The organism is Gryllotalpicola koreensis, from assembly GCF_039538185.1.
GTDB classification, from domain to species: Bacteria; Actinomycetota; Actinomycetes; order Actinomycetales; family Microbacteriaceae; genus Gryllotalpicola; species Gryllotalpicola koreensis.
In genome coordinates this window covers 1-55,150 of sequence record NZ_BAABBW010000005.1, presented here as the reverse complement: position 1 = coordinate 55,150, position 55,150 = coordinate 1, and the positions used below count along the sequence as shown (strand labels likewise).

The window sequence follows — 55,150 nt, the reverse complement described above, 5'->3', positions numbered from 1 at the left end:
CGCGCGCAAGCTCGCCCTGCTCGACCTCGATCTGGCGCGCGAGCTCGGCGAGGCGGGCCGCGAGGGTGCGGCGCTGTCGGTGCCGATCGCCGTGAACGCCGACTCGCTTGCGACGTGGTTCCTCGACGCGCTCATCGCCCTCGCGCCGCGCACCGACATCGTCTTCGACCTGCGGCGGGAGGATCAGGAGCACACGCTCGAGCTGCTGCGCTCCGGTGAGGTCGCCGCGGCCGTCACGAGCATCGCAGAACCGGTGCAGGGCGCGGTGAGCGCACCGCTCGGCTCGATGCGCTACCGCGCCGTGTGCTCGCCGGCGTATGCCGAGGCACACCTCGGCGGGGTCGCGCACATCAAGCGGATCGCGCAGGCACCCTACGTCGACTTCGACCGCAAGGACCAGCTGCAGCACCGGCTCTACCATGCGGTGATCGGCACGGGCGGCCGGGCACCCCGGCACTACGTGCCCACCTCGGCGGATTTCGCGCGCGCCGTCGTCGGCGGCCTCGGCTGGGGGCTGCTGCCCGACCAGCAGTGCGCGGCCGAACTCGAGCGCGGCGAGCTGGTGCGCCTCGGCGGCGCGCGCAGTGTGCGCGTGCCGCTCTACTGGCAGCGCTGGTCGATCACCTCGCACGTGCTCGACGAGGTGACGGATGCCGTGCGGAAGGCGGCCCGCGGCAGCCTGCTGCGGTGAGGGGCGCCGGGGTGGCCCGCGCAGACGGGCGGCGATTTCGCCCGAAACCGCGCCACCAGCGCGTCCCGCACGGCGTGTCGCCAAAAATCGCCGCCCGTACGCGCGCGGCCGGGCTTACTAGGCTCCCGTGCATGCCCAGGTATCCCGAGATCGAGCCCTACGACAGCGGCCTGCTCGACACGGGCGACGGCAACCTCGTGTATTGGGAGACGTGCGGGAACCCCGAGGGCCTGCCGGTGCTGATCGTGCACGGCGGCCCCGGTTCGGGATGCACCACAGGCAATCGCCGAGCGTTCGACCCCGAGCGGTTCCGCATCATCCTGTTCGACCAGCGCAACTGCGGTCGCAGCCTGCCCCACGCAAGCGATCCGTCGACCGACCTGAGCCTCAACACGACAGAGCATCTCCTCAACGACATGGAGCGGCTTCGCGAGCACGTGGGGGTGGAGTCGTGGATGCTGCGCGGCGGCTCATGGGGAGTGACCCTCTCGCTCGCCTACGCCGAGCGGTATCCGCACCGCGTGAGCGGCATGCTCATGCTCAGCGTCACCTCGACCCGGTTACTGGAGATCGAGTGGCTGTACCGGGGCGCCGGGCGATTCTTCCCCGAGGAGTGGGCGCGGTTCCGCGACTTCCCGGGCCTCGGCGACCGCTACCGGCTTCCGACCGAGAGCAGCCCGCCGATCGCCGGGCTTCTTGCCGCCTACGCCCGGCTGATGGAGCACCCCGATCGCGAGATTCGGGAGAGGGCTGCCGCCGAGTGGCTGGCTTGGGAGGACACGCTCATCTCGCAAGAGAGCAACGGCAGCACGGGGGCGTACTCCAACCGGCCCGACGACGCGAGGCTCGCCCTGGTGCGGATCTGCGCGCACTACTTCTCCAACGGCGGATTCCTCGAAGACGGTGTTCTGATCCGTGAAGCCGGCCGGCTCGCCGGCATCCCCGGCGTCCTGATCCATGGGCGCAGCGATCTCAGCGGCCCCGCCGTCACGCCGTGGGAACTCGCACGCGCATGGCCGGGCTCCGAGCTGATCATCGTCGGCGATTCGGGGCACACCGGCAGCGTCACGATGACCGAGGCGTCGCACGCTGCGCGCGAGCGCCTCTACGACAGGATCGTCGGCTCCGCTCGCCCCTAAGCGCCATGGCGTCTCGACGCCACACGATACTGGTCGGGTGACCCGCGCTCTCCTCCTCGTCGACATCCAGCTCGATTACTTCCCAGGGGGTGCCTTCCCGCTGGTCGAGCCCGAAGCTGCGGCCCAGGCCGCCCGCACCGTGCTCGACGCGTTCCGCGCGTCGGGCGAGCGCGTCGTCCACGTGTTCCACGTCGCCGAGGAGCCGGACGCCACGTTCTTCGTGCCGGGGACCCCAGGTGTCGCGTTCCACCCCGCGGTCGCGCCCCTCGACGGCGAGGCCGTCGTCGAGAAGCATGAGCCGAACAGCTTCATCGGCACGGGGCTCGAGGCGAAGCTGAGGGACTGGGGCGTGACCGAGCTGGTGATCGCCGGAATGATGACCAGCATGTGCATCGACTCGACCACGCGGGCCGCGTCGGAGCTCGGGTTCGCCTGCACGGTCGTCGCCGACGCGTGCGCCGCGCCCGACCTCGTGCTCGGCGAGACGACCGTTCCCGGCCGGCTCGCGCACGCGGCGTTCCTCGCGGCGCTCGACGGCACCTTCGCGACGGTCGTCCCGAGCGCACAGCTGAACCAGTCCGCCGCATGAGCGAGGCGGACCGTGCGGATCAACTCGTCGTCAGGCGGCCTCAGCCCTTCGGGCGACGGGACTTCGGGTAACTCCAATCAGCAGGGGGCGGCCAACTCTCTCTCCCCGTCAGCATGTGGTACGCCGTCCAGCCGAAGTGCTGGTCGAACACTAGGGATTCCAGGAGCTTTCGCCCGTCCTCGCCGCCGAAGCGCCGGATCTTCGCGAGGAAGAATTGCGATGCCGTCTTGGCGGCCGCGCGATCAGTAACCAACTCGACCAGAGCCGTGTAGTTCTTCTTCCCGGCACGCTTGTCGATCGCGGCCGCGAGTCCTTCCTCAAGGTCAGGGTCGCTCGTCCTCAGATACAACTCGACCAGCTCATCCCAGGAAACGGTCTTGGTTGCCGCCTCTAAACCGCGCGCGAGGAACTGTCGAGTGAATCTCTCGATCGTCTGATCGTGCATGAGTTCGAGAACCACCTGGGTGGCCGTAGGACTCAGTGAAGGCCTGACATCGCTCAGCCGCTCAACGCCCGCAATATCCAATCCGACGTCGTGCAACCGCGCGAGAACAATCTGGCTCGAGACCGCGCGTTCTGCCCGGACCCGGTTCCATGCATCGACGTCCATGAGTCGGGAGGCTATCGCGAGCGCCTTGGTCGGAGTGCGGGACCTCCGGTCACTGCACTCGTGGACAATGTGTTGCATGAGCGAAGCGAGCGCCGTCGCCGTCGAGATGCTGTGGGAGCAGGGCGCTCCCGAGGAGATCCTTGCCTCGCGGTTCGGGTTCGAGGGCACGGATGCCGCGAGCCGATGGGTCCTTGAGATGCTGGAGCGGCACTGGGGCATCCACGCGGAGGTCTGCGAGCGGATCGTGATGAGCGATCACAACGCGCTGGCGTGGGTTCGTGCAGCCGACGAGATACTCCTGCTCAAGTGGTCGATCGCGCCGCAGCACTTCCCGCGACTCGCTGCCGTCGCGGAGCTCACGAACTGGCTCGCGTCGCGCGGCATCCCGGTGTCGGCTCTTGTCCCTGCGCTCGACGGAAGCGTTCAGGTAGAGAGCGGGAGCGTGTCGATGGGGCTGCAGCACAAGATCGAGGGCACGATGCTCGATGCCGCCGATGACGCCCAGGTGTACGCGGCCGGAGTCGCCCTGGCGCGGCTGCAGGAGGCGCTGCGGGAGTATCCCGACGCCGAACGGATTCCCGGTATCGAGTCATCAGGCAAGCCGCTCGCCGACCGGGTGACCGGCTGGCTCTCGTCATGCCCCGATCACGTGCCCGAGGCGGCCCGCGCGGCGCTGCGCCGACGCGTCGATGCAGCACCCGCTGACGAGCTGCCCGTGCAGCTCGTGCACTTCGACTATCGCGCAGCGAACATCCTGTGGACGAGCGGCGAGGTCGCGGCAATCCTCGACTTCGAAGAGGCCTGGCTCGACCATCGCGTCGTCGAGCTGGCCCGCTCGGCCGTCCTGCTCGGCACGGTGTTCCACGACTGGAGCCCGGTGTCCACCGAGGTGCGCAACAGGTTCCGCGCCGGCTACGAATCGGAATCACCGCTCACCGTGGTCGAGGCAGCGTGGTGGGATGCGCTGGTGCTCTGGTTCTCCCTCGCGATGATCCCGGCCGGCGACGACCCGCAGGGCTGGGGCGCCGCCGCGCTGAGCCAATTGTCGTGAACATGAAACACGGTGGGGTTAGCCTTCCCGCATGACGCCCGAGGCACTCCTGCTCGACTTCGACGGAACGCTCGTCGACTGGACGGGCGCGCTCGAGGCCGGGGTGCACGCCGCCTCCGCCCAGGTCGCCCGGCTGCACGGACTCGACGCGGCCGAGGTCGCCGAGCGCACGCTCGCCTTCGAAGCCGAGGTGTTCGAGCTGCACGCCACGGGCTGGACGCTGGGCGGCGTCGGCGCACCGGAGCTCGGGCTCGCGATCTGGCGCCGGCTGCTGGGGGAGTACGGCCTCGATGATGACCCCGCCGAGTTCCTCGCCGCGGCGCAGTGGCAGGCCGAGATCGCGGCCTACCGCGCCTACGAGGACGTCGCCGCGCTGATCACAGGGGCGCAGGCGGCAGGCATCCGGCTCGCGCTCGTCACCAACGGGCCGAGCAGCGTGCAGCGCGCCAAGCTCGAGCGGGTGGGATTGACGGATGCCTTCGACGCGCTGCTCATCTCCGCCGAGGTCGGGGCCGCGAAGCCCGACGTGCGCATCTTCGAGGCGGCGCTCGAGGCGCTCGACCTCGAGCCCGCGCAGGTCTGGCACGTCGGCGACAGCCTCGAGTACGACGTCGCCGGCGCGCAGGCGGCGGGCATCGGCAGCGTGTGGATCAACCGCAACGACTGGACCCGCGGCCGCCACCAGCCCGTGCCCGACCGCGAGATCACGACACTGGCTGAACTGACTCTGCTGCTCGAGCGCGCGGCCTGAAGTAGGCCTCCGAGCCGATCAGCCGCTCGCGCAGAGTCGCGGCGGCGACGGGCTCTGCCGGCATCCGCCCACGCCGGCGCAGCTCGGGCACGAGCAGCTCGGCGACGTCTTCGAGGTCGGCGGGATCGAAGATCGGCTCGATGAGGAAGCCGTCGAGGTCGACCTCGTCCATCAAGTGCTCGAGCTGGTCGGCGACCTCGACGGGGTCGCCCCAGACCTGGAATCCGCGCGTGCCCTTGCCCTTGAGGTCGTCGAGGATCTCGCGCACGGTCGGCGCGGGGCGACCGTCCTTCGGCAGGAAGCGGTCGATGTTGCTCTGGCCCATCTGCCCGACGGGGCCGCGGTCATCGCGGTCGAGCAGCTGCGTGAGGTCCCGCGACGGGTCGAGGGCCAGCAGGTCGATGCCCGTGTTGCCCGCGTAGAGCGTCGCGACAGTCTCGTCGGTCTGCATCGCGTCGAACTCGGCGCGCAATTCTTCGGCCTCGGCGTGCGTGGGCCGCACCGTGACCGTGAGGCCGACCATGATGCGGATCGACTCGGGGTCGCGGCCCTGCGCGGCCGCCTGGGCGCGGATGTCGGCGACGTTCGCCGCCGTCTGGGCCACCGTCGTGCCCTGCACGAAGACGCACTCGGCGTTCCGGGCCGCGTACACCCGGCCGCGGCCCGAGGTGCCCGCCTGGAACAGCACGGGCACGCGCTGCGGCGACGGGTCGACCGTGAAGTAGCCGGACGAGCGGAAATGCTCGCCGGAGAACTCGACGCGGTGCAGCTTCTCACGCTCGGCGTAGACGCCGGCTGCGGCATCCGCCCGCACGGCGTCGTCGTCCCACGAGTCCTGCCACAGCCTGAGGGCGAGGTCGAGGTACTCGTCGGCCTGGTCGTAGCGGGCGTCGTGCGCCTGCATCGTCGTGTGGCCGAACAGCTCGGCGATCGTGTTCTGCGAGGCGCCCGTCACGATGTTCCAGCCGACGCGGCCGCCGGTGAAGTGGTCGAGGCTCGCGAAGCGGCGCGCCGTCTGCACCGGGTGGTCGAGGCCCGTCGACGAGGTCACGACGAAGCCGAGGCCCGTGGTCTCGCGTGCGAGCGCGGGAATCAGCACGGCCGGGTCGAGCGACGGGAAGTTGATGCCGCCGCGCGCGGCGGTCTCGGGCAGGTCGCCGTTCACCGACGGGTAGCCGTAGCCGTCGGCGAAGAACAGGAAGTCGAATCCGCCCCGGTCGAGGACCTTCGCGATGTGCACCCAGTGCTCGAGATCGTGGAAGCGGGCGGAGCTGCTGCGGGGGTGCGGCCAGCTGAGGGTTCCGCCGACTTGGGGCCCTGCGACCTCGAACACACCGAGATGGATCGTCTTCATCTGACGATCGAAGCATGCCGGGTGGGGCGGAACGGTCCGTGTGCGAAGAGCGCAACGAGTCCGATACAGCGCCGTAACGCAGCGCGGTTAGCTTCGCAATCACGCATCACCTTCCTGCCCACAGCACGAACCCGACGGGAGCCCCCATGCCCCTTTCCGCCTTCAGCAAGACCGCCGTCGACCGGCGCTCCTTCCTGCGCATCTCCGGCACGGGCGCCCTCGCCATCGCCGGCGCCAGCATCCTCGCCGCGTGCTCGACGGACTCCAAGCCGAGCAGCTCGAGCACCGGCTCGAAGAAGGCCGACTACGGCACGATCGCCATCCAGCTGTCGTGGATCAAGAACATCGAGTTCGCGGGCGAGTACTTCGCAACAGACAAGGGCTACTACAAGGACGCCGGATTCACCGCCGTGAACCTGCTCGCCGGTGGCGGCCAGACCACCGCTGAGGAGGCGGTCACCTCGGGTCAGGCGCTCGTCGGCCTCTCGTCGCCGTCGATCACCGGCCCCGCCGTCGCCCAGGGCGCGCCGCTCAAGATCATCGGCACGACTTACCAGAAGAATCCGTTCTGCCTCATGTCGCTGGCCGAGAAGACGCCGATCAAGACGGTCGCGGAGATGAAGGGCAAGCGCATCGGCGTGCAGTCCGGCGGCAACCAGACCATCTTCGAGGGCTTCCTCAAGGCCAATGGGCTCACCGACAAGGATGTCGAGCTCGTCGCGACGCAGTACGACATCGCGCCGCTGGAGGCCGGCAAGTACGACGCCCACATGTCCTATGTCAGCAACGAGCCGATCCTCGCCAAGCAAGACGGCTACACGCCGGTGCTGCTCGAGCTCGCCGACAACGGGCTGCCATTCGTCGCCGAGACCTTCACGGTGCTGCAGGACACGATCGACAGCAAGCGCGACCTGCTCAAGGCGTTCCTGAAGGCCGAGATCCAGGGATGGACGGATGCCGTGAAGGACCCGGCCGGCTCGGCGAACAAGGCCGTCACCGACTACGGCAAGGACCAGAAGCTCGACGAGACCGAGCAGACCAGCGAGGCCACGGCGCAGAACACGCTGATCCTCACCAAGGACGTCAACGACAACGGCCTGTTCACGATGACGCAGGACCTCATCGACGCGAACATCAAGGCGCTCGGGGTCATGGGCACCACGCTCACCGCCGACAAGCTCTTCGACCTCTCGCTGCTCGACGAGGTCTACAAGGAGAACCCCGAGCTGAAGGTCTCGTTCACCATTCCGGCCGCGTCCTAAGTTAGGCAGCATGTCCCTCAGCACGACCATGATCGCGACGCAGGACCCCGCAGGGGCGCCCGCGCTCGCGACCGGCATCAACATCCAGGGTCTGACGAAGACCTTCACCTCGGGGCGGAAGACCGTCTCAGCCCTGGGGAACATCGAGCTGGGGACGAAGAAGGATTCCTTCCTCTCCCTCCTTGGCCCGTCAGGATGCGGCAAGTCCACGATCCTGCGCATCCTGGCGGGCCTGGAATCGCCCTCGAGCGGCACGACCGCCATCAACGGTGTGTCGTCCGCCGAGGTGCAGCGCAGCCACGAGATCGGCATCGCGTTCCAGGACGCGGCGCTGCTGCCGTGGCGCACCGTCGCCAAGAACATCCGGCTGCCGCTCGAGGTCGCCGGCATCACGCCGGCGCCCGGGCTCATCGACGACCTCATCGAGCTCGTGGGCCTCAAGGGCTTCGAGCACGCGAAGCCCGCGCAGCTCTCCGGCGGCATGCGGCAGCGCGTGTCGATCGCCCGCTGCCTCGTGGTGCAGCCCTCGATCATGCTGCTCGACGAGCCTTTCGGCGCGCTCGACGACATGACGCGCCAGCGCATGAACCTCGAGCTGCAGCGCATCTGGGGCGAGAAGCCCGCCACCACGCTGATGGTGACGCACGGCATCAGCGAGGCCGTGTTCCTCTCCGATGTGGTCGCGGTCATGACGCCGCGCCCCGGCGCGATCGCCGAGCTCGTCGAGATCGACCTGCCCCGCCCGCGCACACCGGAGATCATGCGCTCGCCCGAGTTCCACGCCTACGTCGACCACATCACCGAGATCCTGTTCGGCTCGCACGGCGTGGCGGGTGCGGATGACTGACGTCGAGCACGAGCTCGGCGGCAGCATCGCCCTCGACGTCGAGACCTCTCGGGGAAGCGCCCGCCGGAGCATGCTGGGCGCCATCGCCGGCATCCCGCCGTGGGCCGGCGCGATCATCGGCATCGTCGTCATCATCGCCGTCTGGTGGCTCGTCGCCGCGACGTTCTTCCACCTCACCGGCTCGGTGCCCACGCCGTGGCAGGTCGCGAAGCACCTCGCCGGCGCGCTCGTCGACCCGGTCTACTGGTCGGCGATCGCCGCCACCGGCGGCGCGGCGCTATGGGGCTACGTCTGGGGCAACCTGATCGCCTTCTTCCTCGCGTTCCTGGTGCTCGTCGCGCCGTGGTTCGACGGGCTCGCGACCCAGCTCGCGGTGGTCTGCTCCTGCATCCCCATCACAGCGATCGCGCCGATCGTGACGCTGCTCTCGCACCCGGGCAGCCGCGCAACCTCGATCTTCCTCGCCGCCCTCAGCGTCATCTTCACGACCGTCGTCGGCTCGCTGCTCGGCCTGCGCGCGGCGAGCCCCACCCAGCTCGACGTCATCAGCGCCTACGGCGGCGGCCGCATCACCCAACTCGTCAAGGTGCGGCTCATCGCCGCGCTGCCGAGCATCATGGCGGCCCTCAAGATCGCCGCACCCGCAGCCTTCCTGGGATCGGTGCTGGGGGAGTACTTCCTCATCGGCGTCGACAAGGGCCTCGGCATCATGCTGCTCGCCGCGCAGGCCTCGGCCAATCCCATCAGCCTGTGGACCCTGGCGCTCATCTCAGGCGGCGTCGCCGGTCTCGCCTACTGGGTCATCGGGCTCGTCGGCCGCCTCGTGAGCCCCTGGTCGTCGGGGGAGCAGCGATGATCGCGTACGCGCTGAGGCGCATCGGCATCACGGTGGCCACAGTCGTGGCATCCGTCGTCATCCTGTGCCTGCTGTGGCAGCTCGCGCTCGTGCTGCTGCACGCGAACCCGCTGATCTCGCGGACCCCGCTCGGGGTCTTCGAGTATCTGTTCAGCGCGCACCAGACCACGACCACGACCGCCGCCCAGCACCGCGCGCAGCTCGTGACCTGGATGTGGACGACGCTCTGGCACGCCGCCTGGGGCTTCGTGATCGGCGTGCTCGCCTCGATGGCGGTCGCCGTCGCGTTCACGCTCGTGCCCGTCGTCGAGTTCATGTTCATGCCGATCGCGATGCTGCTGCGCACCGTGCCGCTGCTCGCGATGGCGCCCGTCATCTACCTCGTGTTCGGCAACGGGCTCGTCACCGCATCGCTCGTCGGCACGGTCGTGGTGTTCTTCCCGCTGCTCGTGAACCTGACCCTCGGCTACCGCTCGGTGAGCGCGCAGCAGACCGACGTGATCCGCGTCTACGGGGGCGGCGCGTGGACGGTATGGCGCAAGGTCTCGTTCCCGCACGCCCTGCCGCACTTCTTCGCGTCCTTGCGCATCGCCGTGCCCGGAGCGATCACCGGCGCGATGCTCTACGAGTGGCTGTTCACCTTCGAGGGGCTCGGCGCCGGCATCAACACCGCGAAGTCGCACTTCGACTACGGCGGCATCTGGGCGATCGTCGTGTTCGTCACCGGCCTGTCGATCCTCGGCTACACCATCGCGTCGATCGTCGAGACGATCGTGCTCGCCGAGTGGGGTCCCGACGCGGGCCGGGCTGGCAGCCGGTGAGCGCGCGCGAGCTGCGGGCTCTTCCCAAGGCGCATCTGCACCTGCACCTCGAGGCGGCGATCCGCCCGGCGACGCTCGCCGAGCTCACCGAGCGGCACGGTCTCGAATGGGTCGTGCCGCCGTTCACCGACTTCTCGATCTTCAGCACCACGTACCGCACTCTGCTCGCGGTGCTGAGCATGCCCGAGAACCTCGCCCGCCTGATCGACGAGACCGTCGCCGACGGCGCGGTCGACGGGGCCGTGTACCTCGAGCTCTCCGTCGTCCCGAACTTCTATGCCGACGTCTTCGGCACCGCCCGCGAGGCGCTGCGCTTCCACCTTGAGGTCGCTCGGGCCGCCGCCGAGCGGCACGGCGTCGAGGTCGGGCTCGCCATCGGCATCGACCGCACGCTTCCGCTCGAGCAGGCGATCGACGACGCGCGGCTCGCCGCGGAGTTCGCCGGCGAGGGCGTCGTCGCGCTCGGACTCGCGAACGACGAGCGCGGCTACCCGGTGGCCGACTTCGCGCCGGCGTTCCGGATCGCGGCGGATGCCGGGCTGCTCGTCACCCCGCACGCGGGCGAGCTGTGCGGCCCCGACGAGGTGCGCGCGGCCGTCGAGGTCTGCGAGGCCGACCGCGTGCTGCACGGTGTGCGCGCCATCGAGGACCCCGCGGTCGTGGCGCTGCTCGCGCAGCGCGGTGTCCCGCTCGACGTGTGCCCGACCTCCAATGTGCTGCTCGGCGTCGCCGCGTCGCTCGCGGAGCATCCGCTGCCCGCCCTGCTCAAGGCGGGCGTGCGGTGCTCGATCAACGCCGACGACCCGATCCTGTTCGGCCCGGGGCTGCTCGACGAGTACGAGACCGCCCGTGCCGGAATCGGCCTCAGCGACGAGCAGCTCGCGGCGTGCGCGCTCACCTCGATCGAGACGTCGGGAGCGTCGCAGAAGGTGAAGCAGCGGGGAGCCGCAGGCGTGGCCGCCTGGCTCGCCGCGTGACGGCGGCTCGATAAGGTGGCCGGGTGACGTCCCGCGTTCTGCTCTTCGACTTCGACGGCACCGTCAGCCTCGGCGATGAGCCCGTCATCGCCTACGCCCGCCATCTCGACGAGGAGGCCGGCAGCAGCACGGCGCTGATCACGCGCACCGTCTCGCGCTGGCTGGCCGCCGACGGTCGGCTGCCCGAGGCGATCGACGGACTCACGGATGCCGACCCGGCGTTCCTCGGCCTGCACGTGATCGACGGGGCGATCGACGGCTACTACGCGGCGCAGCAGCTGGCCCGGCTGCTCGGCGTGACGCCGGAGCACATCGACGCGGCCTACCGTGCGAGCCGCGCCGACCTCGCCGACGGGCTGATCTCGACCCATGCGCCAGAGGGCTTCGCGTCGTTCCTGGCCGCCTTCCCGGCATCCGTTCACCGGGTGCTCGTGTCGAACTCGCCCGAGAGCGGGCTGCGCGAGCAGTTGGAGAAGCTCGAGCTCGCGCGCTCGTTCGACGAGGTGGTCACGAGCGCGAACAAGCCGGCCGGGCTGCCCGCGATCGCGCGGCGCATCCTCGATGAGCAGGGGGTCGCGGCCGACCGGCTGCTGTCGGTCGGCGACATCTGGGTCAACGACCTCGCGCCCGTCGCGGTGCTGGGTTCCGCCACGGCCTTGATCGACCGGATGCCGGTGCCCGAGGACGCCGCACCCACGGTGCGCGCGCCGCATATCGAAGAGCTGTATCCCTGGTTCCTGGAGTGGGCCCGATCGTAGAGTGAGGGCATGCCCCGCGCCGACGACGAAGTCATTCCCGATCTGAGCCTCGAGCAGAAGGCGGCCCTCGCCTCCGGGGCGGATTTCTGGAGCACGAAGCCCGTGCCCGGCATCCGCCGCATCACCATGAACGACGGGCCGCACGGCATGCGCGTCGTGGGCGACATCGGGCTGAAGAGTCGTAAAGAAGCGACCTGCTTCCCGCCGGCCGTCGGCCTCGGCTCGTCGTGGAACCCGGCGCTGCAGCGCGAGGTCGGCGAGGCGATCGGCCGCGAGGCGCGGGGGCTCGGCGTCGACATCGTGCTCGGCCCCGGCATCAACATCAAGCGCAGCCCGCTGTGCGGGCGCAACTTCGAGTACGTCAGCGAGGACCCGCTGGTCGCGGGCGCCTTCGGGCAGGCGCTCGTCGAGGGCATCCAGTCGCAGGGCGTTGGCGCGTCGGTGAAGCACTTCGCCGCCAACAACCAGGAGACCGACCGCATGCACGTCTCGGCCGAGGTCGACGAGCGGACGCTGCGCGAGATCTACTTCCCGGCATTCGAGCGGGTCGTGAAGAATGCCGCGCCGGCCACCGTGATGTGCTCGTACAACCGCATCAACGGCGTCTACGCCTCGCAGAACGAGTGGCTGCTGACCCGCGTGCTGCGCGACGACTGGGGCTTCGACGGCGTCGTCGTCAGCGACTGGGGCGCCGTCGTCGACCGCGTCGAGGCGGTCAAGGCGGGGCTCGACCTCAAGATGCCGACCGCCACGGGCGACGAGCGGGTGATCGCGGCCGCGCAGTCGGGCGAGCTGCCCGAGTTCGTGCTCGACCGGGTGGTGTCGCGCTTGCAGAAGCTCGCGGACCGGGCGGATGCCTCTCGCCTCGGCCCCGTCGAGATCGACTTCGACGCCCAGCATGAGGTGGCGCTGCGCGCCGCGCTCGAGGGCCCGGTGCTGCTCAAGAACGAGAACGGCGCCCTGCCGCTGCCCGAGACGGGATCCACCCGCATCGCCGTCATCGGCGAGTTCGCGCGCACGCCCCGCTACCAGGGCTCGGGCAGCTCGCAGGTGCCGGCGACGCGCGTCGACTCGGCGCTGGACGCGCTCACCGGCATCCTCGGGCCGCGCGTGCGGTTCGCACCCGGTTTCACCTTCGAGGGCGATACGGATGCCGACGCCGGGCTCGTGCGAGAAGCGCGCGCCCTCGCCACGGAATCCGATTGGACCGTCCTCTTCCTCGGCCTGCCGGACTCGTACGAGTCCGAGGGCTTCGACCGCGACACCATCGCGCTGCCTGACAACCAGCTGGCGCTGCTCGAGGCGGTCTCGGCGGTCACCCGCCGGGTCATCGTCGTGCTCTCGAACGGCGGCCTCGTCGAGACGGAGAGCTGGGAGTTCCGCGCCCGCGCCATTCTCGAGGGGTGGCTGCTCGGGCAGGCGGGCGGCACGGCGCTCGCGCAGTTGCTGGTCGGCCGCGCGAACCCGAGCGGGAAGCTCACCGAATCGATCCCGGTGAAGCTCGAGGACACCTCGGCCTACATCAACTTCCCCGGCTGCGAGGGCCAGGTCGTCTACGGCGAGCGCATCTACGTCGGCTACCGCTACTACGACACCCGGGGGCTGCCGGTCTCGTACCCTTTCGGGCACGGGCTGAGCTACACGGAGTTCGAGTATTCGGGGCTTTCGCTTGCGGTGACGGATGCCGGGGCATCCGTCACCTTCACGGTGCGCAACGTCGGCGCAGCGGCGGGTGCCGAGGTCGCCCAGATCTACCGCGGCGACCGGCACAGCCGGGCCGACCGGCCGGTGCACGAGCTGGTCGGATTCCGCAAGGTATTCCTCGAGCCGGGGGAGTCCGAGACGGTGACCGTGGAGCTGGATTCCCGGGCTTTCGCCTACTGGTCGATCGCGCGGCACGGCTGGATCGTCGACGAAGGGCTGTTCACGATCCAGGTCGGCGCGTCGAGTCGCGACGTGCGCCTCGCGGGCGACGTGCGGATTCCGGCCAGCGGCCCCGCCCTCCGGCTCACGGCGTTCTCGTCGATCGCGGAGTGGTTCGCCGATCCGGTGGGCTCGCAGATCCTGCAGGGCGCGATCGCGCAGCTGCCCGACGCGCACACCTTCCAGCTCGACCCGGCGACGAACGAGGGCAAGATGTTCGCCGCCATTCCGCTGGGGCATCTGCTCACGATGGTGCCGAGCGCGCCGCCGGGTGCGGCGCAGCAGCTGGTCGCGGCGTACGACGCGGCTCTGGCCGCTAGCCGCGAGGGGTGAGCAGGAAGACCGGGATCAGGCGGTCGGTCTTCGTCTGGTAGTTCGCGTAGTCGGGCCACGCCGCGACGGCGCGCTGCCACCAGGCATCCCGCTCGGCGCCTGGCTCGAGCTCGCGGGCCTCGTAGTCGCCGCGGTGCGCGCCGTCCTGCAGCTCGACGTGCGGGTTCTTCTTGAGGTTCCAGTACCAGGTCGGATGCTGCGGCGCACCGCCCTTGGACGCGACGACGGCGTACTCGCCCTCGTGCTCGACCCGCATCACCGGCGTCTTGCGCAGCTTCCCCGACTTCGCGCCGACGTTCGTCACGACGACGATCGGCTTGCCCTTCAGCTCGTTCGCCTCGGCGCCCTGCGACGCCTCGAACTTCTCGGCCTGGGTGCGCGCCCACTCGCTGGCGCTCGGTTCGTACTCTCCCTGAAGTGGCATGTCTCGAGCCTAAGCGCTAGTCACTCGAATCGATTCGTGCGTAGGCTCGGGAGCATGGAATACAGGCAGCTCGGAAGCTCCGGACTTCGCGTCTCGTCTCTCACCCTCGGCACGATGGGCTATGGCGGCACCGGCTGGGCGACGCCCGTCGGCAACCTCCAGGTCGACGACGTGAAGCGCCAGCTCGGACTCGCGAAGGACGCGGGCGTCAACATCCTCGACACCGCCGACGTGTACTCGGCCGGCCTCTCCGAACAGCTCGTCGGCGAGGCCCTCGGCGACAGCCGCGACGACTGGATCGTCGCCACCAAGGTGCGCATGTCGATGGGAGACGGCCCCAACGACGCGGGCGCGTCGCGACACCACATCATCAAGGGCGCAGAGGACAGCCTGCGCCGCCTCGGCACCGACTACATCGACCTCTACCAGCTGCACGAATGGGACGGCCAGACCCCGCTCGAAGAGACCTGGGCCGCTCTCGACCACCTCGTGCAGTCGGGCAAGGTCCGCTACCTCGGCATCTCGAACTACACCGGCTGGCAGACCGTCAAGGCGACGCTCACCGCCGAGAAGCACGGCTTCACCAAGCCCGTCGCGACGCAGGTGCACTACTCGCCGCAGACCCGCGACATCGAGGGCGAGGTCATCCCGGCGGCAATCGATCAGGGACTGGGGATTCTGGTCTGGAGCCCCCTCGCCGGCGGCCTGCTCTCGGGCAAGTACCGCCGCGGGCAGGACGCCCCCGAGGGCTCGCGCCGCTTCCAGGGTTGGACCGAGCCCCCGGTCTACGACGAGGACCTGCTCTACAAGCTCATCGACCTGCTGGTCGAGATCGGCGACGGCCACGGCGTCTCGGCGGCGCAGGTGGCGCTCGCATGGACGCTGGGCCGCCCGCAGATCAGCTCGCTGATCATCGCCGGCCGCACCGACGAGCAGCTCGGTGACAACCTCGCGGCGGCATCCCTCGTCCTCAGCGATGACGAGCGCACACAGATCGACCAGCTCACCCTGCCCGATCTGCGCTACCCGTTCTGGCACCAGCGCAACACCTCGACCGACCGCCTGTCACCGGCCGATTGGTCGCTGATCAGCCAGTACGTTTAGCTCCGCCCGAATTGGGCACCCGCCCGACAACTGCGCTTCGTGTCCGGCGTGCAGTTGTCGGCGGTGTGCACAGTTGGTGTGCACAGTCAGCGGGCGGGGTCAGGGCTGCGCGCTGAGCCACTCCCGGATCGTCGGCAGCGCATCGGGGTGGCGCGGCGTGCGGCCGTGGGTTGCGCCGTCGAGCAGGCGCACGGGCGTCTGCGGGCGGTACGACTGCATGCGGGCGGCGGCCCGCACCCTGATGTGGTCCTCGGTGCCGGCGACCATCAGCAGGGGCATGGGCAGCGTCGAGAGCGCATGCGTCGGCACGCCGGGGTCGTCCTCGGTCTTGCGCATGTACGCGGCGAGGGCCTTCGGATCGTTGGCGAGCAGTGCCACCGCGGTCGAGTTGTCGAGCGGATGCCCCAGATGCTCCGCCCACCGGTCGACGAAGGCCTGCATACCGCGCGCCACGATCGTGTCGATGACGCCGGGGAAGAACGTCTTGTCGAAGATGCCCTGCCCGCCCGTGCGCGGCGAGCCGCCCAGGGTGACGAGGCTGGCGAGCCGCCCCGGGTGCGAGTAGGCGATCTCGAAGCCGACCCGGCCGCCGAGCGAGTAGCCGATGTAGTGCGCCTTCTCGACGCCGGTCGCCTCCATCACCGAGAGCACGTCCCCGACGAAGAGCGCCTGGTCGTACGAGTCCTCGTCATACGGCTTGTCGCTGCGCCCGTGGCCGCGCAGGTCGAGGGTGATCACCTTGAAGCTCGCCTGCAGCTCGCGCACCCAGCCGAAGCCGCGCCAGATCGCCTGCGTGAGCGCGGTGCCGTGCACCAGCACGACAGCGGGGGCGCCCGGGGACCCCTCGCCGAAGACGCGATAGCTGATGCGAGTGCCGTCGAGGGGGTTCTCCACTGAATCCACGCGACAACGGTACCGGTAGCCTGATACTCGTGGCGCGCGCAGTGGTCCTCGGCGGGACGGGAGTGATCGGCCGTGCCATCGCCGCCCGGTTGCTCGCCGCGGGCTGGCAGATCGAGGCCACCGGCCGCAGCGCCGCCCACGTGCCGGACGAGCTCGCCGAGGCATCCGGCTTCACCTTCGTGACGAGCGAGCGAACGGATGCCCGTGCCCTGCGCACTGCGATCGGCGACGGCGCCGAGCTGGTCGTCGACTGCCTGTGCTTCACGGAATCCGATGCGCTGACCGTGGCGCCCTTTCTTGTCGACGCCGACGCGGCGGTCATGCTGTCGACCAAGGCGGTCTACGTCGACGAATTCGGCAACCACGGCAACTCGCTGACCAAGCCGGTGTTCCCCCTGCCGATCCGCGAGGTCGACCCCACGGTGGCGCCGGGCCGCGGCGACCCGGCGACGCGCGACGGCTACGCCGCGAACCGCGTCGCGGCCGAGAACGCGCTGCTGGATTCCGGCCTGCCCGTCACGGTGCTGCGCGCTGGGCGGGTGCACGGCGCGGGCGCTGCCCGGCCCCGCGAGTGGGTGTTCCTGAAGCGCGCGCTCGACGGTCGCGAGCAGCTGGCGCTGGCGCACGGCGGGCGCGGCGGCGACCAGACCACGGCCGCGGCGAACGTCGCGGAGCTGGTCGAGGTCGTGGCGAGAAACCCCGGCGCGCGCATCCTGAACGTCGGCGACACGGATGCCCCGAGCGGTCTCGCCATCGCCGAGACCGTCGCCGCGCACGTCGGGCAGCGTTTCGAATATGAGCTCGCCGACGACGACGTCGACCCGCAGTACGGCGCGCACCCATGGGACGTCGTCCCGCCCGTCGTGCTCGACCTCACCGCCGCGCGCGAGCTGGGCTGGCAGGGGCAGAGCTATGCCGCGACCGTCGGCGCCGAGCTCGACTGGCTGTTGCGCGAGCACGAGCTCGGGCGCACGGCCCGCTTCGACGACGACCCGTACTTCGCCCCGTTCCTCGACTACCGCCTCGAGGACGCCTACCTGCTGCTGCGCAGCCTTGAGAGATCTGGAATATGACCCCGAGCCTCCGTCTGACCGTGCGCTCGATGCCGCCCAGCGAGCCGTTCTCCGAACACGGGGGAGCGAACAAGGCGCGCCTGGTGCTCGTGCGGCACGGCCAGACCGAGTGGAGTCTCTCCGGCCGGCACACGAGCGTCACCGACCTGCCGCTGACGCCGGCGGGCGAGGCCGAGGCCGCGGCGATCGCGGAGGTGCTGAACGGGCATCCGTTCGGCCTCGTACTGTCGAGCCCGCGGCACCGCGCGATCCGCACGGCAGAGCTTGCGGGCTACGGCGACCAGGTCGCGATCGACGAGGACCTCGCCGAGTTCGACTACGGCGCCTACGAGGGGCTCACGACGCCGCAGATCATCGAGCAGCGCGGCGCGAACTGGAACCTGTGGCGCAACGGGGTGCCGGCCGGTGCGACGCCGGGGGAGTCCGCCGCCGATGTGCAGCTGCGCGCCAAGCGGGTCATCGCCCGGGCGCTCGACACGATGTGGGGCGGGCAGGACGTCATCTGCTTCGCGCACGGGCACTTCCTGCGGGCGATGGCGGCCGCCTGGCTCGGGCTGCGGCCGGTCGACGCGCAGGCGTTCTCGCTCGCGACGGCGACGGTCAGCGTGCTCGGCTTCGAGCACGCGCAGCCGGTCGTGGTGCGCTGGAACACCCCGCCCGGCATGCTGCAGTTCCCGGCGTCGTAACACTGTGTCGTAACACGCGAGCGGGGCGCTGATGTCCCGACCTAGCGTCGAAGCATGGGCGGGCAGATGATCCTCGGTGCGGCGTTCCGCGCCCTCGGCGCATTCCCCTCGGGCTGGCGCATGCCGGCGGCCGAGCGCGACCCGCGCCGCGAGCCGCAGGTGCTCGTCAGAGCCGCGAAGATCGCTGAGAAGGCGGGCTTCGACTACCTCTACTTCGGCGACTGGCTGTCGACGGGGCCCGAGCTCGAGGCGAGCTCGCCGCACCTGCTGGCGCGGGTCGACCCGCTGAGCGCGGTGGCGTACCTCGCGGCATCCACCCGCCGCATCGGACTCCTCACGAGCATCAACACCACCTACAGCGAGGTGTACACGGTCGCGCGGCAGACCGCGTCGATCGACCTGCTCTCAGGTGGCCGGCTGGGCCTCAATCTGCATGTCGGTGCGAACGCCCCCGCCGCCGCGAACTACGGCAAGGACGTCGAGTGGGACCGCCTGAACGCGTACGACCGCGCGGCCGAGTTCGTCGACGCGCTGCGGCTGCTCTGGGACAGCTGGGACGACGATGCGTTTGTGACGGATGCCGCGGCGGGGCGCCTCGTCGACCCGAGCGGCCTGCACCCGAGCGACTACGTGGGCCGCTTCGTGCAGACCGCCGGCCCGCTGAACGCGCTGCGGCCGGTGCAGGGCGCCGTGCCTCTCACGCACACGGGCACCTCGCCGCGCGCGCACGAGCTGGTGGCGACGCGCGGCAATGTCGCGATCGCCGACTTCGACGGCGCGGCGGAGGCGTTCGACTACCGGTCCGGGCTGCGGGCGGCGGCGCTCGCCGCGGGCCGCGACGAGTCGGATCTGCCCCGGCTCGTCATCCCCGTGCTGCCCGTGGTCGCCGAGACCGCGGAGGCCGCGCAGCGGCTCGCCGACGAGCTGCTCCACCTGGTCGTACCGGGCAGCCGGGTCCGTCTGCCGGGCCTGCTCATCGGCGACGGGCGGGGCGTCGCCGCCCGCCTCGAGCAGTGGTTCGGCTCGGGCGCCGTCGACGGCTTCCAGATCCTCTCGGCGTGGATGCCCCAGCAGCTCGAGGCCTTCGCCGAGCTCGTGGTGCCCGAGCTGCAGGCGCGCGGGGTGGTGCGCTCCGAATACGCGGGGCGCACCCTGCGGGAGCACCTCGGCCTCAGGCATCCGCTCAGCGTGTACGCCCCGGGCTGACGGCACCCGACGCCGCGAGGGGCGCACCGGACAGAATCCGATGCGCCCCTCGCGGCATGTGCCGTTACTGGTTGTCGAGCGGCAGCCCCGGCGGGTTCAGCTCGGACTTCTTCACGGCCTCGTTGGTGAGGTTGTAGGCCTCGAGCCACTTCGTGTACTGGCCGTTGTCGATGAGGTAGTTGATCGCGTCGACCGTGGGCTGGGCGAGGCCGCTGTCCTTCTTGGTGGTGGCGGCGATGAGCCCCTGCAGGCTGGAGCCGGCGCCCGAGTAGGTCGCCTCGGTGCGGGTCGGGTTCGCCGACTTCGCCGACTGCTTGTCGTGGTATGCGGCGGACGGGTTCGGGGTGAAGTCGATGTCGATCTTGCCTGAGTTGAGTGCGAGGTAGGTCGAGTTGGCGTCGGAGTAGTACTTGATGGTGAGGTCCTTGCCCTCGGCCTTCAGCTGCTTCTGCCACTCCAGCAGGATTTTCTCCTGGTTGGTGCCTGAGCCCACGGCGACGGTCTTGCCCGCAAGCGACTCGGGGCCGGTCCACTTCCAGTCGTTCTTCTTGAGCACCTCGAAGGCGAGGTTGTCATCGCGGTAGGAGGCGAAGTCGTACTTCTCCTTGCGCTGTTCGGTGACAGTGATGTTCGAGAAGCCGAGGTCGGTCTTCCCGGTGTCGATGCCGACGAACAGGTTGTCCCAGGTGGCGTTCGAGACGACCGGCTTGAGCCCGAAGACGGCGGCCACGAGGCGCCCCAGGTCGGGCTCGGCGCCGGTGAGCGTCTTCTGGTCGTCGCCCGTGAAGGCGAGCGGGGGGAAGCCGGCCGGAAGCGCACCGATGCCGATGTGCAGCTCGCCGCTCTTGCGCACCGCGGCGGGCAGCTCCGCGCGGATCTTGGCGACCTCTGGCACGTCGAGCGTGGTCTCGGTCGCGGCGCCGTTGCTGTGCGCGCCGACCGTGACCTTGCCCTTGTCGGTCTGGGTGCTGGCGTCGGCTGAGCCGCCGGAGCAGCCGGCGACGGTCGCGACAAGCGCGCCGGCGACCAGCAGCGCGGCACCTGCGTGACGCAGGCGGGTGATGGGGGTCGTCATGGGTTTCTCTTCTCGTGGTGGGTGGTTCAGGGGGTCAGAGCACGCGCGACAGGAAGTCGCGAGTGCGTGCGTGCTGGGGGTTCCCGAGCACGTCGTCGGGAGTGCCCTCTTCGACGACGACGCCGGCGTCGAGGAACACGACGTGGTCGGCGACCTCGCGGGCGAAGCCGACCTCGTGCGTGACGACGACGAGCGTGCGGCCGGTCTCGGCGAGGCGGCGGATGACCGCGAGCACCTCGCCGACCAGCTCGGGGTCGAGCGCCGAGGTCGGCTCGTCGAACAGGATCAGCTGCGGGTCGAGGGCGAGCGCGCGGGCGATCGCGACGCGCTGCTGCTGCCCGCCGGAGAGGTGCCGTGGGAAGGCATCCGCCTTGTCGCTGAGCCCGACCTGCGCGAGCAGTTCGAGGGCGCGCTCGCGGGCGGCCGCCTTCGGCAGCAACCCGGTCGAGACCGGCGCCTCCGTCACGTTCTCGAGCACCGTGAGGTGCGGGAACAGGTTGAAGTTCTGGAAGACGAATCCGATGCGCGCCCGCTGCCGCAGGATCTGCTTCTCGTGCAGCTCCTTCAGCCGGTTGCCGACGAGGTGCACGCCGATCAGCTCGCCGTCGACGACGACGTAGCCGCCGTCGAGCTTCTCGAGATGGTTCACGGCGCGCAGCAGCGTCGACTTGCCCGAGCCCGATGGCCCGAGGATCGCGGTGACGGTGCCCGGCTCGATCGTGAGGTCGATGCCCTTCAGCACCTGCTTGTCGCCGAAGGACTTGCGCGCCCCGACGATCTGCACGGCGGCGGCCGCGGTTCCGGTGCCCGTGACGATGCTCATCGCGCCCCCTTCAGACCGCGGTTGTAGAACCGCTCGACGAAGTACTGCACGATGCCGATCAGGCTCGTGAAGATCAGGTACCAGATGCTCGCGACGACGAGCGTCGGAATGATGTCGCTCGGGTAGGTCGAGCCGATGTTCTGCAGAACACCGAAGAGGTCGAGCACGCTCACGTAGAACAGCAGCGAGCTCGATTTGAGCAGACCGACGATCTGGTTCACATAGGCGGGCACGATCGAGCGCAGCGCCTGCGGCAGCACGATGCGGGTGAACTGGCGGTGGCGGGGGATGCCGAGGGCCTTCGCCGCCTCGTGCTGGCCGAGGTCGACCGACAGGAGGCCCGCGCGCACGATCTCGGCGGCGTAGGCGATCTCGGCGAGGCTCAGGCCCACGACGCCGAGGGTCAGGTCGGAGAGCACATTGGTCGTCGGCACCTCGAACTGCGGGCCGAACGGGATGCCGACGCCGAGCTTCGGGTACAGGTTGCCGAGGTTGTAGAGGAAGACCAGCACGAGGATGAGGGGCAGCGAGCGGAACACCCAGATGTAGAGCCAGGCCGCGCCGCTCAGCACGCGATTGCGCGACAGCCGGGCGAGGGCGACCACGATGCCGCCGAGGAAGCTGACCACCGCGCTGATCGCCGTCGCCTCGAGGGTGACGGTGATGCCGGTGAGCACGGCGGGGTTCGCGAACCAGTGGCCGACGCGGTCCCACTCCCACGAGGGGTTGGTGAAGAGGGTCTGGCCGAAGTTGAGGGCGAGCAGCAGCACGACGCCGGTCGCCACCCACTGCCAGGGGTGGCGCAGGCGCTGCACGCGGCGGTCGAGCGCGGCAGGGGGCACAAGCTGCTCGCCGCCGGCCGGCGCGCTCACACCGGGGCTGAAGGATGCAGTGGTCATGGCCCGGGACGCTATGGCTGGCGCCGAGCGGGTCGGAAACGGCGCGGAAACATCCCGTAACGGCTGAAACAGAGCGCAACACAGGGCGGGGCGATCGGATGCCTCACGGCAAGCTGGCACTCATGCCAGAACTGACCGTCGCCGTGCTCGGCGCAGGCCCGCGCGGGGTCGGTTGGCTCGAGCGGTTCGCCGAGAACCTGCGCGCGGGCGAGCTCGGGCAGGGGGCCGCAAGGTCGGGCATCCGCATCGTCCTCATCGACCCGTACCGGCCGGGGCCGGGGCGCCTGTGGCGCTATGACCAGTCGCCGCTGCTCAAGCTGAACTCGCTGGCGGCCGACGTGACCATGTTCACCGACGCGTCGAGCACGATCGAGGGGCCCATCGCCCCGGGACCGTCGCTGGCCGAGTGGGCCGAGCGGTGGCGCGCAGGCTCACTCGAGGTGCAGATCGACGACCCTGCCGTACGCGCCGAGCTCGAGCAGCTCGGGCCGGCGAGCTTCCCGACCCGGCGGCTGCAGAGCTTCTACCTCGAGTGGTTCCACCGGCGAACGCTGGCGCGGCTGCCCGCGGGCGTCGAGGTCGAGTGGCACCGGTCGACCGCGGTCTCGGTCGCGGAGGACGGTGGCCGACAGCTGGTCGGGCTCGCCGACGGCGAGACGGTGAGAGCGGATGCCGTGCTGTACGCGCTCGGCCACAACGAGTCTGCGCTCGCGGGAGAGCACGAGCTGCTCGACGTGTTCGCGCGCGAGCACGGCGCGTACTACCTCGCGCCGGCGTTCACCGCCGACGCCGACCTCGAGGGGCTACCTGCCGGGCAGGACGTCATCGTGCGGGGCATGGGCCTCGCCGCCATCGACCTCGTGGTGCTGCTGACGCAGGGGCGTGGCGGGCGGTTCGAGCCGGCGGCCGAGGCTTCGGGCGGGCTGCGCTACGTGCCGAGCGGTCGCGAGCCGCTTCTGCATCTCGGCTCGCGCCGAGGGGTGCCGTACCACTCGAAGGTCACCTCGCGACTCGTCGCGCCGCGGGCCGAGCTGCGCTTCTTCACCCGTGACATCGCGGCAGAGCTCGGCGCGCGTGGGAACGTCGACTTCGCCGCCGAGGTGTGGCCGCTGATCGCGAAGGAGGCGCTGCACGGCTACTACCACGAGCTCTTCCTTGGGCACCCCGAGCGGGTACGGCTGCCGTGGGATTCATTCCTCGTGCGCTTCGCCGAGCTGGACCCGTGGTCGGACGAGCTGCGCGAGCACGTGGCATCCGCCCTCGTCGACCCGGCCGACGCCCTCGACCTGACGGTCTTCGACCGACCGCTCGCCGGGCTGTCGTTCGCCGATGCCGGCGAGCTGCAGCGCCACCTCATCGACTACATCGTCGACGACCTGCACCGCCGCACCGCCGCAGAGCACTCGGAGACCCTGGGTTTCTTCACCTCGCTGCTGTTCGCGTTCTTCGCGATCGGCGGCTCGGGCCTCGAGGTGCCGCCGTGGTTCAAGGCGTTCTTCAGCTACGTCGCCTCGGGGCCGCCGGTGCACCGCCTCGAGGAGCTGCTCGCGCTCGCCGAGGCAGGCGTCGTGCGCTTCCTGGGCGCCGAGCTGGAGGTGCGGGCGGATGCCTCAGCCGGGACGTTCCGCGCCTCGAGCCCGTCGGCCCCCGGCGAGCTCGTCTCCCGGCACCTTGTCGACGCGTGGCTGCCGGAGGATGCGGCGCATGCCAGCGAGAACCCGGCGCTGCGGGATGCGGTGCGGGCGTCCTCTGGTGAGGAATCCGTCGCCGCTCTGCTCGCCGTGCACCCCGAGGACTCGCGCCTGATCGGGCCCGATGGCGAGCCGCAGCCGGCGCGCTTCGCGATCGGCCCGTTCACGACGGCGCCCAACGCGGGAGCCTTCGCGAGGCCGGCGACCGACGCGATGTCGTTCCGCGAGAACGACCGCGTCGCGCGCGCCGTGCTGCGGCTGCTCGATCAGATCTCGGCAGGCTCAGATCTCCGCGGATTGGCCCGGCGTGAGGTCGAGTAGTGCGCCGCCGTTCTGCTGAGCCGCCCACTCGATGCGGGCCTTCGCCATCGCCTTGCCCGGCTCGGAGTTGATCATCTCGTGCGTCGGGAACGCGCGGCGGGGCTTCACCGCGAGCACGAAGTCCATCGCCTCGCCGATCTTGAGCCAGGGTGCGCTCGACGGGGCCGCGAGCACGTCGACCTCGACACCCTCGGGCACGACGAACGAGTCGCCCGGGTAGTAGACGGCGCCGCCGTCGACCGAGACGCCGACGTTGTCGACCACGGGGATCGACGAGTGGATGACCGCGTGCCGGCCGCCGAAGAAGGCGAGCTCGAAGGGGCCCGCGCTCACGGCGTCGCCGGGAGCGACGGCGGTGACGGGGAAGCCGGCCGCGGCATCCTTCACTCCCTGCGGGGCGTAGATCGGCACGCCGGGGTTGGCGTCGATGACGGCCTGGAGGTGCGGCGCGTCCCAGTGATCGGCGTGCTCGTGGGTGATGACGATCGCGGCGACGCCGGACGTGTCGGGCAGGGGGCGGGAAAAGTTGCCCGGGTCGACGACGAGCTTGGCTCCGTCCTTCTCGAGGACGAAGGCGGCATGTTCCAGCTTTGTGATGCGCATGTTGCCAGGCTATGGCGCTGTGCCGGAAGATGGTGACTCATGCCGCCGACGCCGACGACGCCCAAGACCCCGACGACGCCCAAGCGGCTGATCGTCGCGATCAACCCGACCGCCGCCTTCGGGCGGAACCACGGCGCAGGTGCTGCCGCCTCTGAGATCCTCGCGAGTGCGGGCCACACCGTCATCGAGGTGCGGCAGCCGAACTACGAGCTGCTGCGGCGCGAGGTCGAGCGCGAGGTGCGCGGCGTCGAGTCGCCTGCCCAGGCCGCACTCATCGTGGTGGGCGGCGACGGCATGGTGAGCCTCGGGGTGAACGCGGTGGCCGAGACGGGGATCCCGCTCGGCGTCGTTCCGGTCGGCACCGGCAACGACACGGCCCGGAACATCGGGATGCCGATCGGCGACCCCGCCGCCGCGGCGGCCGTGATCGTGGCGGCGCTCGAGCGCGAGCCGGCAGCGGTGGATGCCGGGCGCATCGTGCACGGACCGCACACGACCTGGATGCTGGGCGCCCTCTCCGCCGGCTTCGACGCGGCGGTCAACGAGCGAGCCAACTTCATGTCGTGGCCCAACAGCGAGCGGCGCTACACGATCGCCGTCGTGCGCGAGCTGCTCACCTTCCGCGCGCCGCACTACCGCGTCGTCGTCGACGGCGCCGAGCGCGAGTTCGAGGCGATGCTCGTCGCCGTCGCGAATCACAGCTCGATCGGCGGCGGCATGCGCATCGCACCGGAGGCCTCGATGGACGACGGGCTCCTCGACCTGTTCGTCGTCGATCGGATGTCGCGGCCGAGGTTCCTGCGGATCTTCCCGAAGGTGTTCAAGGGGGAGCACACGAACGAGCCCGAGGTGCATCTCCAGCGGGTGCGCTCGGTGCGCATCGAGGCGCCGCGGGTGGTCGCCTACGCCGACGGGGAGCGCATCGGGCCACTGCCGGTCGAGGTGACGGTGGCGCCCGGAGCGGTGCGGCTGCTGCGGCAGCCGCAGTAGCCGTGCCGATTTGGTTCGCCCGTTTCGGCCATGTAAAGTAGAGCGAGTTGCGCCGCTGGCGCAGCAAGTCCGGCCCCATCGTTTAGCGGCCTAGGACGTCGCCCTCTCACGGCGGTAACGCGGGTTCAAATCCCGCTGGGGTCACATCGGAAAGCCCCCGGCTTCGGCCGGGGGCTTTCGTGTGCCTGAGGCGCTTGCGCGAACGGCGCCCGAGACTCACGCAAACTCCTTGGCATAGACGCAGACGGCGGACGCCGGCCAGAGCCCGGGACGGTCCGCATCGGATGCCAGATCGCCCTGCACCGCGAGCGCGGTGGCGGCGTCTGCTGCTCACGAGCTGGACGCGGCCCTCGGCCGATGATCGACCCGGGCTCATGACCGGCAGGACAAACAGCTCCCCACGCGAGGTGGAGCGGTGTCGGAAACCGGCGCGCTCGGAGTTCCGACGACCACGAAATTAGCACTCTCGGTGGTCGAGTGCCAAGACCCTGCGGGGGTCAGACGATCGCCTCCCGTCGCGGCTCCGAACAGTGCCGAAATGCTGTCTGGATTCAATCCAGGCGACATCGCGGCACTTCTCGGCGATGCGGGCGCACCCTATGAGCGCGTGCGTGACAGCCGCCGCGGCCGCAGCAGCACCAGCGTGAGTGCGAGGCCGACGAGGCCCGCCACGGTGAGCCACCGGTCCATTCCCCAGTCGGTGATCGCGAACATCGGGATGAAGGCGACGGCGACCGCCGCCAGCACCCACGGCAACCCCGGCGCGCGGAACCCCGAAGCAAGCGGCGGCACCCGCTCGAAGCGCATTGCCCACAGCGAGGTGAGGAAGATCAGCGCGAAGGTGGCGAGCAGCACGAGCGGGCGGGATGCCCACCAGGCCGCCGACGCCGGGTAGGGCAGCCCGTGCGGGATCAACAGGCCCACCCCGGTGACGAGCAGTAGGCAGATCATGTGCCAGCCGTAGACCGTCATGAGCCGGGTGCCGATGGCGAAGACCGCCACCTGGGCGGCGCGCAGCCGCATCAGCCTCTCGAGCAGCGGGTGCAGCAGCACGAGCAGCGCCAGCTGTGCGATGCCGAGCAGGATCAGCGGCACCGACGGCGGGTTCAGGTTGTAGAGCATGTCGGTGTTGTAGATGCGGTTCAGCACCAGGACGGCGAGCAGGGCGGATGCCGCGAGGAAGATCCCGAGCGTCAGCAGGCGCCGGCGATGGAAGAGGCGCTCGGCATACAGGAATCCGATCTGCTGCACGAAAAGCCAGACGAAGAAGAAGTTGAGCCAGCCGATCGAGACGTGCCCGCTCTGCCGCCTGGCCGTGTCGACGGCGACGGCCGCCGCCGCGAGCACGACGAAGGTGACGATCGGATGCCTGCGATGCAGCCGGATCATGAGCGGCGCGCACGCCTGACACAGCAGGTAGGCCGCGAAGAACCACAGCGGCGTCCCGATGCCCTGAAGGATCACGTTCACGAGCTCGGGGTCGACGCCGGCGAGGTAGGCGATCCAGCCGGCGAGGGCGAAGACGACGAAGACCGGCAGCGAGGGCCGCGCCAGCCGCAGGGTGCGTGTGCGGATGTACTCGGCCGCCGTCGGGTCGCGCCTGCGGAACGAGGTGAGGGTCGCGAAGCCGCCGAGCGCGAAGAACAGCGGCATCACCTGCCCGAATACCGTTGCGGGCACGTACCAGCTCTGCCGCTGCAGTGGTTGCGTGACGACGAGCTCGCCGTGCTGGACGCCGACGCCGATCATCAGCATGTGCACGATGACGACCACGAGCACGGCGAAGACGCGGGCGAGATCGACCGGGAGATCGCGCGTCGAGAGATCGACGTCTGCTGCGCGCCCAGCCGAGTCCGGTGACTTCGCCATAGCCAGGCAAGCTAACAGACGGCATAGGCTCGCACTCGTGCGGCGCGTGACGATTCTCGATGACTATCAGCAGGTGGCGCTGTCGTCGGCCGATTGGTCGGCGGTCGCGCAGCGCTTCGAGCTTGACGTGGTGCACGAGCATCTCGAGACGGATGCCGCGGCCGAGCGCCTCGCGCACAGCGCGGTCGTCGTCGCGATGCGCGAGCGCACGACGTTCCCGGCCGAGCTCTTCGAGCGGCTGCCCGAGCTCAGGCTGCTCGTGACCACGGGCATGAAGAACGCTGCTATCGACCTCGACGCGGCGGCGGCGCGCGGCATCGCCGTCTCCGGCGCGCGCGGCGGCGGCAACAGCGTCGCCGAGCTCACCATCGGCATGATGATCGCACTCACCCGGCACTTCGCCGAGGAGGACGCCGCGATCCGCGCCGGCCGCTGGCAGCACACCATCGGGCCCGGGCTGCAGGGGCTCACGCTCGGGGTGCTCGGGCTCGGGCGGCTCGGCGGACCCGTCGCCGACCTCGCGAACGCGTTCGGCATGCGGGTGATCGCGTGGGATCGCTCGATCACTTCCGAGCGCGCGGCGCGGCATGGGGCGACCGTCGTCGACCGGGATGCCCTCTTCGCGGAATCCGATGTCCTCACCGTTCATATGCCGCTGTCGGAAAGCAGCCGCGGGCTGGTCGGTGTGCGCGAGCTCGGGCTTATGAAGCCGACGGCATATCTCGTCAACACCTCGCGGGGGCCGATCGTCGACGAGGCCGCGCTGCTCGACGCGCTCACCGCGGGGCGGCTCGCGGGTGCGGCGCTCGACGTGTACGACGTCGAGCCGCTGCCGGCGGGGCATCCGTTGCGCAGTGCGCCGAACACCTTGCTGCTGCCGCACCTCGGCTACGTCACCACCGACCAGTACGCGCGCTTCTATGCCGACGTCGTCGAGGACATCCTCGCGTGGGACGACGGCGCGCCGGTGCGCCTGCTCGAGGCGTAGGCGGCGGCATGCTCGGCGAGGGCCTGGCGATCCGGCGCGTGGCGGAGCACCCGGAGGATCGGATGCCGCGCGGCGTGTGGCCCGCGACGCTGCCCGCCGTGCGGCAGCTGCTCGACGATGGCCTCGAGCTCGGGCCGGCCACGGTGTTCGTCGGAGAGAACGGCGCGGGCAAGTCGACGCTGATCGAGGCGATCGCCGGCGCCTTCGGGCTCTCACCCGAGGGCGGAACCACGGGAGCGAACCTGCACACGCGGGTGTCCGAATCGGAGCTCTGGCGGCACCTGTCCATCGCGCGCGCCCCGGGCGGCGCGCGCCGCGGCTTCTTCCTGCGCGCCGAGACGATGCACGGCTTCTTCACCTATCTCGAGCGGAATCCCGGCACGCGCCCCGAGCCGGTCTTCCACGAGCTGTCGCACGGCGAGTCGTTCCTCGAGCTGGTCGTGAGTCGTTTCCGCGGCCGCGGGCTGTGGGTGCTCGACGAGCCGGAATCCGCGCTCTCGTTCAGCGGGTGCCTCGCCCTGCTCGGCGCGCTGCAGCAGCTGCTCGCCGAGGGCGGCTCGCAAGTCATCCTGTCGACGCACTCACCGATCCTCGCGCGGCTCGCGGGCGCCCGCGTCCTCGAGGTGGGCGAGTGGGGCATCCGTGAGAAGCCGTGGGAGGAGCTCGACCTCGTCACCAACTGGCGGCTTTTCCTGGATGCCCCGGAGCGCTACCTGCGCCACCTCGAGTGAGCGAGGTCAGCCGCGTCGCAGCGGTCGGTGCAGCGACGCGCCCTCGACGTCGACGTTCGGCACGATGCGGTCGAGCCACGCGGGCAGCCACCAGGCCGCGCGGCCGAACAGCGTGAGCACCGCGGGCACGAGCGTCATGCGCACCACGAACGCGTCGATCACGATGCCGACCGCCAGCGCGAACGCGATCGGCCTGATCGTGGAGTCGCCCTCCACGACGCCGTTGCCGAAGACCCCGATCATGATCAGCGCGGCCGCGGCGACGACCTTCGCGCCCTGCTGGAAGCCGGTCGAGACGGCGCCTCTGGCGGTCTCATGGTGCACGAAATGCTCGCGCATGCCGGTCACGAGGAACATCTCGTAGTCCATCGACAGGCCGAACAGCACGCCGATCACGATGGTCGGCAGGAAGGCGAGCAGCGGTGCGGGCGGGTCGACGCCGAACAGGCCGCCGAGCCAGCCCCACTGGAACACCGCGACGGTCACGCCGAGCGAGGCGCCGAGGCTGAGCAGGAAGGTGACCGCAGCCTTGAGCGGCACGAGCAGCGAGCGGAACACCGCGACCATGAGCAGGAAGGCGAACGCCGCGATCAGCCCGAGATAGAGCGGCAGGGCATCGGCGAGGCGGTTCGAGATGTCGATGTCCACAGCGGTGTCGCCGGTCACGTCGAGCTTCGGCGAGCCCGGCAGCGAGCGGGCGATGGATGCCTCGCGCAGGCTGTGCACGAGCGTGACGGTCGCCTCGTCGGAGGGACCGGACTTCGGCACGACGGCGAGCAGCACCCGGTCGCCCGTGAGCCCCGCGAGCTGGGTCTCGGCCACGCCCGTGGTGTGCCCGACCTTGTCGGCGAGCGCGGCGGCCTCAGCCTGTGTCGCCGCGGAGGGGTACGTCGCGAGGATCTCGAGCGGTCCGTTGATGCCCGCCCCGAAGCCGTCGGCGAGCAGATCGGAAGCCTGCCGCTCGGTCGTCGAGCCCGGCTGGGTGCCGTCGTTGCCGAGGCCGAGGCGCAACCCGGCGATCGGCGCGGCGAGTACACCCACGACGACGAGTGACGCGACGAGGAAGAGGACGGGGCGCCTCTGCACGACACGGACCCATCCCGCTGAGAGGCGGCCGGGCCCCTTCATCTCGCCCGCGGCCAGTCGGCGGCGGGCGCGCGCGGTGAGGATGCGGCTGCCGGCCAGCGACAGGAATGCCGGGGTGAGCGTGAGCGAGACGAGCATCGCCACGAAGACGGCGAAGGCGGCGGCGAGGCCCATCTGCGTGAGGAATCCCAGGTTCTCCACCGCGAGCCCTGCGAGCGCGATGACGACCGTCATGGCCGCGAAGAACACGGCGGTCCCGGCGGTGCCGACGGCGAGGGGCAGCGACTCCTTCGGGTCCATGCCTTCGAGGAGCTGGCGCCGGTGGCGGCTCACGATGAAGAGCGAGTAGTCGATGCCGACGGCGAGCCCGAGCAGCAGCGCGAGCGTCGGCGCGACCGACGTCAGCGAGACGAAGCTCGTCGCCGCGTAGATCGCCGTGACGCCCGTGCCGAGGCCGATGAGCGCGGACAGCAACGGCATGCCCGCCGCGAGGATCGTGCCGAAGGTCACCAGCAGCACGATCAGCGCCAGGATGATGCCGGGAAGCTGACTCGACGTGGCACCCGTCTGGCCGACGAGGCCGGACGTCGCGGCGACCTGCAGCTGCGCCGTGTTCGCGTGCGAGACCAGCGAGCGGATGCCTGACTCGGTGCTCGAGGAGGGCGAGCCCGCGTCGAGCGTGACGGAGATGTAGCCGACGCGGCCGGCTGGGGACAGGCCGCCGGCCGTCTTGTCGGCGAAGGGGTCGGTGGCCGAGGCCACGCCGTGGACCTCGGCGAGCTTGGAGGTCAGCGTCGCAACGGCTGCGGCGTCGGCATCCGTCAGTTTCTCTCCCTTCGGCGCCGCGAAGACCACGCGGCCGCTGCCGTGGTCGTCGCCGCCGAAGGTCTTCTGCACCTCGTCCAGCGTCGTGATCGACTGCAGCCCCTTGACCGTGATGTGCGCGTCGAGCGGCTTCGCGAACGCCGTCATGCTGCCCACCGCCGCGGCGAGCAGCACGACCCACGCCACGATCACCCACCAGCGACGTCGCGCACTGAACGCGCCAACGGCTTCCAACCACCGAGCCACAGCAACCTGCTTCCAGATCTAGCGGGCGGCTGATTCCGCCCCATTCGATGCTCGCGATCGGGGCGGTCGGGTACCTCAGCCCGCGGGTGGAGACAGGGTGGATGCCGGGTTGAGTTTCACTGCGTGAGCAACTCGCGAGGCTTTTGAGTGACTCTTGCGGCACAAGGTAGTGAGGTCTACCATGCGGCGCATGGCAGGGGAAAGCAGGCGTAGCCAGATGCTCCGCGGAGTGCTCGACCTCTGCCTGCTCGCGGTCCTGCAGGAGGGACCGGCCTACGGCTACGAGATGACCAAGCGGCTGCGCGAGCGCGGACTCAGCTCGGTCGGCGAGGGATCGATCTACCCGCTGCTGGCGCGGCTCGAGCGCGATGGCCTGGTCGAGACGTACCGGGCCGCGAGCGACGGCGGCCCGCCGCGGAAGTACTACCGGCCGTCGCGCGCGGGCCAGCTGGCGCTCGCGCTCGGAGTTTCAGAGTGGCGGGCAGCCCGCGATGAGGTCGATGCTGTGCTCGCCCAGATCACGATCGAGGTGGCGTCATGAATGAGTTCATCGAGCAGTGCCGCGCCGAGTGGCGGCGCATCGGGGTCGCCGCGGGCGACGTCGACGAACTGGCGGGCGAGCTCGCCGCAGACCTGGCGGCGGCGGCCGCCGACGGAGTCTCGCTCGAAGGGTTCCTCGGCGCCAGCGCCGCCGACCCGCGCAGCTTCGCCGCGGCCTGGGCTGCCGAGCGGGGGCTGATCCCGGCTCCCGACGGCCGCGCAGGCGGCGTTCGCAGCGGGCGTGCCACGCTCATCGCCTTCACCGCGATCGCGGCGGTCGTCTTCGTCGCCGCGGCGCTGTTGCTCGCCACCGGCGAGCCGAAGGTGACCCTGCTGACCGCGGGACGGTTGTCCCCGCTGGCCGGCGGCTCGAGCTTCACGCCGCCGCCGAGCCGCGTGCTCACCGGGGCGGCGGCCCCGATCGAGTGGGCGCTGCTGACCTTCTCGGCGCTCGCGCTGGCGTTCTGCGCGTGGCAGTGGGCGCGGCGATCTCACGCGAGACGGCCCGGAATGGCGCTCTGAGCGCGCAGAGCCTCATCGCGGAGCGTCTCGTGCGGGGCCGGCCTCAGTGCGGGGCATCCGTCGCTTGCTCGAGTCTGGCGCGCGTGACCAGGCCGCGCACGCGGCCCTCGTCCAGCACAAGGGCGACCTGCCAGTCCGGGTCGACGGATGCCGCGCGCCCCGCCGCCGCACCACGAGACTCACCCGCCCCGAGCCGCACCGGGGTCGGCAGCGCGGCGTCGGCCGCCGTGCCGGCCTCGGCGAGCCGGGCGGCCGTCGTCCAGCCGGCGACGTCGGCGTGGTGCGGGTCGGCCGTCGTGCGCTCGCGCTCGTAGAGCACGGCGACGGGCTCCTCGCCGGCGCCCGCCGCAACGAGCTCGGCGGCCGCCGAGGCGCCGGTGCGTGAGCGGCCGATGGTGCGCAGCGGCGCCGCGACGGCCCCCACGACGTCGCCCGCCTCTGTGCGGAATCCGTTCGCCAGCAGCCAGTCGTCGTTGTAGTAGGTCGACAGGTACGCGCGGCCGGAGTCGGGCAGCAGGATGACGACGGTCGCAGACTCGTCGAGGCTCGCCGCGAGCCGCAGCCCGGCGGCGAGCGCGACGCCGGAGGAGCCGCCTGCGAGGATCCCCTCGGTGCGCGCCACCTCGCGAATCGTGGCGATCGCCTCGGCGTCGGTGACGGGCGAGTACGCGTCGATCACCGTGAGGTCGAGGGATTCCGGCCAGGTGTCCTCGTCGGCCAGCGGGTGCACGAAATGGCCGGCGCCTTCGATGAACTTCTGGCTGCCGTCACCGCCGGAGTACGACGACGTGGCGGGGTCGGCGCCGATGATGCGCACGGCTCCGGCCGAGGCCTCCTTCAGGAAGCGCCCGGTGCCCGAGATCGTGCCGCCGGTGCCGACCGTCGCGACGAAGTGGGTCACCGAGCCCTCGGAATCCGCCCAGATCTCAGGCCCGGTGGTGGCGACGTGGGCGGCCGGGTTCGCGGGGTTGTCGTACTGGTTGGCGAGCCACGCCCCGGGCGTCGACGCGACGAAGCGCTCAGCCACCGACTTGAGCGAGTCAGGATGCGTCTTCGGCACGAACGCGTCGACGAGCCGCAGCTCGGCGCCATGTGCGACCAGCAGATCCCGCTTCTCCTTCGAGATGCTCGAGCTCGTGAAGATCACCGAGCGGTAGCCGAGATGCGCGGCGTACAGCGCGAGCCCGATGCCCGTGTTTCCGCTCGTCGTCTCGACGACGGTGCCGCCGGGGGCGAGCGCGCCCGAGGCCTCTGCCGCGCGCAGCATCGAGAGCGCGGCGCGGTCCTTCACGCTGCCGCCGGGGTTGTACCACTCGGGTTTCACGTAGATGCGCGGGCGCAGCCCGGTCTTCGTGAGCCGGATCAGTGGCGTGCCGCCGATCGCCTCTGCGACGGATTCGAAGCGGGTCATGAGGTCTCCCTACTGGACGCGGTAATGCAGGTCTGCCGTGTACTGCTCGAGCGCGCTCGCGACGACCGTGATGCTCGCGGTCCATTCGCCCGTGCGCGGCACGGTGACCGCGGCGCTCGTGAAGGTGACGGGGGTGGGCTTGCCGGGGTGCACGACGCCGGCGAGGCGATACGGGAAATCCACCGCGAGGCTCTTCACGGGGCCGCCCGCCTGGCTGAGCGACACGTCGAGCGCATCGGGCAGAGCCGCGTTGAAGCTGGGTTCGAGCACGGTGATCTTGAGCGTCTCGGGTCCGGTGCGCGTCGGCGACACCTCGAGCGTGACGCGATACGGCCCGATCTTCTCGTGCTGGGTCACGGTCGGCGCGTAGTCGGCGGCGGCCGGCGTGATCGAGGACAGCACGCCGGAGGCCACGACGACGGATGCCGCGATGCCGGCCTCCCAGCGCACCCGGTTGCGCAGCACGGCCGTACGGCCGGGAGCCGGCTGGGCGCTCGCGGCCGCCCTCGCCGCGTGCGTCTCGCGCCGCACCCAGAAGTGGCCGCGCACGGCGAGGGCGAGCACCCCCGCGACGAGCGCGAGCTTGATGATGAGAATCCCGCCGTACTGCGTCGTGACGAGAGCCGCGGGGTAGCGCACCTCGACGAGGCCCTGCACGACGCCCGAGAGCGCGAGGGCGGCGACGCTCGCGCCGGCGTAGAGCGACCAGTGCGGCATCCGTCGCAGCCGCTCTGCGCTGAGCCGCCCGCGCAACAGCAGCCAGCCGAGCACAGCGAGCCCGCCGAGCCAGGCCACGGCCGAGATGGCGTGCAGTGCGGTCGACGCGAAGTACCACCAGGCGTGCGAACCGCCGTGGCCGTTGACGACCACCGTGCCGACGGCGGCGAGCCCCGCCGCGGCGAACACGGCGCGCGCCGTGCGGCGCGGGCGGTCCGCCGCCGCCGGCCCCGCGACCGCCGCCGCGATGCCGAGCGCGACGATGCGCGCGTAGACGGCGATCGCGTACGACGACGTGGCGAAGGTGGCGAGCGCGCCCGATTCCCACAGGTGCTGCAGTCCGAGCTGGAGAACGGATGCCGCAGCCGCGACCGCCGCGCCCACCCGTGCCACCCGCAGCACGGTGCGGCGCTCGTCGGCGGCGGCGCCGAGCAGCAGTGCGGCGGGCGGCACGCCGAGCCCGACGACGAGCGCGAGGTAGAGCAGGCCCTTCGCGAGGCCGACGAGCAGCGACAGGACAGCGCTCGGCTGGGGCGCCTCTGGGGCGGCGGCCGCGGTCGCCGGCACGCCGTAGCCGAACTCGATCGAGCCGCCGACGGGGTGCGTGTCGGCGGAGACGACCGACCAGCTGGCGATGTAGCTGTCCTTCGCGATGCCCGGTTTGATGCCGATCGTGAGGGTCGTGCGGTCGGCGCTGAGGTTCGGTGCGCCGGTGTCGACGCGTCTGCCCGCCGAGTCGAGCACGGTCGCTTCATCGGCGGTGCCCGGAAGGGTGACGGGCTCGTCGAAGGAGACGCGCACCGTCGTCGGCGCGGCGGCGAGCTCGGCGCCGTTTCCCGGCGTGCTCGAGACGATGTAGGCATGAGCCGAGGCGGGCTGCTGCGACAGCAGGCCTCCGCTCACGCCGAAGAGAAGGCCGAGGGCGACGCCAAGCGCCGCGACCTGCGCGAGGCGGCGCGTGCGCGCCCCCGGCCGGTTCGTCACGACCGCGCGCGCCTGAGCGCGACGGCCGCGGCTCCAGAGGCGGCGAGCGCCACGACGACACCGGCGACGCCAAAGCCCAGCGCCCACCCGTCGACGGGCGACGCCGCGGGCGCGGCCTGGGCGGCGGAGGATCCCTGCGACGCCGACACGTCGGCGGCGGTCGCCGTGCCGCCCGCCGCGGGCTTCGTGACGACGACGCTCGGCGCCGGGTGCTCGGCCTCGGCCCCGCCCTGTGCCTGCTGCGACCAGTCGACGACGGATCCGTCCGAGTACTTCTGCTCGGTGGGCAGGAACAGCGTGCCGGCATCCGGCAGCGGTCCGACGGAGAGCGGGAACTGGCCGAACTGCCCCGGCGCGAGCCCGCCGCCGGTCGCCGTCCACACCACCTGCGTCACCGCAGAGTCGATCGTGTTCCCGTCGTCGTCCGTGAGCGGCTTGGCGAGCTTCGTCGTGACGAGCTTCGCCGTCCAGCCGGGCACGGGCTGGTACGTGACCGAGGTGAAGGGGTGCTCGGTCGGCAGCTGCACGGTGAGCGACACGGTGCTCGCCGTCGCCGACTCGGTCGGCACGCGGAAGGTCAGCACCGTGTACCCGCCGGCGGCCGTCGACGAGGCATCCACCTTCACATGCGCCGATGCGGCAGGCGCGGCGGCCAACGCGAGGGCGACGGATGCAGCGAGCACGGCGGCACCTGCGATCAGGCGCGATGCGAGGCGGGTCATGAGGCGTTCTCCAGTTCGTCGGGCTGCAGCCCCGCGGCGTCGAGCTCGCCGAGGATGCGGTCCCGCAAGGCGATGAACTCGGGGGAGGACTGGTCGCGCGGCCGGGGCAGGTCGACGTCGATGACGTCGCGCACCGTGGCCGGGCGGGGCGAGAACACGACGACGCGATCGGCGAGCACGAGCGCTTCCGGCACGTCGTGCGTGATGAGCACGGCGGTGAAGCCGCGCTGCTGCCACAGCCGCTCGAGCTCGCCCTGCAGTACCCGTCGGGTGAGGGCGTCGAGCGCGCCGAGTGGCTCGTCGAGCAGCAGCACCGACGGCTCGTTGACGAGCGCGCGGGCGAGCGCCGTGCGCTGCGCCATGCCGCCCGAGATCTGCGAGGGGTAGGCGTCGGCGAAGTCCGAGAGGCCGACGAGCTCGAGCACCTCGTCGATCTTCGCGGCGGAATCCCTCAGGATGCCGCGCGCCTGCGGGCCGAGTGCGACGTTCTGGCGCACCGAGCGCCACGGCAGCAGGGTCGGGTCCTGGAACACGAGCGCGCGGCTGGGGTCGGGGCCCGACACGGACTTGCCGCTCACATAGACGTTGCCGAACAGCGGCGTGTCGAGCCCCGCCAGCAGGCGGATCAGCGTCGACTTGCCCGAGCCGCTCGGCCCGACGAGCGCGATGAACTCGCCCGGTCGCGCAGAGATCGAGACGTCGTCGAGCACGAGCAGGTCGCTGCCGTGACTGCGGAAGGCCTGCGTGACGCCGACGAGGTCGATGGGGGCGCCCTTCGCGGCGGCATCCGTCACCATCTGGTCAACTCCTTCTCCCAGCGCAGCACGTAGTTGCGCACCCGGAACAGCAGGGTCAGCGCCGCGCCGCAGACGACGACGAGCACGACGATGCCGGCGTACAGTCCCGGGTAGTTCCCGAAGCCCTTCATGTAGGTCAGGTACCAGCCGAGCCCCGCGTTGACGCCGAAGTTCTCGGCGACGGTGAGGCTTACGAACGCGGCGCTGAGCGCCATGAACGCGCCGGTGAAGATGCTCGGCAGCGCGGCGGGCAGGCTCACGCGAGCGACGAGGAACCAGCCCCGAGCGCCCAGGGTCTGCGCCACGTCGTAGTACGAGCGAGGGACCGAGAGGATGCCGGCACGGGTCAGCACCGTGATCGGGAACCACACGCTCAGGGCGATCATGAACACCGCTCCCGCGTACGTCGAGGGGAACAGCACGAAGACGATCGGCACCCAGGCGAGCGAGGGCACCGGGCCGATGAAGATCAGGATCGGGTGCACCCAGTAGTTGGCGGCCTGGAACCAGCCGATCGTGACGCCCGTGATGAGCCCGGCGATGAGGCCGACGGCGAAGCCCACCGCGAGCAGCAGCAGCGAGGCGCCGAGGCTCTCGGCGAGGATCCCGCGCTCCTGCCACAGGCTCGTCAGGATCTGCTGCGGCGCATCGAAGTAGGGCGGCGCGAGCAGCGAGGTCTTGGCGGTCGAGAACTCCCAGAAGAGCAGCCAGATGCCGGCGCCCAGCACCCACTTCGCATCGTGCGTGAGGTGGCGCACGGCCCATGCGCGGGCGGGGCCTCTCGCCGTGCCGAGTGCCCAGACCGCGGCCCAGGCCGCCGCGATGGCGAGCGCGACGACGACCACGAAGCCGGTGGTCTCGTCGATCGATCCCTCCGCCGCCATCGGCAGGTCGACGGTGTTCGGCACGAGCTTCGCGACCGCGGCGAAGGCGAGCCACGCGGCGATGCCCGCGCCGACCGTCACTGGGTACACCCGCTCGGGGTTGGCGATCCGTTCGAGGGCGGCGTGGATGCGCGTCTGACGCTCGGGTGCCGGGCCGACCGGCGCCGCCCCGGCCCGGTGCGGGCTCGAGACGGCGCCGGCGAGGCGCGTGGTGTCTGCCATTGCTCGTCTCAGAAGTTCAGGCCGAGGTCCACGAACGCCTTGTCCGCGAGGGCCTTCGCGTTCGTCGACTTCGGCAGGAAGCCGGTCTTGATGTACTTCTCGATGCCCGGCTCGAGCACCTTGTGCAGGTTCTTCGGCGAGGGCCTGAAGGTCAGCGTCTTGAGCACCGGCAGGATCTCCTCCGGCTTCCCCGCGACGTACTTGCCCGACTCGAGCTCGGCCGTCGCCTCGAGGTTCGCGCCGGCCCAGCGCGAGCCCTGCGCCCAGGCGGTGACGAGCTTCGCGGCGGTGACCGGGTCCTGCGAGACGAAGGTGTTGTTCAGCACGACGGCGCAGCACGGCTCGTCGGCGTTCTTGCTCAGGTTGCGGTTGTTCGAGATCTCGGTGGCCCAGCCGTCCTTGACGGCCTGGATGATCGGCAGGAATCCGCCCGCCGTCGCGATCGCGTCGACCTTGCCGTCCTTGAGAGCCTGCGGCAGCAGGGTCTGGTCGGTGATGACGACCCACTCGACCTGCTTGGCCTCCGGGCTCGAGTTGATGCCCGCGTCGAGCAGGTCGAGCGAGAAGAAGTTCGTCGACGAGCCCTGCAGGCTCGTCACGCCGATCTTCTTGCCCTTGAGGTCGGCGACCTTCGTGATGTCGCCGTCCGACTTCACGTACAGGTCGAGGCAGCCGTAGTGCAGGCCGCCCGACAGCTTCACGGGCGTGCCGTTGTAGATCGGGTCGAGGTAGTTGAAGAAGATGCCGTTCGAGGCCGTGTACTTGCCCGAGCCGACCGCCTCGACGACGTTCTCGCCGTCACCGGTCTTGAGCAGTTTGACGTTGAGGCCGGCCTTGTCGAAGAAGCCCTTCTCGTAGGCCACGACGAGCGGGGCCTCGCAGACGCCGCTCGGGCTCGTGATCTTGATCTCCTTGTCGGCCCATGACGTCGTGACGGCGAGGCCGTTCGCCGTCTTCTTGGGCTGGCTGGCGATGAAGGCCCAGCCGCCCAGGCCGCCGGCCAGGACGACGGCGGCGCCGATGCCGACGCCGGTCAGCAGGCCGCGACGGGAGACCTTCTTCGGGGCATCCGGGTCGTCGGCCGCGGTGTTCTCGATGCGCGCCCCGCTGGGCAGGACGTTCTGGTCCTCGGGCTCGGGTGCCGAGTCGGGGGATGCGGGCGTGTTGTCGCTCATGATGTTCCTCGGTGTGGGGTGGTGTGCGTGATGGGGGTGGGTGCTGCTCAGCCGAAGGTGCCGGCCGACAGGTAGCGCTCGCCGGTGTCCGGCAGCACGGCGACGATGATGCGGCCCGCGAACTCCGGCCGGGCGGCGAGCTGCGTGGCCGCGTAGACGATCGCGCCACTCGAGGTGCCGACGAGCAGCCCCTCCTCGCGGGCGAGAGCGCGTGCGGTCTCGCGTGCTTGGGCGGTCTCGAGCGCGATCACCTCGTCGGCGATCGTCAGGTCGTAGTTCCCCGGCAGGAACTCGGCCTCGACCTCGGTCACCTTGTGCACGCCGTCGATCTCGGCGGGGTAGGGGTTCTCGGGCGTCGGCAGCGAGCCGAGGCCTGGCTCGGCGACGGCGACGAACACCGCGGGGTTCTGCTCCTTGAGGAACCGGCCGGAGCCCGAGATGGTGCCGCCCGTGCCGACCCCGCCGACGATCGCCGCGACCTCGCCGTCGGTGTCGCGCCAGATCTCGGGGCCGGTCGTCTCGTAGTGCACCTGCGGGTTCGCCGGGTTGCCGAGCTGGTTCGCGAAGAACGCATCGGGGTTGTCCGCGGCGATCTTCTCGAGGAACACGGGCAGGAAGGCCGGGTCGGCGAACTCGCTGTTCGGCACCTTCACCAGCTCGGCGCCGTACGCCTCGAGCAGCGTGATCTTGTCGGGGCTGATGTTGTCGCTCAGGTAGAACTTGGTGCGGTAGCCGAGCCGGGCGGCGAGCGCCGCGAGCGCGATGCCCGTGTTGCCGCTCGTGATGTCGACGATGGTGCCGCCCGGCTTGAGCTGCTCCGAGACCTCGCCTTGGCGGATGATCGCGTGCGCCGCGCGGTCCTTCACGCTCCCCGCGGGGTTGAAGTACTCGACCTTGGCGACGATGCGGCCCGCGAGGCCGCGCGTCTCGGTGTACTTGCCGAGCTCGATGAGCGGAGTGTTTTCGATCAGCTCGGTGATGTCGTGGTGAATGTTCGGCATGGCTCCGGATGAAATCAGCGCCCGAGCCGCGCCGCACCCCTCGAGCAATTCCGCGTAAGGAAATGACACGGTTCGTCACACGGCGCCCGTCGCGTGGCATCCCTTGCGCCACCCGCCATAGCGTCGCCGCATGAGCACGATCCTGACCGAGACGCCGACCGACTTCGCTGCAGAGTGGCGCGCATGGCACGCGGCCCATGAGAAGAACCGCGCGAGTGAGCACGGATTCCTCGCCATCACGAGCATCCGCTGGCTGACCGCCGGTCCCGAGCGCTTCGACGACGTGCCCGGCTCCTGGTCGGTGGGAGACGAGGGGATCGTCGTCGCGCTCGCCGCAGGGGAGAGCCTCGAGTTCGAGGGCGCGACCCTGATCGGCCGGCACGTCTTCGGCCACCTGCCCGAGCGGGCCAGCTGGTTCGCCTACTGGGAGGCGCCGGAGGGGCGCGCGGCGGTCGAGATCGCCCGCAGGGGTGGGAACGACATCATCCGCCCGCGGCATCCGAACGCCCCGATCCGCTCCGCCTATCAGGGCACGGATGCCTACGAGCCCGACCCCCGCTTCGTGATCGACGGCCGTTTCGAGGCCTTCGCCGAGCCGCGGCCCGTGACCGTCGGCTCGGTGGTCGACGGGCTGCAGCACGTGTACGACGCGGTCGGCACGATCTCGTTCGAGCTCGACGGACCGCGCTCGCTGCTCGCGTTCAACGGGCACGGCGGCGGCCTGCATGTGCTGTTCACCGACCTGACGAGCGGCGTCACGACCTATGCCGCGAACCGCAGTCTCAACCTCGCGGAGCCTGACGCCGACGGCCGCGTGCGCCTCGACTTCAATCGCGCGACCAACCTGCCGTGTGCGTACACTCCGTTCGCGACCTGCCCGCTGCCGCCCGCCGAGAACCGCCTCGGCGCCGCGGTCGAGGCGGGCGAGAAGACGCCGGTGAAGGAGACCGAGCGATGACCCGCCCCTTCGCCCTCGCCGTCGAGCTCGACGGCGCAGGCTCACATCCCGCCGCCGCGCGCGCGGCCGGCCTCGGCCCGCACGAACTGCTCACGGCCGCGCCGGTCGCGGCCCACGTGCGCGAGGCCGAGCGGGCCGGCTTCACGGCGGCGACCTTCGCCGACTCGCCGCTCAGCACCCGCATCGACGCCATTCAGCGCGCCTCGTTCGCCGCGCCGCTCACGGGAGCCCTCGGCCTCATCCCGGTCGCGCACTCGGTGTACTCCGAGCCGTTCCACGTCGCGACGCAGCTCGCCACCGTCGACTACGCCTCCTACGGCCGCGCCGGCTGGATCGTCGGCGTCGACGCCGACCCCCGCATCGCCGTCGAGTACGGCCGTGAGGCCGTCGGCCCCGAGCGCGCCGCGGGCGTCGCACGCGACGCCGTCGAGGTCGCCCGCCGCCTCTGGGACAGCTGGGAGGACGATGCCGTCATCCGCGACACGACCACCTGGCGCTACCTCGACCGCGAGAAGGTGCACCACATCGACTTCGAGGGCAAGAGCTTCTCGGTGAAGGGCCCGAGCATCATCCCGCGGCCGCCGCAGGGCCAGCTTCCGGTGTTCACGGATTCCGCATCGGGCGTCGTCGGCGACGTCGCCCTGCTCACCTCGAGTGCGCAGACGGCGGTGGCCGCGGCCCGCGAGTCGGGTGCGGCGCTCGTGTGGCTCGAGCTCGAGGTCGCCCTCGACCGGGCCGGGCTGAGCGGTGCCGAGCGCATCGAGCGCCTCGACGAGCTCGAGCCGTGGGCGCGCGAGGGCTTCGGCCGCTACGTCGGCGACGCGGCGGGTCTCGTCGAGCTGCTCGGCGAGCTGGCCGATCTGTTCGACGGCGTGCGCCTGCACCCGGCAGTGCTGTCTGAGGATCTTGAGGAGCTCGGCCGCGCCGTGCTGCCCGAGCTGCGCCGCCGGGGCATCCACACCCCGCCTGCCATCGGCACGACCCTGCGCGAGAGCATCGGGCTGCCGGCATCCGTCAACCGCTACGCAACGAAGGCATCCGCATGAGCGCGCCCATCCGCAATCAGATCCAGTTCGGCGTCTTCTTCCAGGGCGTCAACTTCTCGACCATCTGGACCGACCCGAAGAGCGGCTCGCAGACCGACTTCGAGTCGTTCCGACGCGTCGCGCAGACCGCCGAGCGCGGCCTGTTCGCGGCGTTCTTCCTGGGGGAGGGCCTGCGCCTGCGCGAGCACCTCGGCAAGCTGCACGACCTCGATGTCGCCGGCCGCCCCGACGCCCAGACGCAGCTCGCGGCCCTTGCCGCGGTCACCTCGAAGATCGGGCTGGTCGCGACGCAGAACGCGACCTACAACGACCCCTTCGACCTCGCCCACCGGCTGCAGAGCCTCGACCTGCTCTCCGGCGGCCGCGCGGCGTGGAACATCGTGACGACGGACAACGCCTGGACGGGGGCGAACTTCCGCCGCGGCGGCTACCTCGACCATGCCGACCGCTACACGCACGCCGAGCAGGTCGTCGAGACCGTGCGCGCCGTGTGGGACTCATGGGATGCCGACGACCACGCCCACCTGGTCGCGCGCGACTTTGGCGCCTTCGACGTGCGCGGGCTCGGCCGTCTGCCGCCCAGCCCGCAGGAGCACCCGGTGCTCTTCCAGGCAGGCGACTCCGACGAGGGGCGCGACTTTGCCGCCCGCAGCGCCGAGGTGATCTTCAGCGCGCACGGGCTGTTCGAGCCGGCGAAGGCGTTCGCGGAGGACATCCGCCGCCGCACCGTGCTCGCCGGACGCCCTGCCGACGACCTCAAGATCTTCCCGGGCCAGCAGTTCGTGCTCGCCGAGACCGACGTCGAGGCACGCGAGAAGGCCCTCTGGGTGCGCGAGCAGCAGATCACCCCCGCGACGGCGATCGCGTTCCTCGAGAACATCTGGGGAACGTCGCTCGCCGCCTATGACCCCGACGGGCCTCTGCCCGACATCGACCCCGTCGTCGAGGTCACGGGCGAGACGCGCGGCGCCGGCTTCCGTGCGAAGAAGACGAAGGAGACCGCGGATGCCTGGCGCGAGCAGGCCGCAGCCGAGAACCTCTCCATCCGAGAGTTCGTGTTCAAGGTCGGCGGACGCCTCGAGGGCGGCATCATCGGCAGCTACCAGACGGTCGCCGACCTGCTGGCGCGCTACGCCGACGAGCACGTCGTGGACGGCTTCAACGTCTCGCCGTACCTGATCCCCTCCGGCCTCGATGACATCGTCAACCACCTCGTGCCCGAGCTGCAGGAGCGCGGCGTCTACCCCACGGAGTACCGCGGCGACACCCTGCGCGAACACCTGGGCCTGCGCCCACCGCTCACGCGCCGGGGCGCGCAGGGCACCCCCCACCAGGCGCCTTCCTTCGACCTGGTCTGAGCTGCCCACCGAGAAGTGCGGCGATGTCGTCTGCATCGAACCCAGGCGACATCCCGGCACTGCTCGCCGCAGCATCCGTCAACCGCGCCACCCGCGGAGGGCAAGCGCCTCGCCGACCATGCGCTCGACGTCGGCGGCAGTGTGGTGCTTGCGCACCCTGATGATCGACCAGCCGAGCAGGACCAGCTTGTTGTAGCGGTCGACGTCGATGACGGACCACGGGTCCTTGTGCCAGCGCTCACCCTCGTACTCGATGACGATCTTCAGCTTCTCGTAGACAAGGTCGCCGATCGCGACGAGCCTGCCGTCTGGTCCGTAGATCCGGCGATTGCGCGCGGGCTCCGGCATCCCGGCCCGCAGGAGGACCAGCCGTACCCAGGTCTCGCGCGGGGACCAGACATCCTCTCTGAGCTGCGGCAGCGCCTCGCGCAGCTTCCGCGCCCCGCCCTGAGTCGTGCGCGGCCACGGCGCCCTCGAGATGGCGGCGCGTGGCGAGCAGGTAGGGTTTGTCGCACAGCATCCGATCACCGGCCGCGATCAGCTCGTCGAGTTCCAAGACGGATGCCAGCTCGCAGAACACCTGGTGGGGAACGCGGACCCGTTTGCGCTCGAACCAACTCGTCTCCGCAGAGCGCGTCGTGTGGCCGATGACGTACCTGCCGCGCGGCGCGAACGCGCCCACGGCGGTGACGTGCACTTCGACGTTTTCGAGTCGACTGGGCAGAGGCACGCCCATGATGCGTGCGGCGGTCGGTCCGCTGAAGAACCAGTTCCGGGGCATCTGCTTCTGGTAGGCGTCGCACAGCAGTGTGAGCTGCTTGTCGGGCTCGGCGTTCTCGAGCAGGGCTCGCGGCAGTCGGATCCCCTTGAAGGGGGCGGCGAGGTCGGATGAGCGCAGGCGGCCGCGCGTCAGCGGGGCTGCGTCGGCTTCCGAAACGGTGAACGGGCCGGAGGCAAGGTGCTCGGGCAGGGGCTCTGGGCGGCTCATGTCGCTGAGTGTGTCGCGAGCTGGTCATGCGCCGTGGGGCGCCGAGCTCGGAATCGTGGACAGCTCGCCTCATCTCACGGCTGTGTACGCAAAGAGCGCGTGCTCGGTGCCCTGCTGGCACCTCACTGCGACGTCGAGAAGTGCGGCGATGTCGTCTCCATCGAACCCAGACGACATCCCGGCACTTCTCGACGACATGCCGCGCCCGCGGCGCGTTGGCGGGCTCAGCTCGCCAGCGCCGCCGCGATCGCCTCGCCGAGCTCGACCGGCTTCGTGAACTGAGGCCAGTGGCCCGTGTCGATGTCGACCCAGGTCACGTCACGGAACTTCGCGAGCTCGGACATCCACGGGTGCCCCTCATCGAGCAGGGGCCGGTACTCGGCCGCGGGGAACGCCGTGCAGATCATCGTCAGCGGCACGTCGTGCCGGCGGTCGTCGCGCAGCTCGATCGGGTCGGTCAGCACATGCGCGGGCTCAGGCACGGCGCCCGCGCGGATCTCGTCGCGCAGTTCGGGCGTCAGGTCCTTCACCTCGGCCTCACCGAACGCCGACCAGTCGGGAAGGGGCACGCCGTCGCCTTCGACGGGGAACTCCGGCTCGCTCACCGGCCGTTCGGGCACGGGGAAGGTGTCGACCTCGATGACCCGCACGACCCGGTCGGGCCGGGCGTCGAGGGCGCCGCCCGCGATCGACGACGCTCCGGAGTGCGCGACCAGGGCGACAGGCCCGCTCGCCGCGTCGATCTCGGCGATGGCCGCATCGATCTGCGTCTGCAGCGTGACACCGGCGCGCGGGGTCGAAACCGACTCGAGGCCGGGCAGGGTGATCGGGTGCACCGAGTGCCCCGCCTTCGCGACGATCGGCGCCACGTCGCGCCAGGAGGAACCGCCGAGCCAGAATCCGGGAAGCATGATGACATCCATGCGCCCACGGTAAGCCGCACAGCCGACATCGCATATCCTGAAGCAGTCGAAGGGGAGTATCCCTGAAACGTCGCGGTCGTCACCACGGGCACTGAGCCCCGGCCGTGGCGGCACCTCGCCACGAGGTGCGGGAGAGACTTTCGGAGCCGTTCCAACGACCCCGAAAGGCCTCGCACATGCATCTCGATTTCCCGCTCTGGTTCGAGCTCGGCTCCTACGCGGTGCTGTTCGCGATCCTCATCGGCGACCTGATCCTGGCGTACAAGCGGCCGCACGTGCCGAGCCCGCGCGAGAGCGCCCTCTGGATCGGCTTCTACGTCACCCTCGCCCTGATCTTCGCCGTCGCGCTCTACCTCGTCGGGGGCGGCGAGCACGCCGGCCAGTTCCTCGCCGGCTGGCTCACCGAGTACTCCCTCTCGATCGACAACCTGTTCGTCTTCGTGCTGATCATGAGCCGCTTCGCGGTGCCGCCGAAGTACCAGCAGGAGGCATTGATGGTCGGCATCATCTTCGCCCTCATCTTCCGTGGCGTCTTCATCATCCTGGGCGCCGGCCTCATCGCCACCTTCGGCTGGATCTTCTACTTCTTCGGCGCCTTCCTCCTCTATACGGCGATCCGACAGGCGTTCGAGAAGGACGACGAGGACGAGGACACCGGGGATGCCGAGGGGCCGGTCGCCCGCTATCTGAAGCGCCACCTGCGCATCGGCAACGAGTTCAACGGCAACAAGCTGCACACGGTGGTCGACGGCCGACGGGTGCTGACCCCGCTCGTGCTCGTCTTCATCTCGCTCGGCACGACCGACCTGCTCTTCGCCCTCGACTCGATCCCGGCGATCTTCGGCATCACCCAGAGCCCGTTCCTCGTCTTCTCCGCGAACGTGTTCGCGCTCATGGGTCTCCGGCAGCTGTACTTCCTGCTCGGCCATCTGCTCACGAAGCTCGAGTACCTCAAGTACGGCATCGCCGTGATCCTCGCGTTCATCGGCGTCAAGCTGGTCTTCCACGCGATGCACGAGAACGAGGTCCCGTTCATCAACGGCGGACACGGAATCGAGTGGGCGCCCGAGTTCTCGACCCTGACCTCGCTCGCCGTCATCGTCGTGACCATGGCGCTCGCCACCGGCGCGAGCCTCGTGCGCCTGCGGATGACGCGCGACAGGGGGTGATAGCCTCACATCATGCTGGCTGCGCAGCTCTTCCTCCTTGAGCGCCGCCGCTTCGGCGGCGCGCGTGGCGTCGCCCGGGCGGGCCGCCTTAGCTGCCGCGACGGGGCCTAGTTTCTACGGCCTCTCCCGTCGCGGAGTCTTGTGTTGGGCTGAACCCGCAGGAACCAAGGAGCACGAAGCAATGAGCACCCCCAAAACGCTGGCTGAGAAGGTCTGGGAAGACCACCTGGTTGTCAAAGGTGACAACGGCGAGCCGGACCTGATCTACATCGACCTCCACCTCGTGCACGAGGTGACCAGCCCGCAGGCGTTCGACGGTCTGCGCCAGGCGGGCCGGCCGGTCCGCCGGCCCGATCTCACGATCGCCACCGAAGACCACAACACCCCGACCATCGGCATCGACCAGCCGATCGCCGACCTCACGAGCCGCACCCAGATCGAGACGCTCCGCAAGAACGCGGCGGAGTTCGGCATCCGTCTGCACTCCCTCGGCGATCTCGAGCAGGGCATCGTGCACGTCGTCGGCCCGCAGCTCGGCCTCACCATGCCGGGCATCACGGTCGTCTGCGGCGACAGCCATACGAGCACCCATGGCGCCTTCGGTGCGATGGCCTTCGGCATCGGCACGAGCGAGGTCGAGCATGTGCTCGCCACCCAGACCCTGCCGCTGAAGCCGTTCAAGACCATGGCGATCAACGTTGAGGGCACGCTGCGCCCGGGCGTGACCGCGAAGGACATCATCCTGGCGGTCATCGCGAAGATCGGCACGGGTGGCGGCCAGGGCTACGTCCTGGAGTACCGCGGCAGCGCCATCCGCTCCCTCTCCATGGAGGGCCGCATGACGATCTGCAACATGTCGATCGAGGCGGGCGCGCGCGCCGGCATGGTCGCTCCCGACCAGACCACCTTCGACTACCTGAAGGGCCGCCCGCACGCCCCGCACGGCGCCGATTGGGACGCCGCGGTCGCCTACTGGAAGACGCTCGCGACCGACGAGGGCGCCGTCTTCGACGCCGAGGTCGACATCGACGCCGACAGCCTCGAGCCGTTCGTCACCTGGGGCACGAACCCGGGCCAGGGCGTCTCGCTCTCGGCATCCGTGCCCGATCCTGAGACCATCGCCGACGCGAACGAGCGCGCGACCGCGCAGCGCGCGCTCGAATACATGGATCTCACCGCCGGCACGCCGATGAAGGACATCAAGGTGGATGCCGTGTTCATGGGCTCCTGCACGAACAGCCGCATCGAGGACCTGCGCGCCTTCGCCTCCATCGTGAAGGGCAAGAAGAAGGCGGAGGGCGTGCGCGTGATGGTCGTGCCGGGCTCGGCCCGCGTGCGCATCGAGGCCGAGGCCGAGGGGCTCGACAAGGTGTTCGAGGAGTTCGGGGCCGAGTGGCGCTTCGCCGGCTGCTCCATGTGCCTCGGCATGAATCCCGACCAGCTCGCCCCGGGCGAGCGCTGCGCCTCGACGAGCAACCGCAACTTCGAGGGCCGCCAGGGCAAGGGCGGCCGCACCCACCTGGTGTCGCCGGTGGTCGCCGCTGCGACCGCGATCAGGGGCACGCTCTCGAGTCCGTGGGATCTCGAGCAAGCGGGAGAGACGGATGCCGGGGCCACGGCTTCCGACGACGAGAAGGTGGGTGCCTGATCATGGAGAAGCTGACCACCGTCACGGGCGTCGCCGCGCCGCTGAAGCGCACGAACGTCGACACCGACCAGATCATCCCTGCCGTGTTCCTCAAGCGGGTCACCAAGACCGGCTTCGACGACGCGCTGTTCTATTCTTGGCGCCAGGACCCGGAGTTCGTGCTCAACCAGGAGCCGTTCCGGAACGCCGAGATCCTCGTCGCCGGCACGGACTTCGGCATCGGATCGTCGCGCGAGCACGCCGTGTGGGCGCTGCGCGACTTCGGCTTCAAGGTCGTCCTCGCACCGCGCTTCGGCGACATCTTCCGCGGCAACTCGGGCAAGCAGGGACTGCTCACCGGGGTCGTCGCCGAGGCCGACATCGAGAAGCTCTGGGCCGTCATCGACGCCGAGCCGGGGGTGCAGCTCACCGTCGACCTCGAGACACGCCAGGTGCGCGCGGGCGAGCTGACCGTGGCTTTCGACATCGACGATTACACTCGATGGCGCCTCATGGAGGGGCTCGACGACATCGGGCTGACCCTGAGAAACGAGGCCAAGATCACCGAGTTCGAAGGTCGCCGCGAAGCCTGGCTGCCCAAGACTCTCCCCGTGAAGGCCTAATCGGAGGTCACGTGAACACACTCCTCGAAGACGCTCAGGCGGCAGGCGCGAGCGTCGGCCTCACGGCCGATCGCATCACCATCAACGGCGGCAAGCCGCTCGTGGGGCGCATCGAGCTCAAGGGCGCGAAGAACCTGGTCACCAAGGCGATGGTCGCGTCGCTGCTCGGCGAGACGCCGAGCGAGCTGCGCAGCGTTCCCGAGATCAGCGACGTGCGCGTCGTCAAGGGCCTGCTCGAGGTGCACGGCGTCAAGGTCTCGAGCGTCGGCGCGGACACGCTGATGCTCGACCCCTCCAACGTCGAGAGCGCGCACTTCGAGGTCATCGACGCGTATGCCGGCTCGAGCCGCATCCCGATCCTGTTCTGCGGCCCGTTGCTGCACCGGCTCGGCGAGGCGTTCATCCCCGACCTCGGCGGCTGCCGCATCGGCGACCGTCCGATCGACTTCCACCTCGAGAGCCTGCGCCGTTTCGGCGCGGTCGTCGACAAGCAGCCCCAGGGCATCCGTCTCACGGCACCCAATGGGCTCAAGGGCGCGAAGATCGAGCTGGCCTACCCGAGCGTGGGGGCGACCGAGCAGGTACTGCTCACCGCGGTGCGCGCCGAGGGCACGACCGAGCTGCGCGGCGCCGCCGTCGAGCCCGAGATCATGGACCTCATCAACATCCTGCAGAAGATGGGCGCCATCATCTCGGTCGACACCGACCGCGTGATCCGCATCGAGGGCGTCGAGCGCCTCGAGGGCTACAAGCACACGGCGCTCTTCGACCGCAACGAGGCCGCCAGCTGGGCCGCCGCGGCGCTCGCGACCAATGGCGACATCTTCGTCGGCGGCGCGCGCCAGTCCGAGATGCTGACCTTCCTCAACGTCTTCCGCAAGGTCGGGGGCGCGTTCGAGATCCAGGACGACGGCATCCGCTTCTTCCACCCCGGTGGCAAGCTCAAGCCGGTCATCATCGAGACGGATGTCCACCCGGGCTTCATGACCGACTGGCAGCAGCCCCTCGTGGTGGCCCTCACGAAGGCCGAGGGCGTGTCCATCGTGCACGAGACGGTGTACGAGCAGCGCTTCGGCTTCACCGACGCGCTCGTCGACATGGGGGCGCAGATCCAGCTGCACCGCGAGTGCCTCGGCGGCGCCGAGTGCCGCTTCGGCCAGCGCAACTTCAACCACTCGGCTGTCATCGTCGGCCCCACCGAGTTGCACGCGGCCGACGTCGTCGTGCCCGACCTGCGCGGCGGCTTCAGCCACCTGATCGCGGCGCTGTCGGCGGACGGCGCCTCGACGGTGAGCAACGTCGGCATCATCGCCCGCGGCTACGAGAACTTCATCGAGAAGCTGCGCGCCCTGGGCGCCGACTTCGTGCTCGAGGCGTAAGGGGTGGCGCGCAAAGAGACCAGTCGGCCGACCGTCTTCTGGCCGATGGCCTGGATCTGCTTCGGCCTGCTCGGCGGAAGCGTCAAGTTCCGCGTCGCGCACCCCGAGCGGATTCCCGCGCAGGGCGCCTACGTCATCGCCCCGAACCACTACAGCGAGATCGACCCCGTGATCGTGGGCATGATGCTGTACCGCGCGGGCCGCATCCCCAGCTTCCTCGCGAAGGCGAGCCTGTTCAAGGTGCCGATCGTCGGGTGGTTCCTGCGCCGCAGCGGCCAGGTGCCCGTGGAGCGCACGGCGGTCGCCGCGGCACACGCGCCGTCGCCGTTCGCCGGCGCCCGCTCGCTCGTCGAGAAGCAGCGCATCGTGGTCGTCTACCCAGAGGGCACGCTCACCCGCGAGCCCGACATGTGGCCCATGCGCGGCAAGACGGGCGCGGCGCGGATCGCGCTCGAGCAGGGCATCCCCGTCATCCCGGTCGCGCACTGGGGCACGCAGGCGCTCATGGCGCGCTACGGCAAGAAGGTGAACCTGTTCCGCAGGCATCCGATCGACTTCGCCATCGGCGAGCCCGTGGACCTCTCCGAGTTCGAGGGCAAGCCGATCGACCAGCACCTGCTCGCCGCCGCCACCGAGAAGATCATGGCGGCGATCACGCAGCAGCTCGAGACGCTGCGCGGCGAGAAAGCCCCGGCGGGCCGCTGGGACCCGGCGCGGCAGGGGCAGGCCGAGACCGGCCGCTATCACGAGCGGGGGTGACGGATGCCGCCGAAGAAGCCCGCACGGCGCGTGACCGTCGTCGGCGCCGGCAGTTGGGGGACCGCGTTCGCCAAGGTGCTCGCCGACGGCGGCTCCGAGGTGACGATGTGGGCGAGGCGCCCCGAGATCGCCCGCGAGATCCGCGAGACGCATCGCAACACGCAATACTTGCGCGGCGTCAACCTGCCCCGCGCGATCATGGCGACGAGCAGCCTGCACGATGCCCTGCGCGGCGCAGAACAGCTCTACCTCGCCGTGCCCAGCCAGACGCTGCGCGAGAACCTGCGGGCGCTGAAGCCGATGCTGCCGGGGGAGATCCCGGTCGTCAGCCTCATGAAGGGCATCGAGAAGTCGAGCAATCGGCGCATGAGCGAGGTCATCGCCGAGGTGCTCGAGCTCGACGAAGAACGCATCGCCGTGGCATCCGGCCCCAATCTCGCCCTCGAGATCGCCAAGGAGCAGCCCACCGCCGCGGTCGTGAGCTCGGTCAGCCTCGAGACGGCCCAGGCCGTTGCGATCGCGGCGACGAACCGCTACTTCCGCAGCTTCGTGAACACCGACGTCGTCGGCACCGAGTTCGGCGGCGTGCTCAAGAACCTCATCGCGGTCGCGATCGGCATCGTCGACGGCGTCGGCTACGGCGAGAACACGAAGGCCTCGATCATCACGCGCGGGCTCGTCGAGATGACCGACTTCGCCGTCGCGCACGGCGGCCACCCCGACACGCTGTCGGGTCTCGCCGGACTCGGCGACCTGATCGCGACCTGCCAGTCGCCGCTGTCGCGCAACAACACCGCCGGGCGCCTGCTCGGCCAGGGCTATGCGCTGCACGAGGTCGTGCGGCAGATGAACCAGACGGCCGAGGGGCTCGCGTCGGTCGCGCCGATCCTCGCCCTCGCCCGTGCCCGCGGCGTCGAGATGCCCATCGTCGAGCAGGTGCACCAGGTGCTGGCCGGTACCCTCAAACCGCAGGACATCGCGCCCCACCTCACCACCGACGACACGCCCACGGGCGAAAGGACCACAGATGACGGACAAGCTCGCACTGGCTCTGCTCTTCGGCGGGCGCTCAAGCGAGCATTCGGTCTCGGTGGCGACGGCGGGCGGGGTGCTGGGGGCGCTTGACCCCGAGAAGTACGAGATCATCCCGGTCGGCATCACGCGCGACGGCGGCTACGTGCTCGGCTCGACCGACCCGGCCGACTATTTCATGGGCGAGGGGCGGATGCCCGAGGTGCGCGACGACGGCAGCCGCGTGGAGTGGCCTCGTGACGCGGTCTCGCACGAGTTGACGATCACCTCGGCCTCCGGAGAGGTGCGCGGCGTGCACGTCGACGCCGTCTTCCCGATCCTGCACGGTCTCTGGGGCGAGGACGGCACCGTGCAGGGCATGCTCGAGCTCGTCGACCTGCCCGTGGTGGGCTCCGGCGTGCTCGCGAGCGCGCTCGGCATGGACAAGCACTTCATGAAGACGGTGTTCGTGCAGTCGGGGCTTCCCGTCGCGCCGTGGGCGACGATCTCGCGCCGGCAGTGGGCCGACGACCCGGCATCCGTTCATGCCGCCGCGTCGGCCCTGGGCTACCCGGTGTTCGTGAAGCCGGCGCGTGCGGGTTCCAGCGTGGGCGTGGGCAAGGCGACGGATGCCGCAGGCCTCGCCCTCGTCGTCGAGGCCGCCCTCGCCGAAGACACCCGGGCCCTCGTCGAGCCGGCCGTCGTCGGCCGTGAGATCGAGATCGCCGTGCTCGGCAGTGCGGGCGGGGCGAAGCCGCGAGCCTCGGTCGCGGGCGAGATCGTGCTGACCGGGCGCGAGTTCTACGACTTCGAGGGGAAGTACCTCGGCGGCGACGGCGTCGAGCTGGTGACCCCGGCCGCGCTGTCGGGGGAGCAGCTCGCCGAGATGCAGGAGCTCGCGATCCGCGCCTTCGAGGCGATCGGCGCAGCGGCGCTGTCGCGCGTCGACTTCTTCCTCACCGAGTCCGGCTGGGTGATCAACGAGATCAACACCATGCCGGGCTTCACGCCGATCTCGATGTACCCGAAGTGCTGGGAGGCCTCTGGCCTGCCCTACCCGGCGCTCATCGACGAGCTCGTCGCGCTGGCCCTCGACGCGCGGGGGTAGCGGGCCGCGCTTTTGCGCCCGTTCGGCGCAATCGTGCCCGCTGCATCGGGTGCAGACGCGCCGTTCGGACGCAGCGCCTTCGGTCGGCTACTGCGTGTCGTCGGCGGCGACGCACTTGTGCGCCTTGGACTGCGGGATGCTGGCGACCGCCTGCGCGAGGTCGGGCAGCACATTCGCGTCGCTCACGCCGCCCGTGCCGTGCTGGATCGTCACCTCGACGGCCGGCGTGCGGCCGTAGGTGACGTAGGTCAGCACCTTGTCGTCGGGGTCGTTGGTGAGAACCCAGTCGACCGAGTCCTGCCCGCTCGCCACGGTGATGCAGGGCTTGGTGGTCGGGCCGAGTGGCGCGACGCCGCACCGCAGCTGCACTTTCACGGGGTTCCCCCACGCGCCGGTCGCCTGCGCGTCGGTGTAGTCCTCCTTCTGCCCGGCGACCGAGTCGGGCAGCACGACCGTGACCGAGGCGCACTTCGGGTCGTTCGCGTGCGGCGCGGCATCCATCGCGACGGTCGGCGTGCAGCCGGCGAGCAGGGAGGCGAAGGCGGCTGCGGCGAGGGCTGCGGCGGCGACACGAAGGCGGGACATCTCGTTCGCAACGCTAGCGTGGACCCTATGGCGGAAGCTGAGCGGTCCACCCTGGCCGAGGTGGGCGAGATCGCGGTGCTCTCCCGCATCTTCCCGAGATTGCCCGAATCGGATGCCGCACTGCTCGGCCCCGGCGACGACGCGGCCGTCATGGCTGCGCCCGACGGGCGCTATGTCGTGACGACCGACCTGCTCGTCCACGGCCCGGACTTCCGGTGGGAGTTCTCGACACCCGAGGATCTGGGGTGGAAAGCCGCGGCCACCAATCTCTCCGATGTCGCGGCGATGGGAGCCCGGCCGACCGCGCTCGTCGTCGCACTCGCAGCACCCGCGACCACGCCGGTGGCCGTGCTCGAGTCGCTCGCCGACGGGCTGCGGCTCGCGTGCGACGAGCTCGCGCCCGGCTGCGGGGTCGTCGGCGGCGATCTGTCGACCTCCGACGTGTTCACGATCGCCGTGACCGCCTTCGGCGACCTCGAGGGCCGCCCTCCCGTGCGGCGCTCGGGGGCGCGGCCCGGCGACGTGGTCGCGGTCGCCGGCGAGCTCGGCCCCGCGGCGCGTGGGCTGCGGCTGCTCTTCGAGCACGGCCGCGACGAGGCTCTGCGACGCGACGCGCACGCCGTGGGGCGCCAGCTGCGGCCCGCGCCGCCGATCGCACTCGGCACCGCGGCCGCCGACGCCGGCGCGACGGCCATGCTCGACCTCAGCGACGGGCTGTTGCTCGACGCGCGGCGCCTGGCCCAGGCATCCGCCGTCGACTTAGAACTCGACGCGCTCGGCGACGACGAGCTGCGTGGGGGAGAGGACCACTCGCTGCTCGCGACCTTCCCGCCGGACGCCGCGCTGCCCGCCGGGTTCCGCGCGATCGGTCGCGCCGTGGCCGGGTCAGGCCGCGTGCTGGTCGCCGGGCGCGAATTCGCCGGCCTCGGCGGCTGGGACCCGTACGAGGACTGGGACGGCCGGCTCTCGTAGCCGGTATCCGGCGGTCGAGTAGCGTCTGGCGCTTAGCTGTGATGTCCGGGGAGGTTGTCCCGCCGTGCGGCGGTGAGTCGATGTGACAGGGGAAGGCCTCCGGTTGTGGAGTGGAGCTGTCTAGTTCACCGCTTCACCTACCGGAGGCCTTCGTGTCCCACGCT

At 70.5% G+C, this 55,150-nt stretch carries 53 protein-coding genes and 1 tRNA gene (1 of these 54 cut by a window edge); 34 read left to right on the top strand and 20 right to left on the bottom strand.

The genetic code is table 11. From position 1 onward, the window contains the following. From ABD708_RS14685 to ABD708_RS14675, 3 genes are all read left to right on the top strand, one after another. Positions 1-691, top strand: the 3' portion of a protein-coding gene (locus tag ABD708_RS14685) for a LysR family transcriptional regulator ArgP (protein WP_344755765.1). The gene continues 206 nt to the left of window position 1, outside the view; only the last 691 of its 897 coding nucleotides appear in the window; the start codon falls outside the window, past its left edge; its stop codon occupies positions 689-691. A 131-nt stretch (positions 692-822) separates the two neighbouring features. Further along, a complete protein-coding gene (gene pip, locus ABD708_RS14680) occupies positions 823-1,830 on the top strand; it encodes a prolyl aminopeptidase (RefSeq protein WP_344755763.1) in 1,008 nt (335 codons plus the stop codon). 37 nt (positions 1,831-1,867) lie between these two features. After that, positions 1,868-2,419 carry a cysteine hydrolase family protein gene (locus ABD708_RS14675; protein WP_344755761.1) on the top strand — a complete coding sequence of 184 codons (552 nt, stop codon included), beginning with the start codon at positions 1,868-1,870 and terminating at the stop codon, positions 2,417-2,419. 40 nt (positions 2,420-2,459) lie between these two features. Here the strand turns inward: ABD708_RS14675 and ABD708_RS14670 are convergent, their stop codons facing one another. Further along, a complete protein-coding gene (locus ABD708_RS14670) occupies positions 2,460-3,029 on the bottom strand; it encodes a hypothetical protein (RefSeq protein WP_344755759.1) in 570 nt (189 codons plus the stop codon). 76 nt (positions 3,030-3,105) lie between these two features. Here ABD708_RS14670 and ABD708_RS14665 point away from each other — a divergent pair, with 76 nt between their 5' ends. Next, positions 3,106-4,080 (top strand): phosphotransferase, encoded by a 975-nt coding sequence (locus ABD708_RS14665; protein WP_344755757.1) that lies wholly within the window; start codon positions 3,106-3,108, stop codon positions 4,078-4,080. Positions 4,081-4,111: 31 nt separating this feature from the next. Then, complete coding sequence (locus ABD708_RS14660) at positions 4,112-4,831, top strand: HAD family hydrolase (RefSeq protein ID WP_344755755.1); 720 nt, start codon at positions 4,112-4,114, stop codon at positions 4,829-4,831. Here the strand turns inward: ABD708_RS14660 and ABD708_RS14655 are convergent. After that, positions 4,785-6,185 (bottom strand): NtaA/DmoA family FMN-dependent monooxygenase, encoded by a 1,401-nt coding sequence (locus ABD708_RS14655; RefSeq protein ID WP_344755753.1) that lies wholly within the window; start codon positions 6,183-6,185, stop codon positions 4,785-4,787. The two genes, ABD708_RS14660 and ABD708_RS14655, sit on opposite strands and share 47 nt — an antisense overlap. Before the next feature lie 146 nt (positions 6,186-6,331). Here ABD708_RS14655 and ABD708_RS14650 point away from each other — a divergent pair, with 146 nt between their 5' ends. From ABD708_RS14650 to ABD708_RS14620, 7 genes are read left to right on the top strand one after another with little or no spacing between them, the layout of a single operon-like run. Further along, positions 6,332-7,447 (top strand): ABC transporter substrate-binding protein, encoded by a 1,116-nt coding sequence (locus ABD708_RS14650; protein WP_344755751.1) that lies wholly within the window; start codon positions 6,332-6,334, stop codon positions 7,445-7,447. A 10-nt stretch (positions 7,448-7,457) separates the two neighbouring features. Further along, a complete protein-coding gene (locus tag ABD708_RS14645; RefSeq protein ID WP_344755749.1) occupies positions 7,458-8,294 on the top strand; it encodes an ABC transporter ATP-binding protein in 837 nt (278 codons plus the stop codon). After that, positions 8,287-9,150, top strand: coding sequence for an ABC transporter permease (locus tag ABD708_RS14640; protein ID WP_344755747.1), 864 nt, complete (start codon positions 8,287-8,289; stop codon positions 9,148-9,150). Before ABD708_RS14645 ends, ABD708_RS14640 begins: the two co-directional genes overlap by 8 nt. Continuing rightward, a complete protein-coding gene (locus ABD708_RS14635) occupies positions 9,147-9,971 on the top strand; it encodes an ABC transporter permease (RefSeq protein ID WP_344755745.1) in 825 nt (274 codons plus the stop codon). Before ABD708_RS14640 ends, ABD708_RS14635 begins: the two co-directional genes overlap by 4 nt. Beyond that, complete coding sequence (add, locus tag ABD708_RS14630; protein ID WP_344755743.1) at positions 9,935-10,948, top strand: adenosine deaminase; 1,014 nt, start codon at positions 9,935-9,937, stop codon at positions 10,946-10,948. The genes ABD708_RS14635 and add overlap by 37 nt, the downstream gene beginning before the upstream one ends. A gap of 23 nt (positions 10,949-10,971) precedes the next feature. Next, complete coding sequence (locus tag ABD708_RS14625) at positions 10,972-11,706, top strand: HAD family hydrolase (RefSeq protein WP_344755741.1); 735 nt, start codon at positions 10,972-10,974, stop codon at positions 11,704-11,706. A 9-nt stretch (positions 11,707-11,715) separates the two neighbouring features. Then, on the top strand, positions 11,716-13,962 hold the full coding sequence (locus ABD708_RS14620) for a glycoside hydrolase family 3 C-terminal domain-containing protein (protein ID WP_344755739.1): 2,247 nt from the start codon (positions 11,716-11,718) through the stop codon (positions 13,960-13,962). On the opposite strand, the gene ABD708_RS14615 is transcribed toward ABD708_RS14620, so the two are convergent. Next, complete coding sequence (locus ABD708_RS14615) at positions 13,946-14,386, bottom strand: nitroreductase family deazaflavin-dependent oxidoreductase (RefSeq protein ID WP_344755737.1); 441 nt, start codon at positions 14,384-14,386, stop codon at positions 13,946-13,948. The genes ABD708_RS14620 and ABD708_RS14615 overlap by 17 nt on opposite strands. 54 nt (positions 14,387-14,440) lie before the next feature. On the opposite strand from ABD708_RS14615, the gene ABD708_RS14610 reads away from it, so the two are divergent. Next, on the top strand, positions 14,441-15,490 hold the full coding sequence (locus tag ABD708_RS14610; RefSeq protein WP_344755735.1) for an aldo/keto reductase: 1,050 nt from the start codon (positions 14,441-14,443) through the stop codon (positions 15,488-15,490). A gap of 99 nt (positions 15,491-15,589) precedes the next feature. On the opposite strand, the gene ABD708_RS14605 is transcribed toward ABD708_RS14610, so the two are convergent. After that, positions 15,590-16,393, bottom strand: coding sequence for an alpha/beta fold hydrolase (locus ABD708_RS14605; RefSeq protein WP_344755733.1), 804 nt, complete (start codon positions 16,391-16,393; stop codon positions 15,590-15,592). 29 nt (positions 16,394-16,422) lie between these two features. Here ABD708_RS14605 and ABD708_RS14600 point away from each other — a divergent pair, with 29 nt between their 5' ends. The 3 genes from ABD708_RS14600 to ABD708_RS14590 are packed head-to-tail and all read left to right on the top strand — an operon-like array spanning position 16,423 to position 19,358. Then, complete coding sequence (locus ABD708_RS14600) at positions 16,423-17,466, top strand: NAD-dependent epimerase/dehydratase family protein (protein WP_344755731.1); 1,044 nt, start codon at positions 16,423-16,425, stop codon at positions 17,464-17,466. Then, complete coding sequence (locus ABD708_RS14595) at positions 17,463-18,152, top strand: histidine phosphatase family protein (protein ID WP_344755729.1); 690 nt, start codon at positions 17,463-17,465, stop codon at positions 18,150-18,152. The genes ABD708_RS14600 and ABD708_RS14595 overlap by 4 nt, the downstream gene beginning before the upstream one ends. Positions 18,153-18,206: 54 nt before the next feature. After that, positions 18,207-19,358 carry an LLM class flavin-dependent oxidoreductase gene (locus ABD708_RS14590; protein WP_344755727.1) on the top strand — a complete coding sequence of 384 codons (1,152 nt, stop codon included), beginning with the start codon at positions 18,207-18,209 and terminating at the stop codon, positions 19,356-19,358. A 64-nt stretch (positions 19,359-19,422) separates the two neighbouring features. Here ABD708_RS14590 and ABD708_RS14585 read toward each other — a convergent pair whose 3' ends face one another. The 3 genes from ABD708_RS14585 to ABD708_RS14575 are packed head-to-tail and all read right to left on the bottom strand — an operon-like array spanning position 19,423 to position 22,155. Beyond that, a complete protein-coding gene (locus ABD708_RS14585) occupies positions 19,423-20,433 on the bottom strand; it encodes a transporter substrate-binding domain-containing protein (RefSeq protein ID WP_344755725.1) in 1,011 nt (336 codons plus the stop codon). A 34-nt stretch (positions 20,434-20,467) separates the two neighbouring features. After that, entirely contained in the window at positions 20,468-21,256 is a 789-nt protein-coding gene (locus tag ABD708_RS14580; protein ID WP_344755723.1) for an amino acid ABC transporter ATP-binding protein, read from the bottom strand. Further along, positions 21,253-22,155: an amino acid ABC transporter permease gene (locus tag ABD708_RS14575; RefSeq protein WP_344755721.1), complete on the bottom strand. Its 903-nt coding sequence runs from the start codon at positions 22,153-22,155 to the stop codon at positions 21,253-21,255. Before ABD708_RS14575 ends, ABD708_RS14580 begins: the two co-directional genes overlap by 4 nt. Before the next feature lie 122 nt (positions 22,156-22,277). Here ABD708_RS14575 and ABD708_RS14570 point away from each other — a divergent pair, with 122 nt between their 5' ends. Beyond that, on the top strand, positions 22,278-24,167 hold the full coding sequence (locus tag ABD708_RS14570) for an FAD/NAD(P)-binding protein (RefSeq protein ID WP_344755719.1): 1,890 nt from the start codon (positions 22,278-22,280) through the stop codon (positions 24,165-24,167). Here ABD708_RS14570 and ABD708_RS14565 read toward each other — a convergent pair. Next, positions 24,129-24,770, bottom strand: coding sequence for an MBL fold metallo-hydrolase (locus tag ABD708_RS14565; protein WP_344755717.1), 642 nt, complete (start codon positions 24,768-24,770; stop codon positions 24,129-24,131). The two genes, ABD708_RS14570 and ABD708_RS14565, sit on opposite strands and share 39 nt — an antisense overlap. Positions 24,771-24,809: 39 nt before the next feature. Here ABD708_RS14565 and ABD708_RS14560 point away from each other — a divergent pair, with 39 nt between their 5' ends. Both ABD708_RS14560 and ABD708_RS14555 read left to right on the top strand, forming a co-directional pair. Further along, positions 24,810-25,760, top strand: a complete 951-nt coding sequence (locus ABD708_RS14560) for a diacylglycerol/lipid kinase family protein (RefSeq protein WP_344755715.1) — start codon at positions 24,810-24,812, stop codon at positions 25,758-25,760. A 71-nt stretch (positions 25,761-25,831) separates the two neighbouring features. Then, a tRNA-Glu gene (locus tag ABD708_RS14555) sits at positions 25,832-25,904 on the top strand. A 453-nt stretch (positions 25,905-26,357) separates the two neighbouring features. Here ABD708_RS14555 and ABD708_RS14550 read toward each other — a convergent pair. After that, entirely contained in the window at positions 26,358-27,629 is a 1,272-nt protein-coding gene (locus tag ABD708_RS14550; RefSeq protein WP_344755713.1) for an acyltransferase family protein, read from the bottom strand. Between the two features lie 46 nt (positions 27,630-27,675). On the opposite strand from ABD708_RS14550, the gene ABD708_RS14545 reads away from it, so the two are divergent. Both ABD708_RS14545 and ABD708_RS14540 read left to right on the top strand, forming a co-directional pair. After that, positions 27,676-28,617 carry a D-2-hydroxyacid dehydrogenase family protein gene (locus ABD708_RS14545; protein ID WP_344755711.1) on the top strand — a complete coding sequence of 314 codons (942 nt, stop codon included), beginning with the start codon at positions 27,676-27,678 and terminating at the stop codon, positions 28,615-28,617. A gap of 8 nt (positions 28,618-28,625) precedes the next feature. Then, positions 28,626-29,348: an AAA family ATPase gene (locus ABD708_RS14540; protein WP_344755709.1), complete on the top strand. Its 723-nt coding sequence runs from the start codon at positions 28,626-28,628 to the stop codon at positions 29,346-29,348. 6 nt (positions 29,349-29,354) lie between these two features. On the opposite strand, the gene ABD708_RS14535 is transcribed toward ABD708_RS14540, so the two are convergent. Next, positions 29,355-31,505: an MMPL family transporter gene (locus tag ABD708_RS14535; RefSeq protein WP_344755707.1), complete on the bottom strand. Its 2,151-nt coding sequence runs from the start codon at positions 31,503-31,505 to the stop codon at positions 29,355-29,357. Positions 31,506-31,722: 217 nt separating this feature from the next. Here ABD708_RS14535 and ABD708_RS14530 point away from each other — a divergent pair, with 217 nt between their 5' ends. Next, positions 31,723-32,046 (top strand): PadR family transcriptional regulator, encoded by a 324-nt coding sequence (locus tag ABD708_RS14530; protein WP_344755705.1) that lies wholly within the window; start codon positions 31,723-31,725, stop codon positions 32,044-32,046. After that, complete coding sequence (locus ABD708_RS14525) at positions 32,043-32,567, top strand: hypothetical protein (protein ID WP_344755703.1); 525 nt, start codon at positions 32,043-32,045, stop codon at positions 32,565-32,567. The genes ABD708_RS14530 and ABD708_RS14525 overlap by 4 nt, the downstream gene beginning before the upstream one ends. 43 nt (positions 32,568-32,610) lie before the next feature. Here ABD708_RS14525 and ABD708_RS14520 read toward each other — a convergent pair whose 3' ends face one another. From ABD708_RS14520 to ABD708_RS14490, 7 genes are read right to left on the bottom strand one after another with little or no spacing between them, the layout of a single operon-like run. After that, positions 32,611-33,978, bottom strand: coding sequence for a PLP-dependent cysteine synthase family protein (locus ABD708_RS14520; RefSeq protein ID WP_344755701.1), 1,368 nt, complete (start codon positions 33,976-33,978; stop codon positions 32,611-32,613). Between the two features lie 9 nt (positions 33,979-33,987). Further along, positions 33,988-35,679, bottom strand: a complete 1,692-nt coding sequence (locus tag ABD708_RS14515) for a copper resistance CopC/CopD family protein (RefSeq protein ID WP_344755699.1) — start codon at positions 35,677-35,679, stop codon at positions 33,988-33,990. Beyond that, entirely contained in the window at positions 35,676-36,401 is a 726-nt protein-coding gene (locus ABD708_RS14510) for a YcnI family protein (RefSeq protein WP_344755697.1), read from the bottom strand. Before ABD708_RS14510 ends, ABD708_RS14515 begins: the two co-directional genes overlap by 4 nt. Then, positions 36,398-37,198 (bottom strand): ABC transporter ATP-binding protein, encoded by an 801-nt coding sequence (locus ABD708_RS14505; RefSeq protein WP_344755695.1) that lies wholly within the window; start codon positions 37,196-37,198, stop codon positions 36,398-36,400. Before ABD708_RS14505 ends, ABD708_RS14510 begins: the two co-directional genes overlap by 4 nt. Beyond that, on the bottom strand, positions 37,192-38,304 hold the full coding sequence (locus ABD708_RS14500) for an ABC transporter permease (RefSeq protein ID WP_344755693.1): 1,113 nt from the start codon (positions 38,302-38,304) through the stop codon (positions 37,192-37,194). Before ABD708_RS14500 ends, ABD708_RS14505 begins: the two co-directional genes overlap by 7 nt. 8 nt (positions 38,305-38,312) lie before the next feature. After that, positions 38,313-39,479 carry an ABC transporter substrate-binding protein gene (locus ABD708_RS14495; protein WP_344755691.1) on the bottom strand — a complete coding sequence of 389 codons (1,167 nt, stop codon included), beginning with the start codon at positions 39,477-39,479 and terminating at the stop codon, positions 38,313-38,315. A gap of 47 nt (positions 39,480-39,526) precedes the next feature. After that, a complete protein-coding gene (locus tag ABD708_RS14490) occupies positions 39,527-40,480 on the bottom strand; it encodes a PLP-dependent cysteine synthase family protein (RefSeq protein ID WP_344755689.1) in 954 nt (317 codons plus the stop codon). 130 nt (positions 40,481-40,610) lie between these two features. Between ABD708_RS14490 and ABD708_RS14485 the strand changes: the two genes are divergently transcribed. The 3 genes from ABD708_RS14485 to ABD708_RS14475 are packed head-to-tail and all read left to right on the top strand — an operon-like array spanning position 40,611 to position 43,842. Beyond that, a complete protein-coding gene (locus ABD708_RS14485; RefSeq protein ID WP_344755687.1) occupies positions 40,611-41,438 on the top strand; it encodes a DUF1684 domain-containing protein in 828 nt (275 codons plus the stop codon). After that, positions 41,435-42,484: an LLM class flavin-dependent oxidoreductase gene (locus tag ABD708_RS14480; RefSeq protein ID WP_344755685.1), complete on the top strand. Its 1,050-nt coding sequence runs from the start codon at positions 41,435-41,437 to the stop codon at positions 42,482-42,484. The genes ABD708_RS14485 and ABD708_RS14480 overlap by 4 nt, the downstream gene beginning before the upstream one ends. Continuing rightward, a complete protein-coding gene (locus ABD708_RS14475) occupies positions 42,481-43,842 on the top strand; it encodes an NtaA/DmoA family FMN-dependent monooxygenase (RefSeq protein ID WP_344755683.1) in 1,362 nt (453 codons plus the stop codon). Before ABD708_RS14480 ends, ABD708_RS14475 begins: the two co-directional genes overlap by 4 nt. A 78-nt stretch (positions 43,843-43,920) precedes the next feature. Here ABD708_RS14475 and ABD708_RS14470 read toward each other — a convergent pair whose 3' ends face one another. Continuing rightward, positions 43,921-44,190, bottom strand: a complete 270-nt coding sequence (locus tag ABD708_RS14470) for a DUF559 domain-containing protein (RefSeq protein ID WP_344755681.1) — start codon at positions 44,188-44,190, stop codon at positions 43,921-43,923. A gap of 864 nt (positions 44,191-45,054) precedes the next feature. Continuing rightward, positions 45,055-45,753, bottom strand: a complete 699-nt coding sequence (locus ABD708_RS14465; protein WP_344755679.1) for an alpha/beta fold hydrolase — start codon at positions 45,751-45,753, stop codon at positions 45,055-45,057. A 176-nt stretch (positions 45,754-45,929) separates the two neighbouring features. Between ABD708_RS14465 and ABD708_RS14460 the strand changes: the two genes are divergently transcribed. The 7 genes from ABD708_RS14460 (at position 45,930) to ABD708_RS14430 (ending at position 53,429) form a co-directional block, all read left to right on the top strand. After that, entirely contained in the window at positions 45,930-46,922 is a 993-nt protein-coding gene (locus ABD708_RS14460; protein ID WP_344755677.1) for a TerC family protein, read from the top strand. Between the two features lie 181 nt (positions 46,923-47,103). Continuing rightward, positions 47,104-48,570, top strand: coding sequence for a 3-isopropylmalate dehydratase large subunit (gene leuC, locus ABD708_RS14455; protein WP_344755675.1), 1,467 nt, complete (start codon positions 47,104-47,106; stop codon positions 48,568-48,570). Between the two features lie 2 nt (positions 48,571-48,572). Beyond that, positions 48,573-49,172: a 3-isopropylmalate dehydratase small subunit gene (gene leuD, locus ABD708_RS14450; protein ID WP_344755673.1), complete on the top strand. Its 600-nt coding sequence runs from the start codon at positions 48,573-48,575 to the stop codon at positions 49,170-49,172. Positions 49,173-49,183: 11 nt separating this feature from the next. Further along, positions 49,184-50,551 (top strand): UDP-N-acetylglucosamine 1-carboxyvinyltransferase, encoded by a 1,368-nt coding sequence (gene murA / locus ABD708_RS14445; protein ID WP_344755671.1) that lies wholly within the window; start codon positions 49,184-49,186, stop codon positions 50,549-50,551. 3 nt (positions 50,552-50,554) lie between these two features. After that, the gene (locus ABD708_RS14440) at positions 50,555-51,310 is read left to right on the top strand and encodes a lysophospholipid acyltransferase family protein (protein WP_344755669.1); all 756 of its coding nucleotides are present in this window, start codon (positions 50,555-50,557) and stop codon (positions 51,308-51,310) included. Positions 51,311-51,313: 3 nt separating this feature from the next. Continuing rightward, positions 51,314-52,435, top strand: a complete 1,122-nt coding sequence (locus tag ABD708_RS14435; RefSeq protein WP_344755667.1) for an NAD(P)H-dependent glycerol-3-phosphate dehydrogenase — start codon at positions 51,314-51,316, stop codon at positions 52,433-52,435. Then, positions 52,338-53,429, top strand: coding sequence for a D-alanine--D-alanine ligase family protein (locus tag ABD708_RS14430; RefSeq protein ID WP_344755665.1), 1,092 nt, complete (start codon positions 52,338-52,340; stop codon positions 53,427-53,429). The genes ABD708_RS14435 and ABD708_RS14430 overlap by 98 nt, the downstream gene beginning before the upstream one ends. An 87-nt stretch (positions 53,430-53,516) precedes the next feature. On the opposite strand, the gene ABD708_RS14425 is transcribed toward ABD708_RS14430, so the two are convergent. Beyond that, a complete protein-coding gene (locus ABD708_RS14425; protein WP_344755663.1) occupies positions 53,517-54,014 on the bottom strand; it encodes a DUF3515 family protein in 498 nt (165 codons plus the stop codon). 27 nt (positions 54,015-54,041) lie between these two features. Between ABD708_RS14425 and thiL the strand changes: the two genes are divergently transcribed. Beyond that, positions 54,042-54,986: a thiamine-phosphate kinase gene (gene thiL, locus ABD708_RS14420; RefSeq protein ID WP_344755661.1), complete on the top strand. Its 945-nt coding sequence runs from the start codon at positions 54,042-54,044 to the stop codon at positions 54,984-54,986. The last annotated feature ends 164 nt before the right edge of the window (positions 54,987-55,150 follow it).

Bases quoted from the DNA above. Each gene is read 5' to 3' on its own strand.
- ABD708_RS14615 (WP_344755737.1), bottom strand. From the start codon at position 14,386: ATGCCACTTCAGGGAGAGTACGAACCGAGCGCCAGCGAGTGGGCGCGC.
- ABD708_RS14610 (WP_344755735.1), top strand. From the start codon at position 14,441: ATGGAATACAGGCAGCTCGGAAGCTCCGGACTTCGCGTCTCGTCTCTC.
- ABD708_RS14480 (WP_344755685.1), top strand. From the start codon at position 41,435: ATGACCCGCCCCTTCGCCCTCGCCGTCGAGCTCGACGGCGCAGGCTCA.
- ABD708_RS14495 (WP_344755691.1), bottom strand. From the start codon at position 39,479: ATGAGCGACAACACGCCCGCATCCCCCGACTCGGCACCCGAGCCCGAG.
- ABD708_RS14660 (WP_344755755.1), top strand. From the start codon at position 4,112: ATGACGCCCGAGGCACTCCTGCTCGACTTCGACGGAACGCTCGTCGAC.
- ABD708_RS14425 (WP_344755663.1), bottom strand. From the start codon at position 54,014: ATGTCCCGCCTTCGTGTCGCCGCCGCAGCCCTCGCCGCAGCCGCCTTC.
- ABD708_RS14560 (WP_344755715.1), top strand. From the start codon at position 24,810: ATGCCGCCGACGCCGACGACGCCCAAGACCCCGACGACGCCCAAGCGG.
- ABD708_RS14645 (WP_344755749.1), top strand. From the start codon at position 7,458: ATGTCCCTCAGCACGACCATGATCGCGACGCAGGACCCCGCAGGGGCG.
- ABD708_RS14500 (WP_344755693.1), bottom strand. From the start codon at position 38,304: ATGGCAGACACCACGCGCCTCGCCGGCGCCGTCTCGAGCCCGCACCGG.
- ABD708_RS14430 (WP_344755665.1), top strand. From the start codon at position 52,338: ATGACGGACAAGCTCGCACTGGCTCTGCTCTTCGGCGGGCGCTCAAGC.
- ABD708_RS14585 (WP_344755725.1), bottom strand. From the start codon at position 20,433: ATGACGACCCCCATCACCCGCCTGCGTCACGCAGGTGCCGCGCTGCTG.
- ABD708_RS14540 (WP_344755709.1), top strand. From the start codon at position 28,626: ATGCTCGGCGAGGGCCTGGCGATCCGGCGCGTGGCGGAGCACCCGGAG.
- ABD708_RS14530 (WP_344755705.1), top strand. From the start codon at position 31,723: ATGCTCCGCGGAGTGCTCGACCTCTGCCTGCTCGCGGTCCTGCAGGAG.
- ABD708_RS14510 (WP_344755697.1), bottom strand. From the start codon at position 36,401: ATGACCCGCCTCGCATCGCGCCTGATCGCAGGTGCCGCCGTGCTCGCT.
- ABD708_RS14570 (WP_344755719.1), top strand. From the start codon at position 22,278: ATGCCAGAACTGACCGTCGCCGTGCTCGGCGCAGGCCCGCGCGGGGTC.
- ABD708_RS14575 (WP_344755721.1), bottom strand. From the start codon at position 22,155: ATGACCACTGCATCCTTCAGCCCCGGTGTGAGCGCGCCGGCCGGCGGC.
- ABD708_RS14590 (WP_344755727.1), top strand. From the start codon at position 18,207: ATGGGCGGGCAGATGATCCTCGGTGCGGCGTTCCGCGCCCTCGGCGCA.
- ABD708_RS14525 (WP_344755703.1), top strand. From the start codon at position 32,043: ATGAATGAGTTCATCGAGCAGTGCCGCGCCGAGTGGCGGCGCATCGGG.
- thiL (WP_344755661.1), top strand. From the start codon at position 54,042: ATGGCGGAAGCTGAGCGGTCCACCCTGGCCGAGGTGGGCGAGATCGCG.
- ABD708_RS14655 (WP_344755753.1), bottom strand. From the start codon at position 6,185: ATGAAGACGATCCATCTCGGTGTGTTCGAGGTCGCAGGGCCCCAAGTC.
- ABD708_RS14670 (WP_344755759.1), bottom strand. From the start codon at position 3,029: ATGGACGTCGATGCATGGAACCGGGTCCGGGCAGAACGCGCGGTCTCG.
- ABD708_RS14520 (WP_344755701.1), bottom strand. From the start codon at position 33,978: ATGACCCGCTTCGAATCCGTCGCAGAGGCGATCGGCGGCACGCCACTG.
- ABD708_RS14475 (WP_344755683.1), top strand. From the start codon at position 42,481: ATGAGCGCGCCCATCCGCAATCAGATCCAGTTCGGCGTCTTCTTCCAG.
- ABD708_RS14465 (WP_344755679.1), bottom strand. From the start codon at position 45,753: ATGGATGTCATCATGCTTCCCGGATTCTGGCTCGGCGGTTCCTCCTGG.
- ABD708_RS14650 (WP_344755751.1), top strand. From the start codon at position 6,332: ATGCCCCTTTCCGCCTTCAGCAAGACCGCCGTCGACCGGCGCTCCTTC.
- pip (WP_344755763.1), top strand. From the start codon at position 823: ATGCCCAGGTATCCCGAGATCGAGCCCTACGACAGCGGCCTGCTCGAC.
- ABD708_RS14485 (WP_344755687.1), top strand. From the start codon at position 40,611: ATGAGCACGATCCTGACCGAGACGCCGACCGACTTCGCTGCAGAGTGG.
- ABD708_RS14595 (WP_344755729.1), top strand. From the start codon at position 17,463: ATGACCCCGAGCCTCCGTCTGACCGTGCGCTCGATGCCGCCCAGCGAG.
- ABD708_RS14620 (WP_344755739.1), top strand. From the start codon at position 11,716: ATGCCCCGCGCCGACGACGAAGTCATTCCCGATCTGAGCCTCGAGCAG.
- ABD708_RS14490 (WP_344755689.1), bottom strand. From the start codon at position 40,480: ATGCCGAACATTCACCACGACATCACCGAGCTGATCGAAAACACTCCG.
- ABD708_RS14565 (WP_344755717.1), bottom strand. From the start codon at position 24,770: ATGCGCATCACAAAGCTGGAACATGCCGCCTTCGTCCTCGAGAAGGAC.
- ABD708_RS14640 (WP_344755747.1), top strand. From the start codon at position 8,287: ATGACTGACGTCGAGCACGAGCTCGGCGGCAGCATCGCCCTCGACGTC.
- ABD708_RS14580 (WP_344755723.1), bottom strand. From the start codon at position 21,256: ATGAGCATCGTCACGGGCACCGGAACCGCGGCCGCCGCCGTGCAGATC.
- ABD708_RS14505 (WP_344755695.1), bottom strand. From the start codon at position 37,198: ATGGTGACGGATGCCGCCGCGAAGGGCGCCCCCATCGACCTCGTCGGC.
- leuD (WP_344755673.1), top strand. From the start codon at position 48,573: ATGGAGAAGCTGACCACCGTCACGGGCGTCGCCGCGCCGCTGAAGCGC.
- ABD708_RS14550 (WP_344755713.1), bottom strand. From the start codon at position 27,629: ATGGCGAAGTCACCGGACTCGGCTGGGCGCGCAGCAGACGTCGATCTC.
- ABD708_RS14460 (WP_344755677.1), top strand. From the start codon at position 45,930: ATGCATCTCGATTTCCCGCTCTGGTTCGAGCTCGGCTCCTACGCGGTG.
- leuC (WP_344755675.1), top strand. From the start codon at position 47,104: ATGAGCACCCCCAAAACGCTGGCTGAGAAGGTCTGGGAAGACCACCTG.
- ABD708_RS14470 (WP_344755681.1), bottom strand. From the start codon at position 44,190: ATGCCGGAGCCCGCGCGCAATCGCCGGATCTACGGACCAGACGGCAGG.
- ABD708_RS14435 (WP_344755667.1), top strand. From the start codon at position 51,314: ATGCCGCCGAAGAAGCCCGCACGGCGCGTGACCGTCGTCGGCGCCGGC.
- ABD708_RS14635 (WP_344755745.1), top strand. From the start codon at position 9,147: ATGATCGCGTACGCGCTGAGGCGCATCGGCATCACGGTGGCCACAGTC.
- ABD708_RS14665 (WP_344755757.1), top strand. From the start codon at position 3,106: ATGAGCGAAGCGAGCGCCGTCGCCGTCGAGATGCTGTGGGAGCAGGGC.